Annotated in this window: 55 protein-coding genes and 1 riboswitch (1 of these 56 running past the window's edge); of the genes, 24 read left to right on the plus strand and 31 right to left on the minus strand. The window is 43.5% G+C overall.

The features are described from left to right. Positions 1–469: 469 nt before the first annotated feature. Positions 470–994, minus strand: coding sequence for a DUF3087 family protein (locus ACFI6G_RS13500; protein WP_016790119.1), 525 nt, complete (start codon positions 992–994; stop codon positions 470–472). Positions 995–1250: 256 nt separating this feature from the next. On the opposite strand from ACFI6G_RS13500, the gene trmY reads away from it, so the two are divergent. After that, positions 1251–1850: a tRNA (pseudouridine(54)-N(1))-methyltransferase TrmY gene (gene trmY, locus ACFI6G_RS13505; protein ID WP_016790118.1), complete on the plus strand. Its 600-nt coding sequence runs from the start codon at positions 1251–1253 to the stop codon at positions 1848–1850. Between the two features lie 103 nt (positions 1851–1953). On the opposite strand, the gene ACFI6G_RS13510 is transcribed toward trmY, so the two are convergent. Further along, positions 1954–3054, minus strand: a complete 1101-nt coding sequence (locus ACFI6G_RS13510) for a permease (RefSeq protein ID WP_010433080.1) — start codon at positions 3052–3054, stop codon at positions 1954–1956. Between the two features lie 233 nt (positions 3055–3287). Between ACFI6G_RS13510 and ACFI6G_RS13515 the strand changes: the two genes are divergently transcribed. Together ACFI6G_RS13515 and sigZ are read left to right on the plus strand one after the other, a co-directional pair. Next, complete coding sequence (locus ACFI6G_RS13515; RefSeq protein ID WP_010433077.1) at positions 3288–3584, plus strand: ArsR/SmtB family transcription factor; 297 nt, start codon at positions 3288–3290, stop codon at positions 3582–3584. Further along, positions 3568–4167, plus strand: coding sequence for an RNA polymerase sigma factor SigZ (sigZ, locus tag ACFI6G_RS13520; protein ID WP_050613248.1), 600 nt, complete (start codon positions 3568–3570; stop codon positions 4165–4167). Before ACFI6G_RS13515 ends, sigZ begins: the two co-directional genes overlap by 17 nt. A 124-nt stretch (positions 4168–4291) precedes the next feature. On the opposite strand, the gene ACFI6G_RS13525 is transcribed toward sigZ, so the two are convergent. Next, a complete protein-coding gene (locus ACFI6G_RS13525) occupies positions 4292–4906 on the minus strand; it encodes a YitT family protein (RefSeq protein ID WP_010433071.1) in 615 nt (204 codons plus the stop codon). A gap of 636 nt (positions 4907–5542) precedes the next feature. Here ACFI6G_RS13525 and ACFI6G_RS13530 point away from each other — a divergent pair. The 3 genes from ACFI6G_RS13530 (at position 5543) to ACFI6G_RS13540 (ending at position 8150) form a co-directional block, all read left to right on the plus strand. Next, positions 5543–6754, plus strand: a complete 1212-nt coding sequence (locus tag ACFI6G_RS13530; protein WP_010433068.1) for an MFS transporter — start codon at positions 5543–5545, stop codon at positions 6752–6754. Positions 6755–6979: 225 nt separating this feature from the next. Beyond that, on the plus strand, positions 6980–7705 hold the full coding sequence (locus tag ACFI6G_RS13535; RefSeq protein ID WP_010433065.1) for a sulfite exporter TauE/SafE family protein: 726 nt from the start codon (positions 6980–6982) through the stop codon (positions 7703–7705). Between the two features lie 82 nt (positions 7706–7787). Then, positions 7788–8150 (plus strand): MmcQ/YjbR family DNA-binding protein, encoded by a 363-nt coding sequence (locus ACFI6G_RS13540; RefSeq protein ID WP_010433062.1) that lies wholly within the window; start codon positions 7788–7790, stop codon positions 8148–8150. Between the two features lie 62 nt (positions 8151–8212). On the opposite strand, the gene ACFI6G_RS13545 is transcribed toward ACFI6G_RS13540, so the two are convergent. Then, a complete protein-coding gene (locus ACFI6G_RS13545) occupies positions 8213–8950 on the minus strand; it encodes a phosphatase PAP2 family protein (protein WP_462710304.1) in 738 nt (245 codons plus the stop codon). A 353-nt stretch (positions 8951–9303) separates the two neighbouring features. After that, positions 9304–9454: riboswitch (FMN riboswitch) on the plus strand. Between the two features lie 213 nt (positions 9455–9667). Here ACFI6G_RS13545 and ribB point away from each other — a divergent pair. Continuing rightward, positions 9668–10324 (plus strand): 3,4-dihydroxy-2-butanone-4-phosphate synthase, encoded by a 657-nt coding sequence (ribB, locus tag ACFI6G_RS13550; protein ID WP_004733029.1) that lies wholly within the window; start codon positions 9668–9670, stop codon positions 10322–10324. Between the two features lie 400 nt (positions 10325–10724). After that, positions 10725–11573, plus strand: coding sequence for a hypothetical protein (locus tag ACFI6G_RS13555; protein WP_010433054.1), 849 nt, complete (start codon positions 10725–10727; stop codon positions 11571–11573). A 137-nt stretch (positions 11574–11710) separates the two neighbouring features. On the opposite strand, the gene ACFI6G_RS13560 is transcribed toward ACFI6G_RS13555, so the two are convergent. Continuing rightward, positions 11711–12607: a LysR family transcriptional regulator gene (locus tag ACFI6G_RS13560; RefSeq protein ID WP_016767020.1), complete on the minus strand. Its 897-nt coding sequence runs from the start codon at positions 12605–12607 to the stop codon at positions 11711–11713. Between the two features lie 162 nt (positions 12608–12769). On the opposite strand from ACFI6G_RS13560, the gene ACFI6G_RS13565 reads away from it, so the two are divergent. Beyond that, entirely contained in the window at positions 12770–13408 is a 639-nt protein-coding gene (locus ACFI6G_RS13565; protein WP_016790115.1) for an NAD(P)-dependent oxidoreductase, read from the plus strand. A 77-nt stretch (positions 13409–13485) separates the two neighbouring features. On the opposite strand, the gene ACFI6G_RS13570 is transcribed toward ACFI6G_RS13565, so the two are convergent. Next, positions 13486–14139, minus strand: a complete 654-nt coding sequence (locus ACFI6G_RS13570; RefSeq protein ID WP_016790114.1) for a cupin domain-containing protein — start codon at positions 14137–14139, stop codon at positions 13486–13488. Positions 14140–14274: 135 nt separating this feature from the next. After that, a complete protein-coding gene (locus ACFI6G_RS13575; protein ID WP_016793360.1) occupies positions 14275–15042 on the minus strand; it encodes an SDR family NAD(P)-dependent oxidoreductase in 768 nt (255 codons plus the stop codon). A 105-nt stretch (positions 15043–15147) separates the two neighbouring features. Between ACFI6G_RS13575 and ACFI6G_RS13580 the strand changes: the two genes are divergently transcribed. Beyond that, positions 15148–15486, plus strand: coding sequence for a winged helix-turn-helix transcriptional regulator (locus ACFI6G_RS13580; RefSeq protein ID WP_462710305.1), 339 nt, complete (start codon positions 15148–15150; stop codon positions 15484–15486). A 53-nt stretch (positions 15487–15539) separates the two neighbouring features. Here ACFI6G_RS13580 and ACFI6G_RS13585 read toward each other — a convergent pair whose 3' ends face one another. After that, a complete protein-coding gene (locus tag ACFI6G_RS13585) occupies positions 15540–16445 on the minus strand; it encodes a LysR family transcriptional regulator (protein ID WP_004733015.1) in 906 nt (301 codons plus the stop codon). A 226-nt stretch (positions 16446–16671) separates the two neighbouring features. On the opposite strand from ACFI6G_RS13585, the gene ACFI6G_RS13590 reads away from it, so the two are divergent. Next, positions 16672–17391, plus strand: coding sequence for an SDR family oxidoreductase (locus ACFI6G_RS13590; protein WP_016784395.1), 720 nt, complete (start codon positions 16672–16674; stop codon positions 17389–17391). Positions 17392–17500: 109 nt separating this feature from the next. On the opposite strand, the gene ACFI6G_RS13595 is transcribed toward ACFI6G_RS13590, so the two are convergent. Together ACFI6G_RS13595 and ompW are read right to left on the minus strand one after the other, a co-directional pair. Continuing rightward, positions 17501–19327 carry a choice-of-anchor I family protein gene (locus tag ACFI6G_RS13595; RefSeq protein ID WP_016787852.1) on the minus strand — a complete coding sequence of 609 codons (1827 nt, stop codon included), beginning with the start codon at positions 19325–19327 and terminating at the stop codon, positions 17501–17503. A gap of 181 nt (positions 19328–19508) precedes the next feature. Further along, entirely contained in the window at positions 19509–20150 is a 642-nt protein-coding gene (gene ompW / locus ACFI6G_RS13600) for an outer membrane protein OmpW (protein ID WP_010433032.1), read from the minus strand. A gap of 397 nt (positions 20151–20547) precedes the next feature. Here ompW and glgC point away from each other — a divergent pair, with 397 nt between their 5' ends. The 3 genes from glgC (at position 20548) to ACFI6G_RS13615 (ending at position 22961) form a co-directional block, all read left to right on the plus strand. Beyond that, positions 20548–21771, plus strand: coding sequence for a glucose-1-phosphate adenylyltransferase (gene glgC / locus ACFI6G_RS13605; RefSeq protein WP_010433030.1), 1224 nt, complete (start codon positions 20548–20550; stop codon positions 21769–21771). 425 nt (positions 21772–22196) lie between these two features. Next, a complete protein-coding gene (gene hpf, locus ACFI6G_RS13610; RefSeq protein WP_010433026.1) occupies positions 22197–22553 on the plus strand; it encodes a ribosome hibernation-promoting factor, HPF/YfiA family in 357 nt (118 codons plus the stop codon). A gap of 252 nt (positions 22554–22805) precedes the next feature. After that, entirely contained in the window at positions 22806–22961 is a 156-nt protein-coding gene (locus tag ACFI6G_RS13615; protein WP_004732998.1) for a DUF3012 domain-containing protein, read from the plus strand. Positions 22962–23112: 151 nt separating this feature from the next. On the opposite strand, the gene phnE (ACFI6G_RS13620) is transcribed toward ACFI6G_RS13615, so the two are convergent. From phnE (ACFI6G_RS13620) to ACFI6G_RS13675, 12 genes are all read right to left on the minus strand, one after another. Further along, positions 23113–23916 (minus strand): phosphonate ABC transporter, permease protein PhnE, encoded by an 804-nt coding sequence (gene phnE / locus ACFI6G_RS13620; protein WP_010433019.1) that lies wholly within the window; start codon positions 23914–23916, stop codon positions 23113–23115. Beyond that, the gene (gene phnE / locus ACFI6G_RS13625) at positions 23916–24743 is read right to left on the minus strand and encodes a phosphonate ABC transporter, permease protein PhnE (protein WP_010433017.1); all 828 of its coding nucleotides are present in this window, start codon (positions 24741–24743) and stop codon (positions 23916–23918) included. Before phnE (ACFI6G_RS13625) ends, phnE (ACFI6G_RS13620) begins: the two co-directional genes overlap by 1 nt. After that, positions 24731–25501, minus strand: coding sequence for a phosphonate ABC transporter ATP-binding protein (gene phnC / locus ACFI6G_RS13630; protein WP_010433014.1), 771 nt, complete (start codon positions 25499–25501; stop codon positions 24731–24733). Before phnC ends, phnE (ACFI6G_RS13625) begins: the two co-directional genes overlap by 13 nt. Positions 25502–25616: 115 nt before the next feature. Then, entirely contained in the window at positions 25617–26657 is a 1041-nt protein-coding gene (gene phnD, locus ACFI6G_RS13635) for a phosphate/phosphite/phosphonate ABC transporter substrate-binding protein (protein ID WP_010433011.1), read from the minus strand. Positions 26658–26941: 284 nt separating this feature from the next. Further along, positions 26942–28162 carry a glycerophosphodiester phosphodiesterase family protein gene (locus tag ACFI6G_RS13640; RefSeq protein WP_010433010.1) on the minus strand — a complete coding sequence of 407 codons (1221 nt, stop codon included), beginning with the start codon at positions 28160–28162 and terminating at the stop codon, positions 26942–26944. 251 nt (positions 28163–28413) lie between these two features. Further along, complete coding sequence (locus tag ACFI6G_RS13645) at positions 28414–29766, minus strand: sigma-54-dependent transcriptional regulator (RefSeq protein ID WP_010433009.1); 1353 nt, start codon at positions 29764–29766, stop codon at positions 28414–28416. Next, positions 29763–31736: an ATP-binding protein gene (locus ACFI6G_RS13650; protein WP_372041990.1), complete on the minus strand. Its 1974-nt coding sequence runs from the start codon at positions 31734–31736 to the stop codon at positions 29763–29765. Before ACFI6G_RS13650 ends, ACFI6G_RS13645 begins: the two co-directional genes overlap by 4 nt. A 409-nt stretch (positions 31737–32145) precedes the next feature. Continuing rightward, positions 32146–33132: an N-acetyl-D-Glu racemase DgcA gene (gene dgcA / locus ACFI6G_RS13655; protein ID WP_102363387.1), complete on the minus strand. Its 987-nt coding sequence runs from the start codon at positions 33130–33132 to the stop codon at positions 32146–32148. 57 nt (positions 33133–33189) lie between these two features. Continuing rightward, positions 33190–34197, minus strand: coding sequence for an N-acetyltransferase DgcN (dgcN, locus tag ACFI6G_RS13660; RefSeq protein ID WP_102306074.1), 1008 nt, complete (start codon positions 34195–34197; stop codon positions 33190–33192). 204 nt (positions 34198–34401) lie between these two features. Further along, positions 34402–35313, minus strand: coding sequence for a LysR family transcriptional regulator (locus ACFI6G_RS13665; protein ID WP_032544989.1), 912 nt, complete (start codon positions 35311–35313; stop codon positions 34402–34404). Between the two features lie 145 nt (positions 35314–35458). Further along, complete coding sequence (locus ACFI6G_RS13670; RefSeq protein ID WP_016800506.1) at positions 35459–36295, minus strand: SGNH/GDSL hydrolase family protein; 837 nt, start codon at positions 36293–36295, stop codon at positions 35459–35461. A gap of 87 nt (positions 36296–36382) precedes the next feature. Next, positions 36383–36895, minus strand: a complete 513-nt coding sequence (locus tag ACFI6G_RS13675) for an RNA methyltransferase (RefSeq protein WP_010432989.1) — start codon at positions 36893–36895, stop codon at positions 36383–36385. Positions 36896–37170: 275 nt separating this feature from the next. Here ACFI6G_RS13675 and ACFI6G_RS13680 point away from each other — a divergent pair, with 275 nt between their 5' ends. Next, the gene (locus ACFI6G_RS13680) at positions 37171–38832 is read left to right on the plus strand and encodes a methyl-accepting chemotaxis protein (RefSeq protein ID WP_010432986.1); all 1662 of its coding nucleotides are present in this window, start codon (positions 37171–37173) and stop codon (positions 38830–38832) included. 132 nt (positions 38833–38964) lie between these two features. On the opposite strand, the gene ACFI6G_RS13685 is transcribed toward ACFI6G_RS13680, so the two are convergent. Next, positions 38965–39834: a LysR family transcriptional regulator gene (locus ACFI6G_RS13685; RefSeq protein WP_010432983.1), complete on the minus strand. Its 870-nt coding sequence runs from the start codon at positions 39832–39834 to the stop codon at positions 38965–38967. Positions 39835–40102: 268 nt separating this feature from the next. On the opposite strand from ACFI6G_RS13685, the gene ACFI6G_RS13690 reads away from it, so the two are divergent. After that, positions 40103–40450, plus strand: coding sequence for a DUF3316 domain-containing protein (locus ACFI6G_RS13690; RefSeq protein WP_010432981.1), 348 nt, complete (start codon positions 40103–40105; stop codon positions 40448–40450). A 231-nt stretch (positions 40451–40681) separates the two neighbouring features. Here ACFI6G_RS13690 and ACFI6G_RS13695 read toward each other — a convergent pair whose 3' ends face one another. Beyond that, complete coding sequence (locus ACFI6G_RS13695; protein WP_010432978.1) at positions 40682–42319, minus strand: methyl-accepting chemotaxis protein; 1638 nt, start codon at positions 42317–42319, stop codon at positions 40682–40684. Between the two features lie 261 nt (positions 42320–42580). Here ACFI6G_RS13695 and ACFI6G_RS13700 point away from each other — a divergent pair, with 261 nt between their 5' ends. Beyond that, entirely contained in the window at positions 42581–43006 is a 426-nt protein-coding gene (locus ACFI6G_RS13700; RefSeq protein WP_462710321.1) for a DUF3010 family protein, read from the plus strand. Between the two features lie 62 nt (positions 43007–43068). Here the strand turns inward: ACFI6G_RS13700 and ACFI6G_RS13705 are convergent, their stop codons facing one another. Then, positions 43069–43968, minus strand: coding sequence for a DMT family transporter (locus ACFI6G_RS13705; RefSeq protein WP_010432974.1), 900 nt, complete (start codon positions 43966–43968; stop codon positions 43069–43071). Positions 43969–44092: 124 nt separating this feature from the next. On the opposite strand from ACFI6G_RS13705, the gene ACFI6G_RS13710 reads away from it, so the two are divergent. Beyond that, on the plus strand, positions 44093–45520 hold the full coding sequence (locus ACFI6G_RS13710) for an aminotransferase-like domain-containing protein (protein WP_010432972.1): 1428 nt from the start codon (positions 44093–44095) through the stop codon (positions 45518–45520). A 142-nt stretch (positions 45521–45662) separates the two neighbouring features. Here the strand turns inward: ACFI6G_RS13710 and ACFI6G_RS13715 are convergent, their stop codons facing one another. From ACFI6G_RS13715 to ohrR, 4 genes are all read right to left on the minus strand, one after another. Next, positions 45663–46211 carry a carboxymuconolactone decarboxylase family protein gene (locus ACFI6G_RS13715; protein WP_010432969.1) on the minus strand — a complete coding sequence of 183 codons (549 nt, stop codon included), beginning with the start codon at positions 46209–46211 and terminating at the stop codon, positions 45663–45665. 550 nt (positions 46212–46761) lie between these two features. Further along, entirely contained in the window at positions 46762–47226 is a 465-nt protein-coding gene (locus ACFI6G_RS13720) for a hypothetical protein (RefSeq protein ID WP_016797725.1), read from the minus strand. A 1-nt stretch (position 47227) separates the two neighbouring features. After that, complete coding sequence (locus tag ACFI6G_RS13725; protein ID WP_462710306.1) at positions 47228–48688, minus strand: methyl-accepting chemotaxis protein; 1461 nt, start codon at positions 48686–48688, stop codon at positions 47228–47230. Positions 48689–48944: 256 nt separating this feature from the next. After that, entirely contained in the window at positions 48945–49382 is a 438-nt protein-coding gene (ohrR, locus tag ACFI6G_RS13730) for a transcriptional regulator OhrR (protein ID WP_016797727.1), read from the minus strand. A gap of 127 nt (positions 49383–49509) precedes the next feature. Between ohrR and ohr the strand changes: the two genes are divergently transcribed. The 4 genes from ohr to ACFI6G_RS13750 all read left to right on the plus strand — a co-directional run bounded on the left by ohr (position 49510) and on the right by ACFI6G_RS13750 (position 52726). Then, the gene (ohr, locus tag ACFI6G_RS13735; protein WP_462710307.1) at positions 49510–49932 is read left to right on the plus strand and encodes an organic hydroperoxide reductase Ohr; all 423 of its coding nucleotides are present in this window, start codon (positions 49510–49512) and stop codon (positions 49930–49932) included. Positions 49933–50131: 199 nt separating this feature from the next. Next, on the plus strand, positions 50132–50440 hold the full coding sequence (locus tag ACFI6G_RS13740; protein ID WP_010432957.1) for an ArsR/SmtB family transcription factor: 309 nt from the start codon (positions 50132–50134) through the stop codon (positions 50438–50440). Between the two features lie 162 nt (positions 50441–50602). Further along, positions 50603–51943, plus strand: coding sequence for an aldehyde dehydrogenase family protein (locus tag ACFI6G_RS13745; RefSeq protein WP_010432954.1), 1341 nt, complete (start codon positions 50603–50605; stop codon positions 51941–51943). A 9-nt stretch (positions 51944–51952) separates the two neighbouring features. Beyond that, positions 51953–52726 carry a 2OG-Fe(II) oxygenase family protein gene (locus ACFI6G_RS13750; protein ID WP_010432952.1) on the plus strand — a complete coding sequence of 258 codons (774 nt, stop codon included), beginning with the start codon at positions 51953–51955 and terminating at the stop codon, positions 52724–52726. 139 nt (positions 52727–52865) lie between these two features. Here the strand turns inward: ACFI6G_RS13750 and ACFI6G_RS13755 are convergent, their stop codons facing one another. Next, the gene (locus ACFI6G_RS13755) at positions 52866–54845 is read right to left on the minus strand and encodes a methyl-accepting chemotaxis protein (RefSeq protein WP_010432949.1); all 1980 of its coding nucleotides are present in this window, start codon (positions 54843–54845) and stop codon (positions 52866–52868) included. Positions 54846–55246: 401 nt separating this feature from the next. Between ACFI6G_RS13755 and ACFI6G_RS13760 the strand changes: the two genes are divergently transcribed. Together ACFI6G_RS13760 and ACFI6G_RS13765 are read left to right on the plus strand one after the other, a co-directional pair. Continuing rightward, the gene (locus ACFI6G_RS13760; protein ID WP_010432946.1) at positions 55247–55420 is read left to right on the plus strand and encodes a hypothetical protein; all 174 of its coding nucleotides are present in this window, start codon (positions 55247–55249) and stop codon (positions 55418–55420) included. A 153-nt stretch (positions 55421–55573) separates the two neighbouring features. Continuing rightward, positions 55574–56158, plus strand: coding sequence for a TetR/AcrR family transcriptional regulator (locus ACFI6G_RS13765; RefSeq protein WP_010432944.1), 585 nt, complete (start codon positions 55574–55576; stop codon positions 56156–56158). Between the two features lie 109 nt (positions 56159–56267). Here the strand turns inward: ACFI6G_RS13765 and ACFI6G_RS13770 are convergent, their stop codons facing one another. After that, positions 56268–57671: the 3' portion of a fructose-specific PTS transporter subunit EIIC gene (locus tag ACFI6G_RS13770; RefSeq protein ID WP_462710308.1), read on the minus strand. Its footprint extends 462 nt past the window's final position; only the last 1404 of its 1866 coding nucleotides appear in the window; its start codon lies off the right edge, out of view; it ends in the stop codon at positions 56268–56270.

Raw genomic sequence — 57671 nt, forward strand, 5'->3', positions numbered from 1 at the left:
CTTTCTTTCCACAAGAGAAAGTAGTTATTCGTATTGGTCACTCAGTTCATTGAAACCAAAGTTGATTCCGAGGAATCTGTTTTACTTCTCTTAATAAAAAGGGAAGATAAAACGTTTTGATATTCATCAACGAGTGCCCACACAGATTGATAGGTTTAAATTTTTAAAGAGCTTTGCTTATCGAAACTTTCTTTTTACAAAGAAACCCTTGAAAGCGGACGTGAATTCTAGCGATTTAATCTTAAGTGTCAAACACTTTTTAAAATTAATTTCTTTCGAACTTTCCGTCTTACTGATTACTGCTGAAGCCTTGTGGCGTCTACCGTGTCAGTGAGGCGGCATTATAGAGATCATCGAAAACATGGCAACCCCTTTTTTGATAAAAATTCAAAAAACTTGCTTAAGTGGCTACTTTTACGTCAAAAGGCTCTTTCGTAGCTCAAAGCTCATACAATAGTGGGCATATCACTTAAAATTTTGCGATTAAATCTTTCGAAAAAGCCTCTATATCTAGCTCAATGCTCCATTTCTCACTCAGTTCTTGGATGTTATCTAGCGATTGCTGAACTGTTTTTATCGTCAATGTGTTGTTGTCTAGGTCGTATACCTGTTTTTGCGTAGTGTAATAGAAGTAAAGGATAGTTAATGCTTCTCGATCACCTTGCTCAGCTTTCGGTTGAATACGCTTGAGCTTACGATAGATTTGATTGTGAGTTTGTTTAAGGTTCCACACATAAAGCGCCTCTTTAAAGTAATCATGCCCTTTCACACGACTCGCGATAAAGGCATTCAGTACGACTGATAAAATCACCCCGAGTACATTCAAATGGAAATTGCCTGTCGCTTCCCCACTAATAGATCCAGCTGAACCAAAAAGTTCAATCAGAATGCTACCGAATACGATAGCAAACAAGGCGAGTGACCCAACTAACGAAACCAACAGCAGGTTCATCTTCTTTCTATATTCTTCTTTATTGATTTTCTGTAACTTCATCGACTACTTCCTTAAGTAAGTCACCTAATAATTTGCGCATACTATCTACATAAACATTGGGTCGCTTCAACCCTTACCATCTTGTAATGTGGTCATTCTCTATTTAATACGCAGAGTTCTTCTGGTTGGCGCTATAAGCAACTCTATTTGACTTCATTAATAGAAAAGAGTTACATACCGCCACAATTTTGGTTATTCATAAATTCATGTTGATAAAGTCCGTTTAGCTTTATCACATACTGACAAGGTACATTCCATGCGTTCATTTGTATTACGCGCTCGCGCAGCCCCTACAGAGAGCAAACTTATCTTAGAAGGTGTTGGGCAAGATGCTCATACTGAGATTCTGGCTCATACCCTGATGAACACGATCTTCGTTGCTCAATCTCACCGTGAGAATGTCACCGTGCACCTTGTATTAGAAAGTACTAAAGACTTTTCACGTACGATTACATTTGATTCAAACGAGATCACCAACATTGGCGGCTTCCATGAGTCTGCATTGTTATCAGCGGTAGTAAGAGCGGTTGACGCTTCTCAAGGTATGACAAAAGAACAGGCGCGTCAGGTTGAGCCGGGCATCACTGTTCGTACTATGAGTTTTGAAAAGCTGGTTAAAGAGCTAGCTGAAGACCACCAACTGTACATGATGGATAAGAAAGGCGACTTTATCCGTGATGCAGAGATTGCTGAAAACCCATGTTTCCTTCTAACTGACCACATCCCTATGCCAAAGAAAAGCTACAACAGCTTAAAGCGTTTAGGAACAGAGAAAATCAGTTTAGGTCCGAACATGCTGTTCGCTTCTCAGTGTGTGGTGTTGATCAACAATGAGCTTGATATTCGCGGTTTCTAATCTCCGAACTAATAGTCTCAACGCAAAAAGAGCTCAACTAAGTGAGCTCTTTTTTATTATCTATCTCTTGATGTCAACGGTGTTATCTCGAAATCAGACCTGATCAACCAAAGATGAAGCTGTATAGGAAGCCTGCACCCATCGCCATGCTTAGAATAACGAATAGGAATGCTGCAATCATTTGATTCTTAAAGATTGATTTAAGCAGGATAACTTCCGTTAAACTTGCGCCTGCACTACCAATGATCAATGCCATTACTGAACCCAACGCCATACCTTTTTGTACTAAAGCTGCACTTAGTGGGATTACCGCTTCAGCACGAATGTACAGTGGAATACCAATCACGGCTGCTACTGGAATCGCATACCACATACCTTCACCAGCGTACTGTGCAATGAGGTCTGTAGGAATGAAGCCGTAGATGAATGAACCAATCGCGATACCCATCATTAGATAAGGGAATACTTGTTTGAAGTCTTTCCAAGTTGAGAACCAAATTCTCATCCAACGGCTAGGTTCTTTCTTCTCTACGATTTCAGCCGTCGCGCTTCCATCCGTTGAGCAGCCTGACACAGTCACTTGTGGTTCTTCTTTTTTCGAATCGCAGCAAGATGTCTCCTTTGCCATTACAGGCGCAGGCTCACCACATGCACTTGTACCACATGAAGATTCCGCTTTAACAGGTACTGCTTTCTTAGGGGCAGAGTCATCACAGCTAGTCCCACAGCTTGAAGCTGAACCTGACGATTCATACGCTTCAGGTTTTACGTAACGCTCAAAGCCAAGCTTCTCAAGTGCGTAACCTGCGACTACCGATACCGTCATTGCTACTAAGAAGTAGAACACAGCCACTTGCCAGCCGAACGTAATCACGAACAAGCCAATGATCACCGGGTTCAAGAGTGGGCTACCGAATAGGAACACCATCATTGGACCAAAACCTGCTCTTGCACGCAGCAATCCTTTTAGGAAAGGAATCGTCGAACAGGAACAGAAAGGCGTAATCGCACCCAATAGTGCAGCAACCACATAGCCCTTACCGTTACGTGAGCTCAAGATAGATTGAATCTTTTCTGGCGTAAGAAACTCTTGCAGAATCCCAACAATGTAGCTGATCGCCAAAAAAAGGATGATTAGCTCTACTGCTAAGAAAGCGAACATATCAAGTGCGTCTTTTAGCATTGTTAACATTTCATTGCTCATAATAACTCCAAACTGGATTTAAGGCGGGACTCTATGAGGAAAGTAACTAACCCTTAATTTCGAATATTCTCGAATTATAGAAATAAACAGCTACAGTTCAAGGTTTATTTCGATAAATATCGAAATAAATTTTGGAAAACACTATTTTCCAATGACTTACATAGCCACAGTTTTTAAATTTGAATTGTTCTTATATTTCGACTAACATCGAAATTAAAACTTGAGGGGTTAATATGAACTTAGAAGTCGTTGCGAAAGCACTTAAAGAGTTGGGCCACCCTGTTCGCCTAACCATTTATAAAAGTGTTGTTAAAGCTGGCTACCAAGGCATTGCAGTTGGCGGCCTACAAGAAGAACTAGGCATTCCCGGTTCTACCTTGTCTCATCACATATCAAGCTTGGCGTCTGCGGGTTTAATCAGCCAAAGACGAGAAGGAAGAACGTTATTCTGCGTGGCGGAGTATGAATGTCTAGAAGGCGTGATTGATTTCTTACAAGACGAGTGTTGCGTAAATGAACAGTGCAACTAAGGCACCTTTGAATAGGGCATCTTTGGACTTAGAACAGGTTTGGGCTGAATATCAGCAAGCGTTAAAGTCATTCCTGTATTCCAAGGTCAACAACTCTGCGGATGTAGACGACTTGCTTCAAGATATCTTGATTAAGACTTATCAGAACTTAGATAAGGTACAAGATGCGAGCAACGTAAAGTCGTGGCTATTCCAATTAGCCAATCACACGATTATCGACTTCTACCGTAAGCATGCACGCCAACAACGTGATAGCCAAATTGATGCTGAAGATCTGTGGTTTACCGATTTAGACCACGACTCTGAGTTCAAACAAAAGCTCTCATTGTGTATTGAACCTTTTATTCAGGTACTGCCAGAACAAAGCTCATCGTTACTGCTTGCTGTCGACATCAAAGGCCAAAGCCAGAAAGAGATCGCAGAGGCGCAAAACGTCAGCTACTCAACGGTTAAGTCTCGCGTTCAGAAAAGTCGTTGGGATCTTAAGAACCTGTTTGAAGAGTGCTGTAACCTGTCACTTGATCAACAAGGCAATGTGATTGATTGCGCACTCAAGCCAGACAACGATTGCAACAACTGTTAATCGTTGCATTGAAATAGAACAAAGCCAGCAATTGATGCTGGCTTTGTTGTTTTTATAATCTGCAAATCACTTTGCTTAAGCTAACCTAGTGCTTGAGCGAACCTAACTACTCTGCTTCCACTTACTACGCTGCTTCCGCTTTGACGACCGGTTGATAGCGCCCAGGCTTATGGTTCATCGCTAGAATCAAGTTGGTGACTATCGCACCAAGCACAGACAATAGAACCAGTGACACGTCAACAATAAACAGTGAAAGCACTACAATCGTACAGTCTAACGCCATCTGAACTTTGCCCGCTCGAATACCAAAACGTTCTTGTAAGAATAACGCCAAAATGTTGAAGCCACCTAAACTCATTTTATGACGGAAAATCACCAGCATACCGGTACCAATTAGGCCACCACCCAATAACGCAGCATACAATGCATGAATTTCGGCAATTTGAATCACGTGATACAAGTGATCCACAGCGAACGAAACAATCGAAACGGCAATAAAGGTATTGACGGTGAAACGCCAGCCCATACGAGCAACCGACAAAATATAGAAAGGTAAGTTGAGTGCAAAGAACACTTGGCCAAAGCTTAAGTCAGTTACTTTGGTAATGAAAATTGCTAAACCAGCCGTGCCTCCAGTGAGCAAACCGACCTGATTGAAAAAGATAACGCCGAGTGAAACCAGTGCGCTACCTAAGATCAGTGCCAGTAAGTTTTCGCGAAAGTTATGATCTTTATCCATGTGAATGACTCTCCCTGAATCTTTTAACATCGCGTTTCAGTAGTTTTGAAACGATTTACGCCCAAATTTACGATGTTTAACAAATAAGTCGAGTGAACGAACGATGTTGGTTAGTGATTAGTTTGTATATTAGTTTTTACAGCTTTGTGAAAACCAATATAAAGCAATAACTTAAACTCTCGATTTTGATCTTTTATTCTGAATCTCAGGATTTTATAGATTAACCAGCGAACATCCATTTTTTCTATTTACTGGTCATATTTCGCTCGAATACTCACGACGAATAAATCTATGCATAAAACGCATAAAATAAATCACAAATAGTCATTTGATACATTAACCACTCGTCATTATGATGCGCGGCCTCTTACAACAGTGAGCTAATGTAAACACCTTATGTTTTCACAATCTCTTTTTGCCCAATTGGCCAGGATGATGCTATTTCTCGTCATTAGTTTGGTTATTGTGCATCACAGTCAGCCATTGATTGATCTTTTGGCTCAGCATGCCGTGAGCAGTGGCTGCCACCAGCAATCAGCGCATGAGCACTCCGGGCACGAACATCACCATGATATGACTGAACAACCCATGTCAGAGCAAGACCACTCACACCACCATTAATTTAAGAGTATTAGAATGAGCATTTTCCGTTTTCCTTTACTGGTATGGCTTGGGATAGGCACACTTATTATCAGTCTAGGGATCAGACAATCATTCGGCATTTTCATGATGCCAATTTCAGAGCATTTCGGCACGGGTCGAGAGTTTTTCAGCTTCGCGGTTGCTCTACAAAACCTTTTGTTCGGCGTGTTCCAGCCTTTTGTTGGTATGGCCGCTGACAAATGGGGAGCAAGACGCATCATTATTGCAGGCGCATGTGCTTACGGTTTGGGTTTACTTCTTACCTCAATTTCTACCGAATCGAGCATGCTTTACGTTTCACTGGGTGCACTGGTTGGCCTTGGGTTAAGTGCGACAAGTTATGTAATCGTGTTAGGCGCGGTAGCCAAAGTAGTACCTGCAGAGCATTCGGCTAAAGCGTTTGGCTTAACCACTGCTGCTGGTTCATTTGGTATGTTCGCGGTGATTCCGGGCGCGCAATACATGCTGAACGAATTTGATTGGCAGAGTGCAATGCAAGTGTTTGGCGTGCTGTGTTGTTTCATGATCTCTTTTGCCCTGTTTATGCGAGCGCCTAAAGTAGCCTCAAACAAACAAGCGCAAGCAGAAGAGAACCAAACTCTGAAAGAAGCAATGTCTGAAGCATTTGCTCATAAAGGTTACTGGTTAATTCACGCAGGCTTCTTCGTGTGTGGTTTCCATGTAATGTTTATAGCAACGCACTTACCTAGCTACTTAGCAGACAAAGACCTACCGGCGAGCAGCGCAGCAATGGCACTGGCTTACGTTGGCATCTTCAACATCTTCGGGTCTTACTTCTGGGGTGTAATGGGCGATAAGTTCAGCAAGCGTCATGTAATGTCGGCACTGTACTTAGTGCGTACCGTGGTTATCGGAGCGTTTGTCACTTTGCCTGTTACTGAGTCAACCGCGGCTATCTTCGGTGCGGCGATTGGTTTTTGTTGGTTGGGTACGGTTCCGCTAACTTCTGGCTTAGTTCGTCAGATCTTCGGTGCTCGTTACCTGTCGACGTTGTACGGTTTGGTGTTCTTTACTCACCAAGTAGGTAGCTTCCTAGGCGCTTGGGTTGGCGGTCGTATTTACGATTACTACGGTTCTTACGAGCCAATCTGGTGGTCAACGGTAGTACTGGCGTTTGCAGCAGCACTTATTCATTTACCCATCAATGACAAACCCATTGAACGACTGAAATTGGCAATGGCTTAACGTTTTATGCTGACACCCCCATCAGCGAAAAACTAACAGTCATTCCAATAAAGAGAGTGATTATTGAAGGATAACATCTTGAGGTATCCACTCTCTTTTTCGTTGCACGTTATATCAACGATGAAAACGGTCGATATTTACATAAACATCACTGAATAATAAGACTATTATTTTCGTTTTAATTTATAGTACCCACCAGATCCTTTAAAACTAATCCGCAGGCTTATGGAATACATCGATCAGACTGTCCTTATAGCAATGGCACTCATTTTTGTCGGCTCGTTTGTGCAAACCGCAATCGGCTTTGGTTTGGCTATAGTGGCAGCCCCACTGCTGTTTTTGGTCTCTCCAGACTATGTACCTGCGCCTATCTGTCTCGTTGGCCTATTCATTTCTATATTTAACGCTTTTAAACATCGAGCGAATATTTCTATTGGCGGATTAAAAATCGCATTGCTGGGCCGCATTCCGGGTTCACTGGCAGGCGGAGCTTTGTTGGTGATGGTTTCAACGAGCGTGTTGTCATTATGGTTGGGCTTATTGGTCGTATTTGCCGTGATTGTTAGCCTACTGCCCTTTAGACTCGAACCAACCCCAACTAAGATGGGTATTGCGGGGTTCTTTTCTGGGTTCTTTGGCACCAGTTCGGGTATTGGTGGTCCACCGATGGCACTGCTGCTACAACACCAAGATGCCAATCAGCTTCGTGGTAACCTTTCTGCGTTTTTCGTGTTCAGTTCGATCATCTCGTTACTGGTACAGATCCCGATTGGCTTCTTCACCATGCACCATTTGATCATAACCATCCCTTTACTGCCAGCAGCTTGGTTGGGTTACAAGGTGGCATTGATGACGACACAAAGCATCCCTAAAGAGAAGATACGCATTGGTTCATTGCTGCTATGTTCTATCAGTGGCTTTACGGCAATCTGGCAGGGGCTAGTGAGCTAGTGAGTGGCGATAAAGACGGGAAGAAGAAAATTCTTAGAGAATCAACACAGATCAAGCCCCTTAGCGATAAAAAGGACATTCTATGACTTACGATGAATTCAACGCATTCTGCGAGTCACTACCTGCAACCAGTTATGTGATGCAGTGGAATAACTCGCACGTTTGGAAAGTGGGTGGCAAGGTGTTTTCGATTGGTGGTTGGGGACCGAAAGATGAGCCTGCGTTTATCTTCAAGACATCCGATCAGAATTTCGATTTTCTCAAAGAAGAGCAGGGATATAAACCCGCGCCCTACTTTGCTTCGCGCGGAATGAAGTGGATTCAGCTTTTTGAAAGCACATCAGAAAGGGATGAGGAACTGAGATATTACCTCACTGAATCACACCGAGTTGTCTCATTAGGGCTAACCAAAAAGAAACAAGCAGAGCTAGGGCTCAATCAATAACGTTTATTTCGTATTGCTAATCTGAGCCCTTCTTTTACAGTGAGGCAGAATCCCTAAGAAGTCTATTTCAAAAATACAGGTAAATAGCGTTCTATTTTTTGCTCTGAGATAAGCGGCACCAATAAATAGATCAAACCTGCAAAGGCAATAGATCCGGCTAAGTCTTCTGGGCGATGCATGCCAAGCCAAACTCGGCTGTAAGCGACACCACCAGCCCAAACCAGTAAACCACCTACCAAATAAAAACGCTTCGCTTCTAAAAACAATCCACCGAAGAACGCCAAACACACACCGACGAAAATCATGTGTCCAGATGGGAAAGAGTAGTCCGTTTCACCCAGCCAGTGACGCGTTCGCCACTCACTCACCTCATCTTGCACAGATGCAATTGCTGCGTTCTTTCCCATTAGTGGCAGTTCATAAAACACTTCGGGCATTTCAACGACTTCTTGCGTCACCAAATACTCAGAATAAGGACGAGGGCTTTCTGTTGAATGCTTTAAGAAGGTTTTCGCTGCAAAGCTAAGAACCAACAACAGGCCAAGCTGCAGACAAAGGCTGGCTATCTTAGCTTTGGAAAATTTCATCGCGAGCAATACCAGAGACAAAACAGCTAGCGTTACCAAGAATCCTTGGTTACCTGCTGAGTACGTCACGAACGTCATGAAGGCGCCATAGAAAGGCAAAACCGCACTTCCAAGGTCAAAGTCCGATCCAAAGATCAAAAAAGGTATGAGAGAATACAAACTTAGAACGAGCAGCAATAAGCCTTTGGATTTGTTAGAGAACAGAGAAGTCATGGCTAAGATCTTTTAGATGAAGTGGTCGGATGCTATCGCAGCTTAGCATCACCAATATCAATTTTATGTCAAAACGGTCAGTCAGCCGTCATGGTGTAACGATATTCGATTAATAGACCTATCGAGTATTGATTCGGTGAACAGCCACGCCAACACCAATAACATTCAACATCCACTTATGTTCATAGAGACAGCAAAGACCACTAAAGACGGCCTGACGCGTTCTGCTGATAAAGTGAACACTTACCGGGTTATACGACCAGAATCTTAAAAACTTTGCTGTCAGTCCTTTAAATCCAGTATTGAAAGGATTACCATCTGGTCTGCTTTCAAAAGCAAAACAGATTATTAATTTTTATTCTCAGGGCGGGGCGAAATTCCCCACCGGCGGTATGTCCTTAGCAAAATCTAAAGATAAGCCCGCGAGCGCTCGATTCGTCGAGGTCAGCAGATCTGGTGAGATGCCAGAGCCGACGGTCATAGTCCGGATGAGAGAGAATGAAAACACACTCGTTTAAGTTGGAAAGGCACACCCGCGTGAATTGGGTTCGTACCTCCAACTTAGGCGGGTGCATTTCGTTTTGGATAAAACCATAATGAGCTAAAGCCAATCATAGTACGATTGGTACAAGCCTACTTGTAATGAGTTGGCTTTGTTGTGCTCGGTTGAGATCCCTCATACAGCCCTGATTCTGGTGATATTTTAGGAGTTTAACCATGAATCAGTCTTCACTACTTGCCGAATTTGGCGAACCAATCACTCGCGTTGAAAACGCACTGCAAGCTCTACGCGAAGGTCGTGGCGTACTTTTACTCGATGATGAAGATCGCGAGAACGAAGGCGACATCATCTACTCAGTAGAACACCTAACCAATGCTCAAATGGCGCTTATGATCCGCGAATGCAGCGGCATTGTGTGCCTGTGTCTAACCGACGAGCAAGCAAATCAACTTGAACTTCCACCTATGGTTGTTGATAACAACAGCGCAAACCAAACTGCGTTTACCGTAACTATCGAAGCAAAAGTGGGTGTAACAACAGGTGTTTCTGCCGCTGACCGTGTAACAACGATCAAAACAGCTGCAAACCCAACAGCTAAGCCTACTGATCTTGCTCGCCCAGGCCACGTATTTCCGTTACGTGCGCGTAAAGGTGGCGTACTTGCACGCCGCGGTCACACAGAGGGCACTGTGGATCTTATGCAAATGGCAGGTCTTCAATCAGCAGGCGTACTGTGTGAAGTAACCAATCCAGACGGCACGATGGCAAAAGCGCCAGAGATCGTTGCTTTCGGTAAAATGCACAACATGCCAGTACTGACCATTGAAGATATGGTGATGTACCGCACCGAGTTCGACCTTAAGCTTGCATAACGTTTAATCGTTAACTCTCAATACTGACGGTCAGCAATCATCAAAATAGATACAAACGTCAGAATGAATATTGAAAGGCCTCACTACTTATTGCTATTTCTAGTTAAAAGCATATAAAGAGTAAGGCCTTTTCGTTTCTGTATCTTGTCCTAAAACATGCTGCGCATTGAGTGTGATTAATGACAAAGCCTTGTATTAAAACACACCAAATCAATAAGTTTAACCTCTCAAAAATTACCGCAATAACTGAAACGTTTTCACTCAATTGGTGACCTTATGCACCAATATTGATCACCCATAATTACCGATAAAACATAAGCAATTGAAATATAAGATTTATTTATTTTGGCACGGTGTCTGCACTACCACTAAGTAGGTATGCAAATATTAGGAGTTGAATATGTTTGTAGTTATTTCAGTGGGTTTATCGATTGCAGTGCTTGCTGCACTGTTTCACTTTTCAAAAAAGAGACAGACAGCGCTATCACATAGGTTTGAAACTTTAGTTCTACTCAGAGAGCTACTGTTGTTATCACGTAAACATCGCGCCGCAACACACTACGCTCTTGCTTATAAGTTGTCTAGCGACTCGATTCGTAAAGTGAATGAGATTTACGACAACATACTTGAAGTATCTGAACTGCTTCAATCTCATGTGTCGTTCGATAGCCGTCCTATGTATCGCATCTATCACCTCAAGCTCATCGCCATGCACAGTGACTGGCAAAACCGAACTTTGGTACGTAACCAATCAATTCACGGCAAGACGATTCGTCACAGCATGTTCTTGATGGATGAAGTCATGATCATATGGCTGATTCAATCTGAACGAGAAGACATGAGTAGTGAATACCATATGAATTGGCAACAAATCTTGGATTGCATGGAAATTCTGACCAAACTACGAATGTGCATACCTGATATGGAAAAACCTGAAGAGTATGCGAGATTCAAGTTCTATGCATCTCAGACACACCGTAAGCTCAATCAATTATCAATGATCTGCCCTATCAGTAGCGGCTCACCGATTTGTACACGTGCGATGCATGCACTCACTGAGATCGCATCAAGCACCGAAGCAACTCAACCGGCAGATACCATGTACGAATTGACAAGCGATATATCAACCGTCGTTTCAAAAGTATACGACCAAGTATTGACGGACATAACCAGAAGCTTGTATCGACCTTTACCTGACATCAACGAAAAGGCGATAGACACCCGATTATCCGTACATCATTACATGTAAAGACTTCGTGAGAGGAGAGCGTGCTGGAACTCTGAATTATTGAGTTCAAATCCGATATCACCTTTGATATCGGATTTTTGTATTTATATGTTTATGCCTTGTGTACTTGTGTACTTGTGTACTTAGGATATATAACCTCAAACATCCTCAGATTTAATATCGCTAGACCAAGCTTCTGCAGCAAAATCAATAAACTGACGAACAACAGGGAGTTGATAGCTGCGTGATAGATACACCGCCCAAAGTATACTACTCGGTGAAACAAAACCCCCTAACACCTTTTGTAATTTACCATCAGCAATCAATGGATTCGCTAGATCGCATGGGAGGCGTACGATCCCTTTTCCATGCTGTGCGGCTCGGGTTAACACCTCAACATCGTTGGCTTTAATGGTCCCAGACACCTCAACTGAATAATGTTGGTTATCTTTCACGAAATCCCATTTAGTCACACTAAGGTGGCGAAAGCAATTATGTTGTCGAAGTTCTTCAATCGTTTTAGGTTCTCCATGCTTGTCTATATAAGCAGCAGATGCACACACAACCGAGTCGATTTCCATCAGCTTTCTGGCAATTAAGTTTTCATCAGGTTGATCGGTATATCGAAGGGCAATATCAATTCGCTCATCTACCAACTGAGTAAAACGATCCGAAGCAAAAAGTTCGACCATAATATTAGGGTGGCGTTCAGTGAACTGCTCGACCACATCTAATAACATGTTTTGAGTCAGCCCAATAGGCGCTGCGATTCGAATTGTCCCGGAAAGATCATCGGTTTGATTAAGCGCAGTAACCTCTAGCTCTGCGGTCTCATGGAGTATTTTTTCACAGCGTTGTAATGCGATTTCCCCTGCAGCCGTCAAACTCACCTTTCGAGTTGTTCTATGCAAAAGTCTTTGTTTTAGCCACGCTTCGATCTCTTGAACGTGGCGCGACACTTGTAATCGACTCATGTCCAAATGCTCTGCCGCTTGCGTAAAACTGGCACAATTTGCCACTTCGACAAAGCTGCGCATCGCCGTCAACCTATCCATCGCACTCTCCTTGAGCTGTTTAGCAGCTAACCGAATCTTATTAGATCACTATATAGATACAATCTACATCATTTTACGATATTTATCGCCACCCAGTAAGCTATTAGACTGCAATGGCTGTCGAGAAAACGACTCAATAAATTCGATAATTGGAGAGACATTATGAAAATTGCAGTATTAGGCGCATCAGGTTGGATTGGTAGTCACATCGCTCAAGAAGCTCAATCTCGTGGTCACGACGTAGTTGCTGTAGTAAGAGATGCAAGCAAAGTAGAAACCAAAGGTGTTGAAGTTCGTTCATTTGATTTACAAGATGAAGCCGCAAATCTAGCAAGCGCACTATCCGGCGTTGATGCAGTAATCACTTCGATTGGCGGACGTGCTTTGGGCAATCACGACATCGTAAAAAACACTGCGACTAAATTGCTGGAAACATTACCGAGCATTGGTATCGAGCGCCTACTTTGGGTTGGCGGTGCAGGCTCATTAGAAGTGGCGCCAAACATTCCGTTAGTTACTGTTCCTGACTTCCCTGCGGATTACAAAAACGAAGCGCTAGCACAGGGCGAAGCGCTTGAAGTGTTCAGACAATCTGATAACGAAGTTAACTGGACGTTCATTAGCCCTGCAGCAGAAATCTTCCCGGGCGATAAGCTATCAACCTACCGCACTGGTGGTGATCAACTGCTCACCGACGAAGATGGCAACAGCAAAATATCCGTCAGCGATTACGCTATTGCGATGATTGATGAACTAGAAGCTGGCAAGTTCCCGCGTCAACGTATTGGTGTCGCTTACTAGTCTGCCCATATGTGAAAATTGAAAAAGCCGATTGCTCAAAGCAATGCGGCTTTTTCATCTTTATATGGAGCATTCCTCTAATCCAATGGCAAGTGCCCCGTTTTCACGAGGATAACGGTCTCTTCTTCCACATATGGAAAATGCTCGCTCATATGAGGGCTGCGCATCCATGTGTGTTTTGGATACTCGCCATGTTCATCTTTAAAGGTGCCAGACAACACAAAGATCTCTTCACCGCCAAAGTGACGATGCGGCTGAAAACGTTCACCAACAGGCCACTTAACTAAAGCGACATGCTCGTGTTCGAATTCATGCAGTGGCATCACTTGTAAACCGCCGATACCTGCAAGCCATTCCGTTTCTAGCGTATTGATACGAACTTGAGTTAAGTCTCTCGCATCAAACTGATTAAGCTTAACCAAGATCGTACAGCCATTTTTGCTTGATGGGGAGTGCGCGCTGCCCGGCGGATTACGGATATAAGTGCCTGCAGGGAAGTCTCCTGTTTCATCAGAGAATACACCGTCTAACACGAAGATCTCTTCGCCTTGCGGATGCGGATGCTCAGAAAACGAAGATTCAGGATCGTACTTCACCACACTGGTCGTGTGGCCCGATTCTTTCTCTTCTCTTTCTAGCGGCTTACGCCATACCCCTTTGGCAGGGCTTGCAATCCAATCTAATGATTCGGTTTCAATAACCAGTTTCTTTGAAAAGTCCATGTTGAACATAATGGCGACCTTACTCTTGTTATCGTTTTAATTATTATTGTTGTCTTTCTAGTTTCTATTCTACGCGAATACTCATCAAGGAGGCCATCTCGCTGCTATTTTGCCTACGCGACAGCCACCTAAAAAGAATCCTAATTAATTGCGACCAGCAATCACACCGCCATCAACATCCCAGACTGCACCCGTTACCCAATCAGCACTGTCTGACAGTAAGAAAGAGATACTATTAGCGATGTCCTTCGGCAAACCTACTCGACCAATTGGGTGGAACGCATTAAAACCTTCTAGTGCTTGGTCCACTTCTTCTGGTTTAATGAATGATTCGTAAATTGGCGTTTTAACCACAGCCGGAGACACGGCATTCACGCGAATGTTATGCTCAGCCAGTTCCATTGCCATGTGTTGTGTTAATGCGTGCAGGCCAGCTTTAGCCATTGAATAGGCAGAAGATGGCGTCGCTTTGATTGCTTGCTTACCCCACATAGAACCAACGTTAACCACATTGCCACCGCCGTTCTTGATCATCAATTTGCTTATCGCTTGAGTGATGAAGAAGGTTGCTTTATTCAGCTTCATATATTGCTCGTAATCAGATTCTTGGTGCTCAATAAACGCTTTAGGGTTGAAATAACCTGCAGCATTAACAAGGTAACCAATACCTTCATCTAACGACTCAAGGTGTTCAATAAGGCGAGACACACTCGCATCATCATAAAGGTTAGCTTGCCAACCTGAAGCGTGACCTAACGATTGCAATTCTGACACTGCTTTATCTAACTTAGTTGGGTTATTGCCGACAACCAACACATGAATGTTTTGAGCGACTAATTGCTTCGCTGTTTCAAAGCCCATGCCACTCGTGCCGCCGATTACTACTGCAATACCATTTTTAGTGAAGTTCATTTTGTTATCTCCTAAGTCATGTGAACGTGGTAATCTTAGGCCTTGAACTAACACTATGAATAGTAAGTACAAATCGGTTAGGTAGGTACTTATTGGTACATCTTTATGAAAAATCAGGAAAACTTTTTTTCAAGAAAATCAGCACCAGAGCGTTCAGCTCGCATGGTGGAAACCATCTATGGCTGTAAATGGTCGCTAACGGTTTACCAATTACTGGCAAATGGCATTAATCGCCCCGGTGAAATGGTGCGCTCAGTAGAAGGGCTATCGACCAAGGTATTGAATGAATGTTTGAAGCGAAATGTAGAGTTTGGGGTTTTAGATAAGCAAATGTTCAACGAACTGCCACCAAGAGTTGAATACCAAGTGACGCCGTTCGGCGAGAAGTTCTTGTTGATTCTAGACCAGCTGGAAAACCTACAAAACGAAATCGACGAGATGTAAGCCCAAGCCTGTCCAACTATTGCTAAAAGAAAGAGGAAGGTAGGCCGCGCCATTTAGCTGACTGGCATTTGCTCAAAACGGCCTTTCACAAAATCAATAAAGGTTCTAATTCGACTTGGTTGATAGCGGTCTCGATGGTAGATCGCTGAAAAGTCGACCTTAGGCACTACCCATTCTTCAAACACTTGCAGCAATTGCCCGTCGTTCAGTTCTTGTAAGCAATAGATGGTTGGCACACGAATAATTCCGTTGCCCGACTTCGCGCCCTGCACCAACACTCGCCCATTTTTACATTGCAGTCTGCCCGTCACATGCACATCGACCGTTTTCTTGGTGTCATCTAGCGCTTGAAAGCTCCACTTACGCACCGAGCCCGTTAAGCAATCATGATGGATCAGATCTTTAGGGTGACTAGGCTTTCCTTTTCGAGCAAAGTACTCTGGGCTAGCGAGTGTTCCCATCTCAATGTCCAAAAGCTTTCTTGCGATAAAGCCCGCGTCTTCTAAGCTCCCCATGCGAAAAGCGATATCGAAAGCGTCTTCAATCAGGTCGACTCGGTTACTGCTGAAATCAAGGCTAATACTGATGTCTGGGTAAAGCTGCATAAACTCATTCACTAGATCCGCGATGATCACCTCACCAAGATAACCGCCGACACAGTTTACTTTTATGTCGCCACGCACTTCTTCGACATCATCAACCGCAGCAATCAGAGCTTGGTCTATATTATCTAAGGCTTGTTCACATCTCGCGTACAGATCTTGCCCTGCGTGAGTCAGCCTTAAGGTTCGAGTGGTGCGGATAAACAGTGTCACACCCATCTGTTTTTCCAGGCTACTCACTTGGCGTGATACATGGGAGCGTGACACATCAAGCTCCTCCGCTGCTTTAGTGAAGTTACCTAAACGAGCGATAAGCACGAAAGAACGAATATCAGACAGGTTAATTTGATTGAGCATAGTCGCCAGCTTACATGTGAAATTTGAAGATGATGAAGTAATAAAGTGAACGCATTTATTGTTGCATCACAGCAACAGTGTTTCAAGTAAAGCGCTATATATCAACAATGCTATTTTCCTTAATATACCTCCATCGCAACGAAGCAAGGCAACAAGCACTTGATTCGAATGCACTTAAACAACACGTCGTAGCCAACCGACGCAATAAAAGTACAGAGGAAATAAAATGAAAAAACTAATCGTAATTACAGGTGCAAGCTCTGGTATTGGTGAAGCAATCGCTCGTCGTCTAAGCGATGAAGGTCACCCTCTGCTACTTTTAGCTCGTCGTGTTGACCGCCTTGAAGCGTTGAACCTACCAAACTCACTATCAGTGAAAGTAGACGTAACAGACAAAGCGTCTTTTGATGCAGCAATCGCACAAGGTGAAGCGAAGTTTGGTCCTGCAGATGCACTTATCAACAACGCTGGCGCAATGCTTCTTGGTCAAATCGATACTCAAGACGCACAAGAATGGAAGACAATGTTCGACGTGAACGTAATTGGTCTTCTAAACGGCATGCAGTCTGTACTTGCTCCGATGATGGAACGTAACACAGGTACTATCATCAACATCAGCTCTATCGCGGGTAAGAAAACATTCCCAAGCCACGCTGCTTACTGTGGTACTAAGTTCGCGGTTCACGCTATCTCTGAAAACGTACGTGAAGAAGTGGCGGCTTCAAACGTTCGTGTTACCACTATCGCACCGGGTGCTGTAGAAACTGAGCTTCTGTCTCACACAACATCTCAAGAGATCAAAGACGGTTACGATTCTTGGAAAGAAGACATGGGCGGCGTATTGGCAGCTGACGATATCGCTCGCGCTGTATCATTCGCTTACCAACAACCACAGAACGTATGTATCCGTGAGATTGCTCTAGCACCAACTAAGCAACAACCATAGAAGTTAATTATCACGCATATATTTGTGATGCATAAATAAAAAGCGCCACTACTGATTCAGTAGTGGCGCTTTTGTTTTTATTGAGTCTAGCTACAAGCAGTAACCGTGATTAAAACTCAACGCGATAAACTGACGTGCTACCACTCACTTCGTTGCCAACCGCAATAAAGTGGTTACCAGAGCGAGTGAAATACTTGATTGACTCTGGGCCTAGGTCACCCGCTTTCGAGTTGTAAGTCTCGTTGTCGCAATCACCGTCTTCATCAACCTTTGTGCATACAGGTTGAGTAAAATCGCGGTTGTTCAAGTAGCTGATGAAACTTGCGTTCTTAGGCTGCGTTACGTCGTAAACCATAATGCCACCTTGGCGCTCAAGTCCAATAAAGGCATACTGCTTGCCGTTAATCTCAGCCACTTCGATCGCTTCAGGCTCAACCCCTTTATCATCACTGCGATCGTCACCACTTTGGTTGTTATCGTTGGTGCTGTTGAAGTTTGCAGGATCTTGCTCAAGAACGATTCGAGCGAAATCATCACCGCTATCAAACACTAACTCGCCTGACTCATCCCAGATAGAGAAAGAACGGCTACCGAATGCTTGAACCTTTTGGTCAGCAGCAAGTGTCTCTTGTGGCTTAATCACTTTAAGACGAGCAAGTTGCTTATTGTCTTTGAGTGCCCCAGCCAATGGGTGGTTCGCGTCAACGTCTAGCTTCTTGCCACGCACTTCATCGACATAAGCAATACAAAAATCTTTTTCTGTGGTGTAGTTTTCGGTGCCTTGATAGTCATCACCATCCCACTCAAAGCCTTTGTCGTCACACAATTGTTGCGTCGTCTTGATGCCATATTCACGGCCGTCGCCTTCGTTTGCAGTCACAATGTAGGTGTTACCATCAACACTGTAGCTGGTGATGCTGTCTGGCATGTAAAGGCCTTCTAGCATTGCGTAGCTTTGTAGGTTACCTATGTTTTTGTCTTTATTTGACGCATCCAACTGAGCAGTATCCCAAGGCTTTCCACCTAATCCCAGAATCGCATCCACTTCTGCACTCGCCACGTCAATTGCTGCCAATGCATTGTTCTCTTGCAGGGCTACGTAAAGCTTTCCGTTATCAGCAAACGTTAGGTATTCCGGTTCAAGGTCTTGAGCAACGGTTGCATTAGGCGCCGAGATTCGAACCTTGTCGGTTAGTTCTGCATACCGTGGCTGACCTTGGTTAAATGCCTTAAAATCAATCTGCGTGACTTTCGCTTGCAAAGGGCCATTGGTTAAATCAACCAGTGTCACTGAGCCTTCAGGATCAATGCTGTAATCCGAATTCGGCTCTCCTTCATTTGCAGAGGCAATATAGTGACCATCTTTCGAGAAGCTCACCATGTCCGGTAATGCACCAGCCGTATAAGTAGTGATCAGCTCTAGCGTGTCTGAGCGATACAGAGCAATGATGCCATTTTGTTGCTTGTCGGCGTTTTCAATCGCGACAGCAACTAAACCCTGATGAGTAGATACACTGTTCGCAGCACCGATATTAATACCAGAAGCCGCAGCGGCTGATTGAAGGTCGATAGAGCCCTCAGAAGTTGGTGCGCTGTCAGCGTCCATCGATAGCACATCAACTTTTTGTGCTTGAGCGTTAACCACATAAAGCTTGTCGGTACATGAATCGTAGCTGACGATTTCGGCTGCAGAAGTATCAAACGGGGCGTCAGCAATAGCACGACCAACCAAACTAATTCCAGAAAGAGTGGCATCTGTCATGTTCGGTTGTTGAATGGATTGGCATTGGAGGCTAAAAGTATCAAGTGACGTTTGAGATGATGTTGCAGTCGTTGATGGTGTTACCAACGTTGAAGTTGACTGAGAACACCCAACCAGAGCAGAACTTACCGCGATAGGCAGTAATAGAGCCAGCTTATTAAATTTACGATTCATATATCCTCCATAATTAGAATCGAGATCATAGGAGCCGAATATGACAGTTGGCTTTCTGTTTTATTAACAATCTATTACGAATGAGGAATATTTTTCATTAATAAAGTTAGCTAGCGAATAAACAAAAAAAACGCCCAAACTGGCTGATGCTTGAGCGCCTTTAGTAAACTGAATAGGTGGGTTAGAAGTTGTAACCACCACCGATCATGAATACCCATGGGTCGATATCAACGTCAGTTTTGAATGTATCTGTCGCAGTCTTGTATGTTGCTGTTGTTCCTATATCTGCGTACCAAACTGAAGCATTCAGGAACCAGTCTTCATTGATCATGTAGTCAATACCAATGTTTGCCGCCAAGCCCCAAGAGTCATCTAAAGACACATCCGTTAGGCCTGCGTTTTTGCCGTTGGCATTCAAACTTTCATCAAAAAATACCGTGTAGTTGATACCCGCGCCTACATAAGGACGGAAGTCACTGTTCGCTTGACCGAAGTAGTACTGCACCATAAACGTTGGCGGCAGGTGTTTAGTGTCAGCAACTTTACCTAAGCCATTAACAGAAATGCTGTGAGAGAAAGGGCTCGCCGCTAGCACTTCAAAACTGATGTTGTCAGTGAACATGTAGCCGAAAGTAAGGCCTAGTTGAGTATCTGAATCTACTGAAAACTCTAGGTCTGGATTGTTAAGCACTGCGCCGCTGCTATCATTTGGAGATACTGTTGCAGCACCTGCACGGATGATGAAATCACCTTCTTTATGAGCTAGCACATTAGTTGACATAAGAGCCGCAATAACCGCAATACCACATACTGTTTTTTTCATTATTATTTCCTTTTGAGGGCTTATTCTAATTGTGAATGAGTAATCATTTCTTATTTTGCGTGCAAGGTAGCACAGAATAACCCTACTTTATTGATGGAAATCAATTTGTGAAAACTTGTGACTATTTATGTGAATTTATATCGACCTGATCACTTTATTTCCTCATTTTATTGACAATTTTGTAATGCAGATTTTCCGTGCGTCATGCCATTAAATTCAAGGTCTCAACCTTACTTAGATCTTTTGGATCAAAATAGAGCAAGCCAACATACGTGCGCCTCAATTTAGTGCAACCATATGTTATTTTCTCACACCGCACTTAATATTCAATGAGTTACATCTGGCTTGGTGCTTGCAAGTGTATGTACATAATCATAAATACATTAAGGTTCTGACCATGCAAGACACTCTAACTATCGTTCTGGCCGGCGGTGTTGGCTCTCGGCTTTCCCCCCTCACCGATAATCGCGCAAAACCTGCGGTACCATTTGGTGGCAAATATCGAATCATCGATTTCACTCTAGCGAACTGCCTGCACTCGGGGCTTCGTCAAATTTTAGTGCTGACTCAATACAAATCTCACTCTTTACAAAAACATTTACGAGATGGTTGGTCGGTGCTTAACCCCGAGCTTGGCGAATACATCACCAATGTCCCCCCACAAATGCGAACAGGTGATAGCTGGTACAGCGGTACGGCCGACGCCATTTATCAAAACTTGTATTTGCTCTCTCGCAGTGAAGCGAAGCATGTGGTGGTGTTGTCAGGCGACCATATATATCGTATGGACTACGCGCCAATGCTCAAACAACATAAACAGAATGAAGCCGACTTAACCGTGGCTTGTATGGAAGTGTCGATTGACGAAGCCAAAGAGTTTGGCGTTATGGAAATTAACGAAGCGCATCAAATAAGTAACTTCACAGAAAAACCACGCTACCCTGCATGCGTACCCGGAAGACCAACACGAAGCATGGCTTCAATGGGTATTTATATCTTCGATAAAGAAGTGTTAACACAAGCACTATTGGCGGACGCAGAAAATCCAGACTCCAGCCACGATTTTGGCAAAGACGTGATACCTAAATTAGTGGGTGAGAAAAGCGTTTATGCTTACAAGTTTGGAGATACCGAAGGCAGAGTCACACAAGATGCATACTGGAGAGATGTCGGTACACTCGACTCTTATTACCAAGCCAATATGGACTTACTAAAACCGGTTTCTCCTATCGATTTATATCAACCTGATTGGGCAATTCGAACTTACGAACCTCAATTGCCGCCCGCGCGAACCATAGCGTCAGTAGAAGGTAATCAAGGTATATTTATTAACTCAATGATCGCAAATGGTGTGGTGATAGAGGGTGGTTCAGCGCAGAATTCGATCTTCTTTCCTAAGGTAAAAGTCAACAACGCGGCCATTGTGATTGACAGTATTCTTTTTGAAGATGTTGAAATCGGGAAAAACTGTCACATACAAAACTGTATCATCGACAAGCATGTGAAAGTACCAGATGGTACTCAAATCGGTATTGACAGTAGAGCGGATGCTGCGCGCTTTCATATGTCAAAAAAAGGTGTGATCGTGGTTCCATCGTCTTACGAGTTTAATAAATCCTAACCTACAATAGAATTCAATCTATCCATAAAAAGGCAACTTCAGTTGCCTTTTTCAGTACTCGATTCAACCAAAGTACAATTATTTATTTCAGTGTGGGTAACGTCTAAATGCACGAGAACCTCTATGAAATATTCAGTAATTTATAGATACCCAGCTAGAATAAGTCTTTGAGTTGATAGATTGCTAAGGCGATAAAATTTAGTTTTCTAGAATGACGTAAAGCAATAATTCAAAGATGGAGTTTTTTTGAACATGTATTGAAAACACGAAACATAATATGCGATCAGTTAATCTGACTTTCAAGGGACGACCAAGAGATTATTTGATAACACTGAAGTGAATCACACATGTGTACTTTCTCAGTTGGTGAATCTGTCCGATGTTTGCTACGTTTAAATGACACAGTCATTGGAAAGGTATGATTTATGAAAGTAAATGTTCAAACACATCATGTATCAATTAACGACGAGTCACGTAAAGACATCGAGAGTAAATTCGAGAAGATATCTAGCCATTTCCCATCACTGATTAGCTGTGACATCATCATTACAAAAGAACACGGTCATCATCAGGTTGAAGTATTCACCAACTACGAAGGTGTACGTGTATCAGCTAAAGCAACAGATGACGTTATGTACCCAGCAATCGCTTCAGCACTCAAGAAACTGGAAGCAGGCCTAAGTAACCGTAAGGGACAATTAAAAGCAGATCTACACGAGAAACCAACGAGCACGAAGCCAGAAATTGCTTCAGACATCATCCAAGAGATGAAACTGGTATAATTACTCACGTGGTTGAAACGTACTAATTAATAGTAATAGACGCTCAGTAAGAATTTCAAAGCCAGCACCTTTTGCTGGCTTTTTCGATCTTTAGACCAAGACCTACTTTGTCGTTCTAACCTCAAACTTAACCCGATCTCATACAGTTTTCACTCGCTTAAGCCATTGGCTGCTATTTAAGTACAAGTAGTATTAAGAGAAATTATAGAATAGAACTTTAACCCTAATTTAGACAACAAAGGAATGTTAATTATGAAGAAAATCGCATTGATACTTTTTCTAGCAACACAACTAATGGCGTGTACAGAAGTCGGCAGTGAAGCTTGGTGTACTGATATGAAAGAGAAGCCTAAAGGTGACTGGACAGCCAATGAAGCCGGTGACTTTGCTAAGCATTGTGTTTTCTAAACACACTCATATCTCTAGCCTATTTATCTTTTGATGCAAAAAAACGACCGCTAGGTAGACCGAAGTACCTAGGGTCGCTTGAGCTTCAACATGCTAGATAAGCTCTTAACTTTGATGCAGTACACAGAGCGCACCGCATAAAACTATCGGGTTAAATGAGTTTGTTACGGATATGAATTACCACGGCTTCAGCGATGATAACCACCGCAAAGATACTCACTAATACCATCGACACTTTTTGCCATTCAAACAAGTTCTGAGCATCATTTAGCACCACACCTATACCACCAGCGCCCACCAAACCTAATACCGCAGATTCACGTACATTGATGTCCCAACGGAACAATACGATTGAGTAAAACGCTGGCATCACTTGTGGCCAATAACCTTTGAGCAAGATACTCATCCATGAAGCACCCGTTGCACGTAGAGCTTCAATCGGCCCCATGTTCACTTCAGCAATAGCTTCCGCCAACAGCTTCCCTACAAAGCCGATACTACGAATAGCAATTGCCATGATACCTGCGAGGACACCAGGCCCAAACAGTGCAATAAACAGCAATGCCCACACCAGTGAATTCACCGAACGTGAAGACACGAGAAAGAACTGAGCAATCCAGTTCAGCGTTTTATTTGGCGTAATGTTTGGTGCATTCAATAGCGCGAGTGGAATCGCAAACACTAGGGTAAACAAGGTACCTAACGTCGCGATGTGTAATGTTTCGATCATCGCCGCATGAATTGATTCAGGGTAAAACGCGTAATCCATTGGGACCATTCGTTCAAACATATCGGCAAACTGTGCAGGCGCGTCGTATAGAAACTCAGGTATCACTTCAACCGTCTGCCAAGACCAAACAATTGCGCACACAAGGCTAAGGTAAACGGCAAATCGAGCTACTCGTTCATTTGGTGTAAAGCGTTGCCACTCTTTATCGATAGATGCAGTTGTCATTAGAAGATTCTCCTAACAATATTGGAAAGAAATTCACCAACGAGAATCAGTGCGATAATGGTGATCAAAATAGCAGCGACGAAGTCGTAATCAAAGCGTTGGAATGCAGAGAAAAGCGTACCGCCTAGGCCTCCAGCCCCCACGATGCCAACCATGGTTGAATTACGTAAATTTGAGTCCAGTTGGTAACTCGCAAAGCCAATGAAACGAGTGAATACTTGAGGCATCACCGCGTACAAGATGACACTAATGAAACTCGCACCTGTTGCTTTAATTGCTTCAACCGGTTTGAACGAGATCTCTTCAATCGCTTCTGCAAAAAGCTTGGCGATAAAACCGATGGATGCGAATACTAATGTCAGAATCCCCGCGAGAGCGCCAAAACCAACCGCTTTTACAAACAAGATGGCAATAATCACTGGATGAAAAGAACGACACAGTGCGATGAAACAACGGATTGGCGTTGAGACAATTGAGGGCATCATATTTCTCGCCGCAAGTAAGCCAAGGAACAGTGAAATAACGATACCGAAAAAGCTAGAGATGATCGCAATCTGTAAGCTTTCTGCTAAGCCGCTCAATAAAAGGTTAGTACGCGAAAAATCAGGTGGAAACATTCTTGATAGTAACCGCTCACTTTCACCAAACCCAATGATCAAACGATCAAAGGTCAGTCCCAATGTCGAGAAACTATAAAAGAGATACCCAACAATTGCAGCGATGATTGCTCGGTTCGTCCACGAAGTTTTGAACGGATTTTCATGCTTCGAAAATGAACTCGTTGACGAAGATGCACTTGTTGATGAGCTTGGGTTTAATCCAGCCATGATTCACCCCCGTAGATAATTTTAAGATCGTCCTCTGAAATACCTTCAGGGCTACCATCGTAATGCACCTTACCATTACACATACCAATGATGCGCTTGGCATAACGCTTGGCTAAGTTCACATCATGAATATTCACCAACACAGGAATATTTTTCTGCTCGGCGAAGGTTTCCATTAGCTCCATAATCTCAACCGCGGTTTTCGGGTCGAGTGATGAAGTTGGTTCATCCGCCAATAAGATATATGGGTCTTGCATGACGGCGCGAGCAATACCAACACGCTGTCTTTGCCCGCCCGATAAGCTATCGGCACGTTGGTTTGCAAAGTCTTGTAAGCCAACAAACTCGAGTAGCTCGAAAGCTTTTGCTAAGTCTTGGGCAGAGTAATTACGACGCCATGCATTCCAAGCTGTCATGTAACCTAAACGACCACTCAGCACGTTCTCGATAACGGTTAAACGCTCAACTAAGTTATATTCTTGGAAAACCATTCCTATATGACGGCGCTGCCTACGTAACGCTTGTCCTTTTAATTGAGTCAAATCGGCGCCATCAAAAATAATCTCGCCTTGACTTGGATCGTTAAGACGGTTGATACAACGTAGAAGCGTACTTTTACCAGTACCCGACGGGCCAATGATGGCAATGATACCCGGCTCATCGATATCGATGTTAATGCCCTTAAGGATTGGCTTGCCTGCCACGTATTCATGAAAAAGGTTATTTATCTTTATTCCTTCATAGCTTGCTACGGCCATACTGCATTTCCTTGTGCGAATTTTAGAATGATCTATGCCCTACCCATGAGGGCATAGATTTTAAATAAGCTTACTCAGTGAATAAGCTGAATAGTTAACTAATTAACGGGGGGAATTACTGGCTATTGGCTTGTTTTGCTAGCTCTGCTGCTTTTTTCTTAGCACGTTTCGCTGCGTCTTTCTCTGCCAGTTTCTTTAGGCCAGCTTTAGTGTAAGCCGTACCAGTTGCGTGTGCGATATCACGAATAACACCCCACTCTTCCTTGTAGCTAATCGGCGAGAAACGATCTGCGCCCTTGAATGATGCACTCATTTCAGGCGTAAAGCGGTAGCTAAAGAACGCTTCGTTGATCTTCTCAACTAGCTCTGGTTTTAGATTGTAAGCGTATCCAAAAGCAGAAGTTGGGAAGCGTGGGCTACGGTAGATGATCTTCAGTTCGGAATCGTCGACACGACCAGCTGCCACCATTCGATCGTACACATCCGATGCCACAGGTGCCGCATCATAGTCTCCATTGAAGACACCTAAAATAGATTGGTCATGCTTACCGGAATAAAGCACTTTGTAGTCTTCATCTGGCACTAGACCTTTCGCTGGGAATAGCGCTCGTGGAGCTAGGTTGCCAGAGTTGGAAGATGCAGAAGTGTGTGCAACCTTTTTGCCTTTCAGATCAGACATTTTATTAATGCCGCTATCTTTACGCACAATCGTGATTAGGTTATAGCCTTGGAAGCCAGACTCATCGCCTTTTACTGCGATAGGAACATAACCCGCTAGGTTAACTGCGTAGCCTGTCGGGCCCGTAGAGAAACCAGCAACGTGCAGTCGACCAGAACGCATCGCTTCTACTTGCGCAGAATTCGAGTGCACCGTGTAGTAAATTACCCGCTTACCCGTAATTTTACTTAGGTGAGCTTGGAAGTCGGCGAACGCGTCTTTGTATAATGCTGGGTCTTCAACCGGAGTGTAAGTAAACACAAGCGTACTTGGGTCGTTCCACTCATCTGGGTTCTTTGGTGAATCGGCCACTAAATCTTGGTTTTCATCACAGTATCGATCGTCTAACACACCACGGCTAGAGCAGTCGCTTGCCATAGCCATTGAAGGAAGCAGTAATGAGCTAGCGATTAACAGTCCTTTAACACTGATTTTCATATTCAAACCTTACTTTTACTTATTGTTGAAAGTCACGTTGACCATTGCAGCCTTTGTGCCAATTTTTTATTTATTAAATTTCAATAAGTTATAATAAACCCCAAGCTAGACAATATATTTTGAGTCATTAATGTCCAACTAAAAATTCATAATTTGGGTCATTTTTGTCCCAACAGTTTTAGTGAAAAAAAAGAGCCCGAAGGCTCTTTGGTTCACGGCTTTTTCTCTTATTATTGGGCTAAGCGATTAACCATCAACAGTCGAAATCGTTGGCCTGTCACCGCCTAAGCGTCGCTGTCCATACAGTTCGCGTAGTAAGTTACGGTTGCTGGCCAATCGCTGAATACGCCCATTACACCGACGTCTTGCGCCAGCACATCGAGCATTTTCATCATATCGCCATCATTATTGATGCCGTCTTTTACACTCTTGTAATACCAACCACCGCCTTGCGCTAATGGGCCAGAGCGCTCAAGTGTCCACGCGATAATGTCGAGGTCTGCACCTTTAGCGAGCTTGGCGTAGTTGGACGCAACCAATTCGTTGTTTTCATCTAAATCAACCAGAGCGAACAGAGGTGGTGCGATGATATTCACACCTGCATCGCGCAGTTCTTTCATGTTCTCAACAGACGCGACAAAGTCCGCTTTTTCGTAAACACGGTCATCAAGATAAACCGCTTGTTTGCCAAACTTCGGTGCTTCTTTGATCCAATACTTCACATCATCCAAGTTGAATGACTGTAGGTAGGTCTCAGAGGGCTCGAAGCCCGCCTCTTTTAGTTCATCCACCAACTTCTGCGCATACATCTCTTGGCTAAAGTCATTGAAAGGCATGTCAACCGCTGCTGATTTCAATTCAGGAGTGACCTTCACTCCATGCTTTTTAAACAGTGCTGCACTTTCTGCGTGTGTCATCAATGTCCCACTTTGGCTGTAAAGATCAGTTCTCCAACCAGGAGTGCCGTTCATGTACTCTTCCACCGTGGTGGCTTTTGGGTTCGCCCCATCCATTTTGCCTTTTAACGTCTTAAACTCAGCCAGCGTGAAATCAGACGTACGACACTCAACTTGAGCATCTTCGCCTGTCGCTGGGTTAGCAGGTGTAAATGGCACTGAACACTTATTAGCGAGATCTGGGTGCGCTAAAACATCGGTTGTGGTGTGCAGATCACTTTGGGAATGACGACATACCAGCGCCTTATCTTTAGTAAAAGTAACATCACATTCAACGACGCCCGCGCCCATTTGAATCGCGGCTAAGTAGGATTCCTTGGTGTGCTCCGGAAACTGCATCGCAGCACCACGGTGCCCAATAGAAAAATCGCTACGATGAAAAGGTCCTTCGCTACAACTCAGTAGCTTGGTTTTCAAAGGGCTCTCATCCATATTGTTGACTAAAAAGAGGGGACGAGGTCCTAAGTTTGCAGGCTCAGTAGAGGCCCATGCCGTCATTGAGCTAACGCCTAGCATCAGAGCAATAGAACCCTTCAGTATTTGCTTCATGTTTGTATCTCCTTGCAACAAGCAATTATTTTTCTAATTTCCTTGATTCGATCATTTAGGTTTTCTCTGAAATGACCTCATGTGGGCTGACGCCACAATGTAGGGGTTGCACGCTTTGTGCCAAATGTTAAAGCTCTTTTATTACAACCACTTGAAACGGTTAACCATGCGACTAAAAACCAAATGGGTCATTGTTGTCTCGTGCATTTCCTTTTGACTTTGGTTTTCCATTTAACAATCAACTGAACAGGTTAAGCCTTGAAACTTTCTTTATCCAGTTGATGTTTTTTCATTTTTCGATAAAGAGTTTTGCGCGGTAGGTTCAGCTTATTTGAAACCTCACTGATATTGCCTGCGCTTTCAATAAGGGCTTCGGTCAGCACGTTTCTTTCGTACTGTTCCATCTGCTTTTCAAACGCAAAATCTTCTCCAGGCGCTTCACAAATCGGCGATTGCAGGTCAAAACCGTCGCCTACAATACCCAAAACAAAACGGTCGGCCACATTACGTAATTCGCGCACGTTTCCAGGCCATTCGTGTCGACATAGCTGCTGTATCTGCTCCGGATAAATCGTTGAAGGGCGCGTCTTGTATTTTTGGCTTGCCTGAATCACAAAGTGGCGAAACAGCACCTGAATATCTTCTTTTCTATGGCGTAACGCAGGGAGGTTTAAGCTTGCAATATTAAGGCGATAAAAGAGATCCGCTCTAAACTCACCTGTTTCACTTAAACTTGCCAGATCAGCTTTACTGGCAGCGACCACCACAATATCGACAGGGATCAATTCATTGCCGCCAACGCGTTCTATCATTCGCTCTTGAATCACACGAAGCAATTTAATCTGCACCGCAATCGGCATACTTTCTATTTCATCGAGAAACAGAGTACCGCCATTGGCTTGCTCTATTTTACCAATACGCTTTTTGTTAGCACTGGTAAATGAACCGGCTTCGTGGCCAAACAACTCACTCTCAATAATGCTTTCTGTCATACCCCCGCAATTAATCGCAACAAACGGTCTAGCCTTACGACGGCTAAATTGATGTAGAGCACGAGCAATCACCTCTTTACCCGTTCCGGTTTCACCATTAATAATGGTATCGACACCGGTATGCGATAAGGCAAGCACTTGGTTACGTATGGTTTCCATCGCTTTTGACTGGCCAATGACCACCGACTCAATCGGTAAGTCTGTTTCCTGATCGTCACCGGATATTTTCGGACTGTTGTGCTGACATTGTGCCAACGCGAGATCGAGTTTTTCCACTAGCTCACTAGCATTTAGTGGTTTTTCTAAAAAATCGAAAGCACCTAACTTCATCGCTTCTATTGCCATCGGAATATCACCGTGGCCACTCATCAACAACACAGGAACATCAGCCGCTCGGTGTTGAATTGAACTTAATAACGTCAAGCCATCCACTTTCGGCATACGTACGTCACACAACACCACTGAATGGCTGTTCGCCTTGAGTGACTTAAGGCCAAGGTTGGGGTCGGTAAAAGTGGTGACGCGAAAACCTTCCAGCTCTAACATTTCGCTCACGGCTTCAACGACATCGATTTCATCGTCGATAAGAACTATGTGTTTGTCTGAAATCATGATCTTGTGCCTTTTGGTAAAGTGACGATAAATGTTGTGCCTTGGTATTCCACTGATTCAACATGAATCGAACCACCAAAGTCTTTTATTATGTTGTAGGCGATAGACAGGCCGAGCCCAAGCCCTTTGCCTGTTGTTTTTTGGCTATAAAAGGGGTCGAACAAATGCGGTATATCCTCTTCAGAGATGCCTGATCCGTTGTCATTAACTGAAATCTGAATTGTGTGTGTGAGTTCTTGTGTAGATATTCTGAGTTGAGGTTGATCTTTATGTTCGACGGCATCCAAAGCATTGCTGATCAAATTAACCAATACCTGCTCTAAGCGGATGCTGTTGGCTCGCACAAATAGGTTGTTTTGTGGTGAATACTGAATCGACACTGCACTCTGCCTGGTTTCAAAAAGATCAATCGCATCACCAATCACATTTTCCAATTCAACATTATCGATCTTGCCATCGCTCTTACGCGAGAAAGCCTTCAAATGGCGGGTGATCGCAGCCACTTTTTCTAACAAGACCTCGATCTTTTTCAAGTTAGCTTCTGCCCTATCAGGCCTTTGCTTTCCTAACCAAAGCTGAGCACTTCGAACGTGGCTATTCACCGCCGTCAGAGGTTGATTGATCTCATGCGTAATCCCGACACTTAACTGCCCCAGAGCAGCCAACTTTCCGGCTTGGATTAACTCGTCTTGAGTCACTCGCAGTTTTGCTTCAGCTATAGTTCGTTCTTCAACCTCAGCCTCTAGTTTACGGTTGGTTTGTTTTACAACTTTGGCAGTGGTTTGGAACACCTTGAGATACTTGGCCATTTGCGTCACTTCGTCTTTTCCACGAATCGAGACTTCGGTATCTAAATGTCCTGTAGATATGGCAAACATGTTGTCTTTCAACTGTAACAGCCTTTCTAAAATACTCTTTCGCACGTAAAACCATGAAATGGCAGCGGCAGCCAATACGCTAAACAAAGAAAGAAAAAGAGAGAGACGTTGGTTGGATTGCAAAGACTGCTGCGCTTGTTGAATGGATTCGTCAATATTGCCATTCACTTTGCTGGTGTTCCTTTCAATCTGTACGGTAAGCTGATTCAGGTGCTCACGACTGTTTTGGAGGAAGTACTGTTCTTGATAGAGATGATCGAGCGCTTTGTTCTTGAGTTCATATAAGCTACTGTCACTGGAAGCAAGGTCATAAATAACGGTCAATTGATGATCTAATTTTGGGAAATCACTTCTCAGGTCCCCACTTACCCAAAGTTTCCACCACTCTTCACCAATCTGCTCTAATCGGTAGCTAGTGTAGTCTAGTTCATTAAAACTGGAGTCGTTATAGAGCTTTTCGACCAAGCCTAATTGGTAATAAAGCAAAGACTTTAACTGGGTGTATTGAATTTGCTCTTTAGCTGACTCAGGTAAGCGGTCGAGCTCATCACTGGCTTGTTGTAACAGAGGGTAAAAGCCCTCAAGCAAATTGCGAAGTTCCTGATTGAGCTGTTCTGACTCAATCTCACTTTGATACAACAGGCTTAGACTATTATTAACTTGGGCGATAATATCTTTGAAATAGGAGTGATAATCTGGGAACTGAATCATGACGCTATTCATTTCTGAAATAGCACCTTCAATTTTTAGCATTGCCTGTTTACGCTCTAAATTAGATTCCGCACCACTGAGTTGGGATGAGGTTGTAATAATCACTCTTACCATATCATTAAGGCGTGCAGCATTATCTAAGGCTGGGATTTCACTCTCTTTCAACTCAACTAAACGCTGGTTTAAATCGTCAAAAGTGAAACTGGAAACCACGGAAAGAAAGATGGTAGTCATTGATAACATGGCTAATGCCAGCACTAAGCGAAGCTCAATACCTTTCCAACCAAACCACTTGCGGTGTGGGATTTTAATCGAAAACGGGCGCTCAAAGCTGTCCTTACTTTCTGTAACCTTGGAGACATGACGACTCACTAGCTCCACCCTCTTCTCATCAAAAATCAATAGAAATTGGTCAATGATTCAAATAGTTAAGGCTTACACCTTATTCAACCTCACATCAGATAGCTTTAGTAGAACTATTAAACGAAGAGTAATCATTAACATTTCACATAAGATATCATAACAATTATTTTATAAAGCTTGGTTTGTCTGTTTTGCGATAATGAAAAGTGACCCCACCGACAGAAACGTGATTACTCTATCAATAAGAAAGCCAACAATAGAAAAGCTTTAATAACGAACAAGTCAACTCAAGCGCTTAAAAACTCTAATACTATTAATCAATTAGCACTCTAACTCTCCTACCCCACAAAAACAAAAAATCGCACAAGCTCTCACCTATGCGATTTTTATTCATAACGTTGCTCTCAATAAATAGGAACAAACAAACTTAGAGAATGATCATCCCATCTCTATATGTCAGGGCTGGTGAAACATCTTGCCCCAGTAATACAGGGCCATCCAGATCGACAATCTCAGATTGAACCGCAATCGGAAGCGCTGCACGCATCGCCAACGACGTGCCAAGCATACAACCCGACATCAAAGTGAATCCGAGCTTTTGAGCTTCCTCTGCAAGCGCCAATGCCTCTGTCAAACCACCCGTTTTATCGAGCTTAATGTTGACCATTTCATACTTACCCAACAAAGATGAAAGCTGTGAAGTGGTATGGCAACTTTCATCGGCACACAGTGGAATTGGGTGCTCTATATGTGCCAATGACGCATCTTGTTGCTGCGGTAAAGGCTGTTCGATCATCGCAATATCAAATTCAATCAGTTGATTAAATAGTTCTTCGAGGTTCAACCCTGTCCACGCTTCATTCGCATCCAGTACAATCTGAACATCAGGTGCAGCTTCTCGCACAGCACGAACGCGCTCGACGACTTGCTCGCCGTCAAGCTTCACTTTCAGAAGTTTCGCACCGTTCGCGACATAGTCTCGAGTCTGAGTCGCCATCGCTTCTGGAGTGCTAATTGAGACAGTCATTGCAGTCACGATTTGAGTTGGCAACTCAAACAGGCTATTCGGAAATAACTGGTTATGTTGTTTGGCTTCCAGCTCCCAAAGCGCACAATCAACCGCATTACGCGCAGCACCTCCAGTCAATAAAGACTGGAGATGATCTCTTAGCTCTGCGGGATCGGTAATGCCTCGTTCAAACATTGCTTCAAGTGCGCTAGACGCTTGTTGGATTTGCGCCAATACAGACTCTGATGACTCGCCATACCTTGGGTAAGGTGTGCACTCTCCCTGAGCTTGTTTGTCATCATGTTCAATGTAAACACGAACAACGTGACACTCAGTTCGGCTGCCACGAGAGATGCGAAAAGCCGTTTGCATCGCGATAGTAATGGGTTCTGCTGTAATCTTCATAATTTCACTCGGTTGATGTTCGCTTTAACAAATGGAAACGTAGAAATGATGAAGTCGTTAAAGTGAATGTCGCAAATGATCAGTAATGTGTTGTACACCAAAACGAACAGGGTCCGTCACGGGCACTTGATAGAGTGTGGTCCATTCTTGGCATAATGTCTCAGCGTCTTCATTGCTAATTGCCGACGTGTTCAAGCAGATGCCAACCAATTTCACATCTGGATTCGTCAGTCGTGCCGCTTGTAAGTTGGCTTCAATCGTCTGTTCTATGCTTGGCAATTGAGCATAAGGAAGGTTACGAATATGTGGTCGCCCGACTTCATGGCACAACACCAAAGCATCGGCTTGTGCGCCATGTAATAACCCCAAACTCACGCCTGCAAACGAAGGGTTGAACAAAGAACCCTGCCCTTCAATGATGTCCCACTCGTGGTCGGTAAAATCGGGGCTAATCGCTTCAACCGCACCCGAAATAAAATCCGCAACCACAGCGTCAATCGAAATTCCGCAGCCTTCAATCAAAATACCTGTCTGTCCTGTCGCTTTAAACTGAGCGGATGTTCCCGCTTGTTTAAGCGATTTTTCAATCGCTAATGCCGAGAACATTTTGCCTACTGAGCAATCTGTTCCGACAGTAAGCAAGCGCTTACCTTGACGAGGTTTACCGTTACCAACATTAAGAACACCGTCAAAATGGCGTACATCATGAAGCTTAGTCAATCCTTTTAGCTCCATGTCAGCAAGCGGTGAAAATTTACCCAATCGTTGATGCATGCCAGATGCAATCTCAAATCCCATTTCTGCAGCAGCCAAAAGGATTGACTGCCAAGAATCAGGAATGACGCCCCCCGGATTTGCGGTGCCAATCACTAGCGTTTTCGCCCCCTGCGCTTGCGCCTCTTGCAAGGTCATGTCCATTAAGCCCAGTGAAACGGTATCGCCCGTTAAACGCAGTTGGCCTAAGCAGATTTCTGGTCGCCATTGGTGGATACCACGGGCTGTTTTTGCGGCGAGCGGGTCAGTAACATCCCCAAGAAAAAGAAGATAAGGTTGAGCGATAAACATGAGCTTTCCTAATTAATAAATCCTTGTATGGGTTTACTTTAATTAAGAGCTTAGAAGCTGCCGAATACCTATTTATCGCGTGCCTATAACATGCTGTTATGGGTGAAAGATTTGGTTATAAACTTGGGGGAATTATAGGCAAAGCTAAACGCTATCGGCTATCGGCTAACTGCTCTCAGCGAACAGTTCTTAGATAACAGCTTTTTACGAACAACTTTTAACTAACAAGCCCCCCTGCAGTGCGGAAATGAACTGCTTAGTCGCAATAGATTGTGGCGTATGTTCTGCACAGAGAGTCGATACCGAGAATTGTATGTCCGGCTGTAGTGACAACACACAAACCGAGTCGTCATGTTGATACTGCTCTGCCGTCCACGGATCCACAATCGCAAACCCGGCTTGGTATTTAACTAGTTCAGCAGCCGCGCTATATCCACGCACAGATATTGGATAATGATAATGTTCATCTCGCGCCACAAGGCTTTGATGCAACAGCAGCCCTAATGGGTCACGGCTATCGAGCCCGATGATTGGCAAAGGATAATTGATCAGATCATCGAGGGTTAATTCCAAGGGTAAATGATCAACCGTATTAGAAGGAGCCAAAACCTTGAGGGATTCGGTTAAGAGCGTTTCATTTAATATGGTAGGCGGTGCTTCGTCCCCAAACGCAATAGCAATATCAAGCTCATGCTTTAATAGCCCAGCGCACAGTTCATCACGGTTTGCTGTCAGCAACTCAAAAGAGAGATCTTGCTTACTGCCATTTTGCTCGCGAGACATTTGGGCGATTACCGGAGTCAGTAATTTAGTCGCTAAAATCGGCGGCGCACCAATACGTAAATGCTGATGGCCTTGCTTCACTTTGTTGGTCAAAGATCGAAACTGACCCAGTTGCTGATACACTTTTTCAGCTTCGGGCAACAAGGTTTTTGCCTCTACCGTTGGCACTAGTCTCCCTTTAACACGTTCGAATAAACCAAACCCGAGTTGTTGCTCGGTGTGCGCCAGAATACGGGTCACGTTAGGCTGAGACACATGCAAACTGCGCGCGGCTCCAGATACGGTTCCAGTCTGCATAATGGCGTAAAAGACTTCCAACTGTCTTAGGTTCAAATTGATGTCCTTATGGTTCACGAAACCAGTTTAGGCTTGGCTTTCTAGTATTGGCTAAGTTGTCTATCTGTTTAATTAGCTAGCTATCTATCCATTTATCCATTTATCCATTTATCCATTTATCCATTCTGCTATTTGCGTGAGTTTATTTTAATAACTCTTTTATCTTAGGTTGAAGTATCTCAGCCCAAACTTGATAAGCCTTAGCATTCAAATGCAAATCATCACAACTGTATTCATTGGATAGTAATTTATTCGGTGCTAGCACACGGTTTACATCCAAAAACTCGATATCATGTTGTTCGCAATAAGCCTGTAGTCTTTTGATGAGTTCTGAAACTTGAGGATTCAACCCTTGCAGTTTAGATCCTACATAAAGCGTTGATTGCACCAAGATTCGAATATCGTTTTCTTGCCATACCTTAAGCATATCAACATAGTTCTGATAGATATGCTCAACGCTGTAACCTTGTGCAAGATCGTTAATTCCCGCCATAAAACACACCAGCTTTGGCTTCACATTCAACGTGGTATCAATACGGCGCAACATACCGGTTGTGGTATCGCCTGCAAGGCCACGGTTGACCATTGATACATCACGGAAAATATCCGCCCACGGTGCCCATTCAGTAATCGAATCACCAAACATGACTAAGTCTGCATTCGGAGAAAAATGGCGATGATTATCTGATGTCATTATGTAACGGCTCATGCTGTGGCCTCGCTGTTGAATCTCAGATTGAAGTGCAATCGATTCGAGGATTTCACTATCTGGTGTAGTACTATCAAACTGAGCAAGTAACCCTTCGATGTGAGGCTTGAAAGGGCTAAGACGAGTACTTAGTTGATGCTGTTCTTTAAGGGAAGATAATCGCTCTAACAAAGCATATAGAGATTGGTTTTGACCGACTTCTTGGAATAACTGATATAAATCGAGGACAGGATGTTGTTGCAGTACGGCAAGTAATTGCTTGTCTTCCATGGTGTTATCTAACCCTTCAATTATCTGATGATGAACTCAAGATAATATCCGATTGCGGACGGGATAGATAACACTAGAAGCAGAGAGTTACTTTTCTTTAACCAATAAGTGATTGCGATTATCACGGCTTCTCTTAATGAGATCGTTGCTCTCATCTATTTCATCTGACTTAGCAAGGCGGTCATAAAGCAAAACATTCACGGTTGCCGCTAAATTCATGCAACCAACCGTTGGCACATACACAACGTGATCCGCTCTATCGGCAACATCTTGAGAAATAGAACCGTCTTCAGGGCCAAAAATATAGATAGCGTTTTCTGGGTGTTTAAAACGCGGAAGTGGTGTTGCACCCTCAGCAAGTTCCACACACACAATTTGTGTTTCAGGCTCAAGGTCGTCTAAAAATGACTCAACACCAGTAAGCGGGATCGTACGCGCTGCGCTTTTAGTGTCGGTATGGAATTTAGCGGCTTTTTCGTAGCGTTGCCCTGTATATTTAACTTCGTCGACTTGATAACAACCAGCCGCACGCATAACAGCGCCAACATTCGTAGGACTCTTTGGGTTAGTTAAACCAATAGTCACATGGCTTTTGTTCATGAATCTTCTCACTTAACGAATAGACATAGCAGGGTGCTACAAAGCGTCGCATTCTAACAAAGCAATGTCGAATGCAAAAGCACATAAACGCACCAAATAACGACGTGCACTGCCCTTGATTACATAGGCCTGTGAGCAAGAAAACAGAACCACCTTCATATTTACCAAACAAATGCTATTTGGGATAACAATTAAACAACAAGTTCATTTACATTTTTAAATCACATTAATAATCTGTTGAAAACTGCATTGGACAATCGCACAGGAACCGTGACATGACCCTAACCATCAAAAACCGCCTCTATATTCTCTCTTTCATACCTTTGTTACTCATGGCGATTGGTATGATGAGCGTGACTTATATGAAGAGCACCGAGCTAACCGCACAACAAGTAGAATCGACGCGTAGTAATATGATGGCGATGAAAGAAAAAGAACTCAAAGCGTACCTGCAAATGGCCTACTCTGCGATCAGTCCATTTTTGGACAGAGGCGCAACGCTAGAAGAAGCTTTACCAACATTGAGAACATTAGAATATGGCGAATCTGGTTATATTTTTGGTTATGACTCGAAAGGTGTCCGAGTTGTGGTTGGTCAAAGTAACGATGGCATCGGTAAAAACTACTATGACCTTCAAGACAAGCAAGGCAACTACTTAATCCGCGACCTGATCAAGAATGCTAAATTAGGGGAATTCACGACTTACTATTTCCCGAAGCCGGGCCAATCTGTCGCGCTACCTAAACTCAGCTACTCAGTATTTGTGCCGCAGTGGGATTTGATGTTGGGTACTGGCTTCTACACTGATGACATCGACGCTGTTATTGCCGAAATGAAAGAAAGCTCAAATGCCGCGCTACAAAGCTCATTAACGGCTATCGCGATTTTCTGTGGCTTTATTGCCCTTATTGTCGCGATATTTGCTGTCGCGGTGAATCGCACTATCATGCAGCCACTTGAGCAGTTTGACCGCTCAATTAGTGCTTTTGCCAGTGGCGAAGCCGATCTCACGGCCCGAATGGAAGCATTCAAAGCCCCAGAATTCACCAAGCTTAGCGAAAATTTCAATGCCTTCGTTGCTAGCCTACAAACCATCATTCGCAGCGTAAGTGATGTTGGCCAGCAAGTTGTCGCTGAAACCAGCAGTATGTCTTCTCGTGCCGCACAGGTTGATGAGATTGCCAGTGGCCAACGTGAAGAAACTGAACAAGTCGCGACGGCAATGACCGAGATGACGACTACCGCACAAGAGATCTCGAGTAATGCGAGTCAAGCTGCGGATTCCGCGAAACAAGCAGAAAACAACGCTAAAGAAGCTCAACAGATTGTCAATGCGGCTGCAAACTCGGTTGCAGGCCTTGCCAGCGAAGTATCAGAAGCGAACACTGTGGTATCAAGACTAGAGGGTGATGTACAAAACATTTCGTCTTCATTGACAGTCATTCAAGACATTGCGGAACAAACTAACTTATTAGCATTGAATGCTGCAATTGAGGCCGCACGTGCCGGTGAACAAGGACGTGGATTTGCGGTGGTAGCTGACGAGGTTCGTAAGTTGGCAAGTCGAACCCAAGAAAGTACAGGTGACATTCACAAGATGATTCAACAGCTAAAAGCCGCTTCAGATGCTGCCGTAAAAGCCATGGATTCGAGCCAAAATCGAAGTGCTCAAACCGTGGAAGAAGCGAATGCCGCTGCTGCAGCACTGGCGAAAATTCAGGCGTCGATTGATACCATCATGGATATGAATTCACTGATTGCCACCGCGACGGAACAACAAAACATTGTAGGCCAAGAGATCTCACAACGTATCGTCGTAATCTCAGATCAAAGCTCGCAATCAGCATCGCTGGCGAATCAGAACCGCACTGGTAGCCAAAACCTAAACAGCCGCGCGAATGAGCTTTACCACTTGGTGGATCGCTTCACGGTCTAGGACATTTACGGTCTATTAAATAGCAAGTAAACGCAACTTAACGTTAAGACTTTTCACACTAAATAAAAACGGGCTTCAGAATCTCTAATCTGAAGCCCGTTTTTTTTATCGGTGGTAGCTTTAGATCATAAACTAATCCAATTGTTCAGAAAGAAAGTCTACTAACAATCGAACCTTAGAAGATAGGTTGCGATTTTGCGGATAAAGCGCCCAGATCCCCTCTTTATCGTCTCGATAGTCAGACAGTACTTCAACCAACCCTCCTGATTCTAGATCTTCACTTACGTAGTATTCAGGCAACTGTACCAAGCCAATGCTCTGCTTGGCTGCATCTAACAAGGCTAAACCACTATTGCACTTAATGCGCCCATTAACACGAACCGAACGAGGTCGGCCATTTTCTTTAAAACGCCAATGTTCGAAACCACCGACTAAACATTGATGATTGTTCAATTCAGAGAGCGTATGTGGCTCACCATACCGTTCAATGTACTCTGGGCTGGCACATACATAGAGTTGGCGTTGAGAGAGCTTCTTTGCCACCAGGCTTGAATCTTCTAAGCGACCAAGACGAATCGCTACATCAACACCAGAATCGATAAGATCAAGTTTTTGATTAGTCAGCATCAATTCAAGTTCTACCTGTGGATGAAGCTTTAAAAATTGATGTAACAGAGGCGCGAGTTGGCGCTCACCATAAGTCACAGGCGCGGTCACTTTAAGCAACCCTTTAGGTGTCGACTGCATCTGCGTGACCGCAAGTTCAGCAATTTCTAAACCTTCGACCAACAACTTACATTGTTGATAATAGAGTTGCCCAGCCTCTGTTAGGGAAACCTTACGTGTCGTTCGATTAAGCAGTTTTACTGCCAAACGTTCTTCGAGGTTTGCCACTCTACGGCTGATTTGAGCCACTGATGTAGCAAGCTTCTGCGCTGCACCAGTAAAGCTTTCACGCTCTGCTACTGCAACAAACTCACTTACCCCTTCCCAATTAGCCATGCCTTTACCTTATGCTAAACAACGGTTACCCATACAGTGTATTGAAGTTATAAATCAGTGTCACTTGCTTGATATGCTCTGTACATAAACCTTCGCTATCTGCAATCGTTCAAAACGATCTCAACCAAGCCCTGACATTTCTAAATATTTCTCACTGAACACTAACAAATTTAGTATTTCTTCTGACACTAGTCTTACCACTTCATTGATATGTTGGTTCTGTACCGCAACACAGGTACTTCAACAAAGAACAAAGTAAGGTACTCATATGAAAAAATTAATCATACTTGCATCAACTCTTGTACTCAGCACGACAGCGTTTGCAGCAACTAAAACAACGATTCAAGAAACAACGCTAAAATCTGATACTTTTGTTACTGAAGCGGAAGCATACGATGCAGGAACCAACCTTATGGATGAGCTAAGCACAAAGACATCTTTTGAGCTTTCTAGAGAACTGCCACAGTTCCAACAAACAACTAAGTACAATTCATTCAAGATTGATGATGCGAATATGGAAGTGAAAAAAATCACCAACATGAGCGGCGACACCCATTATCAAGCTAACGTAAAAGTTGACTACCGTTACACATATAAAGACGGTCGTAGCAGCTAATACTGACTAGATCGGCAAAGCACCTGCGTGCCTAAAATAAAACCCCGTATCTAAAAAGTCTTTATATAAAGAATGCTCGTATATAAAAATAAAGCCCGCACTCATTGAGTGCGGGCTTTTTAGTGTTCATTTTGGCTATTTTTTAATAATTCATTTTCGATAAATCTTTTTAGTTGTCGCTACTCACTATAGATTGACCGTCTAGCCAGTAACTCTCTTGAACAGCATCTCTTAGACTTCGAATTGAGAAACCAAACCATCTAGCGCTTCACATTGCTCCGCCAAAGCCATACATGCGTTTTCTGCACTGTTCGCCATTTCCACCATTTGCATAGTGCTTTCAGCTATACGTTGAACGTTCTGGTTCACTTCTTCCGATACTTGAGATTGCTGAGAAGCCGCAGTTGCGATTTGCGTGTTCATCTCATTCATCATACCGATAGAGTTACGAATTTCACTCAATGACGACGCAGCTGTACTCGCTTGAACAATGGTTTTCTCGCCACTAACTTTACTTTCGTTCATCACGCTCACCGCTTGTTTAGCGCCAACTTCTAAGCGTTCAATCATCGACTGAATTTCACCCGTACTGTCTTGAGTTTTACTTGCCAAGGCTCTAACTTCATCAGCAACAACAGCGAAACCACGACCTTGTTCACCAGCACGTGCCGCTTCAATCGCAGCGTTCAATGCAAGTAGGTTAGTTTGTTCAGCAATGCCTCTAATTACACCAAGAATAGAAGCAATGTTCTTAACATCACTGTCTAGTTCATGAACAACACCACTCGCGTTTTCGATATCATGCGCCAAGCGCTCAATCGAACTCACCGTTAAGCCTAAAGTTTTATCTGCAGATTCCACTTCTCTATTTGCCGTATTGCTTGCAGAAGCCGCTTCTAACGCATTACCACTTACGGCAACGCTGGTTGCTTGCATCTCATGAACTGCAGCAGCAACTACTTCACTCTCTTTCTGTTGATTAGAAGAAAACTGAGCCACACCTTGAGTCAGTGATTTGATGTTTTCCATCTCAGAACGTACAGCGTTAGAAGTGGTAATAACCTGTTCGATGGTCACATGAATCTTGCCAACAAACTGGTTGAAAGCAGAGCTAAGTCGAGCAATTTCATCACTCCCCTCAACGCTCATACGTTGAGAAAGATCACCATCGCCAGAAGCAATTTCAACCATCGCTTTTTCAACATTTTGAATCGGTTTAACGATAAAGCGATTCGACAACCATAACGCGAAAGCAGCAGCCAGGATCGCCACACCCATGCCGACTTCAATGATCACCTTGCTTGATTCAATAGATTCATCGGCTTGTTGACGAAGTTCTTTCTGCTTCAATTCGATCAAGGTTCTGATGTCACGAAGTTGATCTCGAATAATCGCAAACTCAGCATCTAACGCAGGAGAGTAATCAATGTTGTATTGGTATGCATTCTCAGGGTCGGCAAACATAGGTTCGTGCAATGCCACCCACTTGCTCATCGCGTTAACAAGCTTTGATAATTCACCACGAGAAGATGGATCCAACACCCCTGCTTGATATAAGGTTTCGACACTTTGAAAACGAGGCACCGCTTTGTAAGCATTGTCTTTAAATTCAAACTTTTGGTACTCAATCGCCGCTTGGTCTTTTGCTAATAATAGACCTTGAGCAGAAGCGATAACTTGGTAAATATCACGATAGCCATCTTCCAAATTATCTAACACTGGCTGAACCACATTATTCAACTCATGGTTGATTGCAGCTTGAGCGTTAGATTTAAGAACATTAAGCACAGTAACAGTAGAAAAAACGATCACGATAACCATTAATGGGATCGCAATTTTACTCTTAATTGAAAGGTTGTTGATACTCATAAGGGGGCTTATAACCATACAATAAATAGGGACGCGCGCATAATATACAGTATCAATTTAAAAGCTAGCTAAAAGTTTGTGAACCTAGTCGCATAGCAAACGTTACCCTTGAATCGACTGTCTATTATTCAACCAAAGGTCAACATTAAAAAGTAGAGCCAAAGACATTTTTGCACTTATTTACCACAGACATGCTCAAATACTGGAGAAGTCATAGAAATAGCACCATAATGTACGGCTCAAAAGTAAATAGGTATGAACATGAAAATTTGTGGTGTTGAAATCAAAGGTAACGATGCTGTCATCTGTCTTCTTTCTCTGTCAGATGGTGTATTTAATATCCCTGATTGCCGAGTTTCTAAAGTTGCGATTAGCGACGCAAACGACACGCAGAATATGAAAGGCTTTCAATTCTCTTTTGCAAAGTTGATGGAAGATTACCAAGTAGATAAAGTTGTAATTCGTCAACGCCAAACAAAAGGCAAATTTGCTGGCGGTGGCTTTGGCTTCAAACTAGAAGCAGCAATTCAACTGATCGACGGCCTAGACGTAACGGTTGTATCACCTGCTGACATCAAAGAGAGCCTAAAGCGCAACCCTCTTATGATGAAGTTCAAAGAGACTGGCCTTAAGCAATACCAAGAAGCACCGTTTACAACGGCTTACGCTTGCTTGATGCAGCGCTAATCAATAGACGCTAACCAATGATTAAAACGGAAAGAGCCTGAAGATTCAGGCTCTTTTTATATCTATCGATCAAGTGCTGCTTGCCTACGAACTTTTAGTAACTCTGGCTTTTTCACGACCAAATATACCGCTGTCGCTGACAACGCGAATCCCATTGCGCCGTAGATATCAAACGACTCTCCAAAAATAAGCCAAGCTTGAATTGCCGTCGTTGGTGGTACTAAATAAAACACCGATGCTACACTCGAAGAAGCCCCATGCTCCACCATGTACAACAACAACAGAATAGCAATGCAAGATAAGACAATCACTAACCAAGCTAACGTTAGTGTAAATTCAATAGTCCAATTCACATGCATGGTTTCGTAACGCACGGCGAAAGGTAAAAATAGCGAAGCCGCAGCAAGATATTGCACCATCGCACCACCGACCATGTCTGTCCCTTTGCAGAAACGCTTTTGGTACAATGTACCGACCGTGATACCCACCAGCGAAACCAAACACAACAACGTCGCCATGCCCTTTTGGTCATCAGATTGCCATTCAATATTGCCCATCAACACCAAACTAATACCCGCAAAACCGAGGGCTAATCCTAGCCATTGTGCGAAATTAAAACGCTGCGAACTACAGCTGATCATAATCAATGCGGTAAGAATCGGTTGTAAGCCAACAAGTAGAGAACTCAACCCGGCAGGCATACCCATATCAATCGCCAGATAGGTGCCACCAAGGTAGAAACCATGAATCAAGATGCCGACCACACAAGCATGGAAGAATGCGCGACCAAGAGGGATACGACGCTTAAGGATTGCAATCAAAACCAAGAACAGCACCACGTTGGCTACCATCCTCAGTGAAAGTAATGTTGCGGGTTCCGCGTATTCCACACCAAGACGTGCACCGACAAAGCCTGACGACCACAATATTACAAACACAAACGGAATCATTTTAATCAGCATTACAAACCTCTGGTCAACTCTTCATCAATGCTGTTACCTTAGTTGGGTACAGATAACTAATAAAGATACAGATATAACACTTTAAATGGTTACAGATTGAGAGTGAGCAACGAGGGAGAAAAACGTGGAAGCAGAACTCAGCGGCAATAAATACCTTGCTACCGAACAACATATTAAGGCTCAGATCGATAAAGGACTCTTTCAACCAGACGATCGCCTTCCCTCAATTCGTCAATTAAGCGAGCAGCTTGGTGTGAGTAAAAATACCGTGATTCGCGCCTACCAAGAACTGGAAGCGACAGGCTGGGTTTATTCAGTACCTAAATCAGGCTATCGTGTGAAAGCGCCCAATACCACCAGCTGGGATGCACCAAGCCAACCTCAAAAAGTTGACCTCTTATCTGTCACTAAATCAGTTCTCTCTCGCCCCAAAGGTCGTTTAAAGCTTCTAGCTGGCTCTGCCCATCCCAACATCAATAACCCCGCAATACGAAGCTTGTACGCTGAGATCGGTCGCCACAGCCGATTGCAAACTCAGTTACCCGGTTACTACCAATTGCCTCCTGGTGACGAGCAATTAGTAAAACAATTGTTAAAGATCACCCACGATCTAGGCGTACCTGCGGGATCGAAAGAGATTGCGATTACGCATGGCGCACAACAGGCGATCAGTTTGGCTTTACGCGCGCTCACCAAACCGGGCGACATCGTGGCGGTAGAGTCACCGTGTTACTTCGGCAATTTGTTGTTGCTCGAGTCGCTAGGTTTAAAAGCCCTTGAAATACCAAGCAGTGTTAGCCACGGAATCGACATCCCTTCTCTACAAAGTGCACTGGATAAATGGGATGTAAAAACGCTAGTGCTAACACCAAACTTTACCAATCCAACGGGCTCACGGATGCCATTATCTAATCGAAAAACGCTGTTGGAGATAACCGGAACTTTGCCGATTATCGAGGATGATGTGTTTGGTAGCCTGGCGTTTGATGCACCTATTGCCAGCCTAAAAGAGCTTGATGACCAAGATCGAGTTATCTACGTGAATTCGCTCTCTAAAACCTTAGACTCACGCCTACGTATAGGTTGGTTGCTCTCGGGGCGTTACCAAGCTCAAGTCGAAAAATATCTCCTTTGTGACAACATGGGGAGCTCAAACCTGATGCAATCCGCAGTAGGTCAGTTTCTCACTACAGGCAAATACCGCAGTCATCTTTCTAAAATGAAACGACTCTATCAAACCAATCAAAAGCAGTTCCAAAGCCTATTAATCCATGCATTAGATAGCTACCCTCACCTTGTCGGGCGTTACCACCTATCAAAACCTGAAGGCTCATTTTTAAACTGGATAACACTACCGGAATCGGTCGACAGTTATTCCGTCTATCAAGATTGCTTAAAACATAAATTAGGTATTTTACCTGGTACTGTCTTTGGCACACACGACCAATACAAACACTGTTTGCGCTTCACGGTCGCGAACATTGAAGAGAACAAAGATTGGAAAGAAGGGATAGTGACACTGGCTATGATCATCGCTAAACATACACATTAACCGTTCACTTTCCTCAATTAGAACTGACACCAACAAAAAAGCCCCACTCAACCAAGCGGGGCTTTCACTATATCCATAGCCAAAGGCTAATTAGCGTAGCCTTCAAGCAACCTACTCTCTAAGCAAGTTGATATTTAAGCGATTAACCTTCCCAAGCAAACTGTTCAAATACTTTGTCTACTGGTGTTTGAGCAACGTGGTTTACGTAGTTACTGATCACTTTCTGCGACAAGCCAAGAATCACTTCTAGCACTTGTTGTTGACCGTAACCCGCAGCGAAGAAAGCTGCCATTTCACTTTCTGGCACATTGCCACGATTACGTACCATACTTAGCGTGAAATCATGCAGTGCTTGAAGTTTTTCAGTTGGCAGTGCAGCACGGTTACGCAGTGCTTCGGTAATCGCTGGGTCTACATTCATTGAATGTGCGATACCCGTATGTGCAGGAACGCAGTAGTGACACTCATGTTCAACGTTGATAGTTTGCCATACCACTGTCAGCTCATCGGCATCAAAAGATGACTCATTAAATGCTTGATGAAGCTGTGTGTAAGCTTTCAGAGTATTTGGTGATTCAGCCATCACACCAAAAAGACCAGGAACTCGGCCCATTTGTTTTACTGCACCCTCAAGAATAGGTTTGCTTTGTTCTGGTGCTGATTCTACTGAATGAATTTTAAAGTTGCTCATGTTCTATTCCTTTCGATTCTTTATCTTAATTTGGTTCACAATCGGAGTGATATGAGACTGTTCTCCGTTGGCGTGAAAACAATATAGAACAAACAAGAACGATCGTTCAAGTTTTATTTTGAACATTCGTTCAAATAGGCTGAATTTATCGAATCAACAATTATGGAATAACTATATTCATTTAAACAGTTCTGACTCTACCTGCATGATTTAAAATGAAAAACCCACCAGGTAACACCTGATGGGTTTTGTTCTAAGTCTGAATTATTACTTAAATCAACGATCCAATATTAACGGCACAAGCCCTCAGGTGATCTAATCACATTTAATCTCATCACAAGGTTAGACATTTTCACCTTCAAACTGGTAAAGATCATTAGTATTTGTCCCCTAACTCTGGACAGCAAAGGTAAACACTTTATCAATGCACTCTTTACCGCTGCTGGTATGTATGCTGATCGCTTATATCTTGGTTCATGAGTTAGCTCCCAAGCGGATGCCCTACCAACTGCCATTTAAACGGCAGTCGGTACCAAAAGGTTCGTCAACTCTACTCGATGCTGACGAGCCCCCTTTTACTGAAGTTTTCAGTATGAATTCCCCTAGACGTAATAATAATTCCAGAATTTGTCAGTGCATCAATCACCATAATATTCATAACAGGATTCCCACAAAAAGGAATTAACACTTGCTTTCTATCGACTTCGTTAACCATGGCTTGACTTATCAAAGTACCAAACTGATTATCATCAGAAGTTACAAGGATCTTTCCAGTTACAGGACTTCCTCGATAGTTCAAGGTAAAAACCGTTCTTTGCAAGGCTGCAAAACTTCCATCGATCAACTGAAGCTCATATTCCCCGCTTAAACAATAATCGCCTTCCAGGCGACATTCATGTAGTTGAGCATCCAAAGGAGTATCCGAAAACTCCATTTTTTTATCAAAGTTGAAAATATGTGATGTCCAATACCCAACTCCGATAACAATAATGAAGACGATAATATTTTTAAACACGTTAGATTACGAAACGCTTGCTAGCTTGATTAAGCTCTTCAATAGATTCTGAAAGTTCAATCACAGAATGGTTTTGATTGTCTGATTGTTCGGTAATAGCACTAGAAAGAGAACTAACACCGGACATCGTTTTCGTTATCTGGTTCAATGCCACGGATTGTTCATCAACTGAGTTTGTTACCAGTGACATTTGGTCATTCACATCAGAAACCGTAGTCGAGATTGTCCGGGTAATGTCCATAATATTACTTACCGAACCAAACACTTCATCCGAGTATTGCAAAACATTTGAGATGTTTTGAGTCGACTGATTAATGTGCCTATCCAATTCTGAAAGCGATTTATTAATCTGTTCCACGCTAGTATTGGTACGTATGGCCAACTGACGGACTTCATCAGCCACAACCGCAAAACCACGACCAGACTCTCCTGCTCGCGCAGCTTCTATCGAGGCGTTAAGTGCTAACAAGTTAGTTTGGTCGGAAATACCAGTGATTGTTTCTAAGATTTGGTGAATGTTTTTTGTATCTCTAGTCACGTCCATTACATTTTCTTTCGTTTTACCTACCGTAATTTTTAATGATTCAAGAGTCGTTTGACAATTGGCAGATTTTTCGACAGCACTAAAGCTTAGCTTATTCGCAACTTGAGTACTTTCATTACAATGTTGGGCTATGACTGACATACGCTCAAAGGAATGACTAAGTTCTTCTATTGCATGGGTAGCAACTTCTGCATTAGTGGCATTGTGTGAAATTTCTTTATTGACGTCTGAAGTATTTTTTAAAAGGTTCTGCGCAACATTTTTTAGCCCATCAATCACGTGATTCTGAACTTTAACCATATCCTGAAGTTGGGTTATAAAGCTGTTGAAGCGAGAATAAAAATCGTCACCAGTCTTGAGTTCAATATTTAAATCTAACTTATCTTCTTGCACCAACTTCTCTACAGATGCTGTTACATATTCCATTTTACGCACACTTTGCGCTTGAGTTAGTGAACCATAGATAGAAACACTAGCTTGGAACGTAGCATACAAGCAGTGTTCGACAACCATTGAGAAACCGGTGCCAGGAGGGTAGGCGTATATTGGAAGTCCTGATACTTGAATGAAATAAAACGCTACATGGTGAATAGCAGCAGCAATATAAGTATGTAGCACCATAACCCAATTGTTATATAAACTCATAAGACCAAGCAGAATAAACACTTCAAAATGCAGCATCACATCGCCGTAAGCTTGATGAATATGTAAAGCCACAAAACCATACATTACGTACGGCAACATCGAGGAGAACTTTGGGGAATTAAAAGAGACCACCGCAATCATCAAAGATACCGCAACAATGAAATCTCCCATTGCAAATCCATATTGCATGAAGTAAACAAAGGTCAAAATTGATAAAGGTCCGGCAATTACGTAAGTTTTTTGCTTAAAAGTTAATGTTCGTTCAAATGACATTTTAATCCTAAATTTTATGTGTGGCTTGTTTTATGTACAAAAAGTATGGGAACCTAAAAACTCTAGACCATTATTTTCAAGACATCTAAACGAATAAACATCATTACTTTCAGCATATTAAGAATAGTTATAGTTATAGATTTAGTATTCAAATTAAATTGAATTGAATACTAAATACGAACTAAAAGCGTAAATTGAAAAGAGTTATAATTTACCTAGCCGATATCTTACGTGCTCACTCAACAAAAGATCAGTATTAAAAAGTCAAATTACCAAGCAATTGCTCACATTGGGCTTTTAGCGATTTAAGCTCATCTTCATTCATCTTAGAAAGACACAGCATTTCAACCGGAACGGTCTGCGCTTGCTCTTTGAGCTCTACCCCTGCAAGTGTCAACGTGATAACTCGAACTCGCTCATCTTCAATACTGCGAGTTCTAAGCACATAACCTTTCGCTTCCAAACGCTTGAGTAGTGGCGTCAAGGTACCAGAATCTAAATGCGTTTTTGCGCCTAGCGCTTTGACATTTATCTCTTTTTCTTCCCAAAGCACCATCATCACAATGTACTGCAAGTAAGTAAGATCAAGCGCTTTCAGTAAAGGTTGATACGCCCTACTCATTGCATTCGACGCACTATACAACGCAAAACACACCTGATTATCCAGCTTTAGATAGTCATCTTGGTCGCTCATGATCACCTCACCAATAAATTAAATTGTGCACAATATACTTGCGCGCTCAAGTTTTATCAATTAAGCTAGCTTTAAAATTAAGTTGTGCGCAATTTAATTTTAAACAATTCAAATAAGGACTAAAACAATGACAACACTCTACACAACTTCTGCAACAGCAACGGCAGGTCGTAATGGCCAAGTATCAACGGATGACAATCTACTCTCAGTGGCATTGAGCTACCCTAAAGAGATGGGCGGTTCAGGTGAAGCGACTAACCCAGAACAGCTATTTGCTGCGGGCTACTCTGCGTGCTTCTCAAACGCGTTACTTCATGTAGCGAAAGAGATGAAGATTAAGATCGCATCAGCGCCAACAACCGCAACGGTAGGCATTGGTCCAAATGAGAATGGTGGCTTTGCTTTAACCATTTCACTAGCCGTTGAACTCGATTTAGATCAGGAACAAGCTGTTACGCTTGTGAAAACGGCTCACCAAGTCTGCCCATATTCAAATGCAGTTCGTGGCAACATTGATGTGAAATTGTCGGTTAACGGACAAGCGCTTTAGTTCTTGGTTCTTGGTTCTTGGTTCTTGGTTCTTAAAGCATAGAACGAGAGCCTAGAGCTTAACTAAGGAAATCAACACGCCGACGATAAACATGAATGCCATTCTTACCTCAATGTAGAGAAAGCAGGATATCGAGATATTGCGATATCTTACTTTAAAGAGTATATTTCACGTTAGTCGAAAACAGCAGCCAAACGCCATGTCAGATATGAATGAAGTTTTAAAGTCAATCAACAACCCAGTACGAAGGGATATTCTACACTGGCTAAAGTCACCGCATGAGCACTTTAACCTAGAGAAACAACTCGTTGATACCGACGTTGAAGGGGTATGTGTCAGCATTATTCAAGAGAAAAGTGGCTTATCCCAATCGACCGTCTCGTCTTATCTTTCTAACTTGCAACGTGCAAAGCTGGTTACTTCAAAACGCATTGGCTCGTGGACGTACTACAAGCGTAATGACGAATACATCGAGAAGTTTTTAAAAGAGTTATCTAACTCACTCTAACAAGCAGAATCAAAACAGACTGGGTGGATAACGCCGCCCATTTTAATCTTGTCTATTTTTAGAAGATTAGATATCGAAATTTCTCAATATCTAGCTATGTAGATATGTAGATATGTAATTAAATAGAAAAAATATACGAAAAATTAAACGGAGTTGGTAAACATGAGCAAGTCTATTCAATCTTTTAATCCTAGTAATGGAGAACTGCTTGGTGAAGTCAATAGCGCCTCTAGAGATGAAGTCGTTCAAACGATCCGCCAGTCAAAGTCAGCACAAAAGGTATGGAAAAAACTCCCGATAAATGAGCGCGTGCGAACCATTATTAGAGCTTACCAACACCTTGATCAGTATGCAGATTCCCTCTCAGAACTACTTGCTCGCGAAATGGGTAAAGATATCCGACGCGCCACTGGTGAAGCAACAGGCGCAATTTACATGGGGCAGCATTATGCAGAAGAAGCACACCGCGCGCTCAACACTCGCAAATTGTCAGGGTCAACAGAGCTTCAATACCGCCCACTAGGTGTTGTCGGAGTTATATCTCCTTGGAACTACCCTGTGATGATGGCAAACAACCTCATTGTGCCAGCACTGGTCGCGGGCAATAGCGTGATTCTAAAACCTTCAGAAGAAACGCCTCTCATCGCTGAAGCATTCTTTGGTGAGCTGCAAAAACACCTACCCGAAGGCGTATTAACAATTTTGCATGGCGACCGAGAAACTGGTGAGGCATTAGTCGAAGGCGACATCCAAATGATCGCGTTCACTGGCTCAAAAGCAACAGGCCAAGACATCATGCGACGCGCAGCGAGCAAGGTAAAACGCTTGGTCATGGAGCTAGGTGGCAAAGACCCAATGATAGTGATGCGTGATGCCAACCTAGAACAAGCAGCTCGCTTTGCCGTCGCAGGCAGCTTTGAGAACTCAGGACAAATGTGTACTTCGATTGAACGTATCTATGTTGATGATCGTATCGCTGAAAAATTTGAACAACGTGTCACCGAGATCGCCAACATGTACCAGATTGGCCCGTGGGATATGCCTAACGTAAACATAGGACCGATCATCAATGCCACGCAGCATGGAAAAATCGTTGAACAATTAAAAGACGCACAACAAAAAGGGGCAACTTTCCTTCTAGGCGGGATTGAACAACCAGATCGTTATATCCGTCCTACTGTTATCACTGGAATGACTCCTGAAATGAAGTTAGAAACAGAAGAGACTTTTGGACCAGTGGTCGCTATCACTCGCTACTCCAACATTGATGATGCAATCGAACGTGCTAATGCCAGCGAGTATGGATTGGGAGCTGTGGTATTCGGCAACCAAGGTGCCAACGAGGTTGCTGATGAACTTGACGCTGGCATGGTTGGCATCAATCAAGGTCAGGGCGGTAGTGGTGACGCTCCCTGGGTTGGTGCGAAACAGAGTGGCCTTGGCTACCACGGTTCAGTAGATGGTCATCGTCAATTTGCTCAAGTGAAAGTAGTTTCAAAATAAGGATTCATAATGAATAACGAACAGAAATTCTACGTTGTTAGACGAGAAGCAGGCACTCAGTGCAGTGACCTACCAGTCTGGGCACCAAAATCGGCTAATCCATTTTCACTTAATGACAGCGTCAGCGCAGTATCACGCATTGAAGTAAACAATGTACCTGGAGCTTTCCAGCTAAGAGATGTACTTCTTCCTGAAGAGGTTAAGCGGATACTTGATGAAGCGAACCAACTTGGTTTCACAGAAGATGCCGCAGTTTCATTGCCAAGAGAAATACGCCATAACCGAAACCTCAACCTGATCGCCGATCCTAAAACACTCGAAATCATCTGGAACCGATGCAAAGATCATTTCGTTGATAAGTACGACCATTTTGCTGGTGTGAAACCACTTGGAATCAACGGTCGTTTTCGATTTTATCGCTACGATGAAGGGGATTTCTTTAAAATGCACACCGATGGCTCTTGGCCCGGTAGTCAAGTTGTCGGTGGAGAACTGATCGATGACTCTTTTGGCGACCGTTGGAGCATGTATACTTTCTTGCTTCTATTGAGTGATGATTTCGTCGGTGGTGAAACCCAATTCATGGTTAACCGTGACGACCCGAGTAAGCCTGCTCGTCGTCAAAGGCATGAGAATGCGGATATAGAATCGGTTAAAACACCTAGTGGTAGTGTCCTATGTTTTCCTCACGGTACTCACCCTGCCCATTGTATACACGGCTCAGCACCAATACTTTCTGGGACTAAATACATTATTCGTACTGACGTATTGTTTGAGCTTTAACTTGTCGTTTTTATAAAGCGCAGTCTTAGCCGCTTCAACCCTAAAAAATGTCCCGCACTAAGCGGGACATTTCGTTACGTAAGATAGCTCTTAACTCTTAACTTTAAGCCATTAGCCATTAGCCATGATCTCGGAAAAATTAACTCTTAAACGTATTCGAGAGTTCTTTTAGTGATGTTGCCAATTCTGCTTGTTCTTTCGCTGTCGCCGCAATTTGAGTCGCGCCCGTCGTAGATTCTGTCGACTTCTGCTCTACCGCCACTACGTTCTGAGCAATGTCTTGTGTCACTACCGCTTGCTCTTCTGTTGCCGTTGCAATCTGCTCTGTCATACTGAATATCTCGCTCACAGCACCAGAAATATCTTGTAGCGTTTGTTCTACGTCTCGCGAATCTTCAACCGCTCTTGATGACATTTTTTTACTGTTATCAATCACATTGAACGCTGTTTGTACATCAGACTGTAGCGAACTAATGAAGCCTTCAATTTCCAACGTCGACTCTTGAGTGCGTTGAGCCAATGTACGGACTTCATCAGCTACAACAGCGAAACCACGACCTTGTTCACCAGCACGAGCCGCTTCGATCGCAGCGTTTAGCGCCAACAAGTTTGTTTGATCAGCAACCGACTTAATCACATCGATCACGCTATTAATATTATTACTGCTTTCGTGTAGATGAGTAATTTTCTCAGCTAAGCCGTTAATCTCAGACGCTAAGATTTCAATCGATTCATAAGAGTGTTGGACCGTGCTCAAGCCCTCTTGTGACTGTTGATCCACCATTTTCGCCGAAGTCGCCGTTTGCTGCGTTTTAGCCGCGACTTCATTCACGGTTGCCGAAAGCTCCTCAGTTGCCGTTGCAATCAGCCCAATTTGGTTTTGTTGCTCAACCAAGGTATTGGAGTTGTATTGGCAAGTTTGCGCCGTCTCTTCTGCTGCCGAAGCGAGTGTTAAGCTCGATTGAGACAAGTTGTCGATCACCTGCGAGAACTTCTCTAAAGTTTCGTTAAGCGATAAAGATATCTGGCCAAGCTCGCTGCTACCTACGTAAGTCGCACGAACTGTCAAATCATTATCATCACGAACTTTTGAAAGCACTAAAGTAAGGTCTTTCACTCGTGTGGTTAGATCGGTTATAGCCTTGAAGCTAACAAAAGTTGCAAACAAAGTAATCACAACAAACATCGCGATACTCGCCATCATGGCAGTCTGCGCTTCTGTCGTTTTTTGTTCCGTGAGTGCGATCAGTGAATCAGCTAACTGGTTCTCTGTTTTCTTCAACTGAACAATACGCGCCGTTGATTGTGCAAACCAGTAAACAGGGTCAACATCAAAACCACTCATTTTCGATTGTGCAAGCTGTCGAAGTTTTTCAACTTCTGCGACAGATCGATCATTCAATTGTTGCTCAAAAAAACTCACATTGCTTGGGGTGCTCAGCACTTTAAAGTTAGAGAAATAGGTATTTTGCTCAGTCATTAAAGAGATAAACCTCACAAGCATACCCGGGCCAAACTCATTTTTAGAGAAGGTATTATTGAGTACAGCACGTTCAATACCAGCACGCTCTTTGCCTTGCAAGAAGTTGTAGTAAGCGATGGTTTCTGTAGTAATGGTGGCATCCGAACTCAACTCTGCAATCAATGCCGATACGCTCAATAACTTTGCGTTAAGTTGAGTGTAGTAACCTAGAGCCTCAGAAAGTGGGATAGATTGAGAGTCGACTCGATTACGAATAGAAGTGATCTGATTGAGGCTTCGGCTGATTTCTGTATTCAACTTTGTGATTTGCGGTAAATCGATATCAGCCGACTGCCAATATTCGCTTCTCTGGTCACGTCGAGTATCCGCACTTGCTCTTTGTGAACGTAGTTCACTGACAAACTGAGTACCCTGTGAGCCGATAAAACCGGCAGTCATTCCACGCTCTTTCTGTAACTCGTGCACTAATTCACTGTATACAACCGACAAACGCGTCAGTTGGTTTAATGATGACATTTCACTGGTGGTCTCTACGCCTTTTGATATAGCAGAAACACTAAGCCATAGAAAGCCTAAGATCGGCAAAATAAGCAAAGCGATGATTTTTTGCTTAAAAGACATATCGGTTAATTTCATTTTTATTCCCTAGCAGCTAACAAATCTCTTTCTGGTTGTAATTAGACACACTTATATATCAATGTGCCCTTGTTGAGATCATATAATTATTCAGTTTTAGTAATTACCATTCCCTATCGGCGGCAATCGATAAACCTAACACTTAACCTTGTAGAACTCATTGACTTGTTTATAAAACTGTTAGCTATGCAACTTAAGCGGAAAACAAATACGATCTTCAACATTTTTCCGGCGCAAGTGACTGAAAATTGACAGATTTTACATAACCACAAAGTGGTAGACCACACTAACTGTACAAGCCTTATCAAGCTATGTCCTCACGACCGTCTATATATTCAACATCAACTATGTATAATGCCGAGCTCGTAAAATTAACGTAGATGCATAATTAGAGGTTTTTTATGGATTGTCCTGCTTGCGAACAAAACATTGGATGGGAATGGGTAGAAGAGGCAGCAATTGAACCCAACGAAGAATTCAACTGCCCAGAATGCGATGAAATTTTAATGTATACCATTGATGAAGGCACCTATTACGGTGCGCAACATAAAACCGTAGAAGTTGTTGACGCATAAATTGCAGCCTGCAGTTACACACTAGCCATTTTGTTTCAATCATTTAGCAAATAACTAGACTAAGCAGCCTGTTTTCTTACTGGTGTGGCTTTACTAGAACGAGCGTTCAGCATAAAATATTGAGTATGTGTTCAGTTTAATGAAGTAGATGTTATGGCTAAAACGGCAAAGTTCGATAGACAAGATGTAGTAGACAAAGCAACTAACCTGTATTGGGAAAAAGGCTTTCACGCAACATCTATGCGTAACCTACAGGACGTGATTGATATGCGCCCGGGAAGCATCTACGCGACTTTTGGCAGCAAAGAAGGACTGTTTAAGGAAACTCTTGCTCGCTATACCGAACTTGGCATCCTCAATCTGAACCGCTTTCGCAATGAAACTGACTCGCCCATTCAAGCACTCGAAAACTTTGTAAGACGCGTTGTTGTCGAGTCTAAACAGAGTTCACCTAACGGCATGTGTATGCTGGCAAAAACGGTTGCTGAACTCACTGATGAACATTCAGAATTATTGGAAGAAGCAAAGAAATCACTAAAGATCATGGAAGGTGAATTTGCTAAAGTGATTGCGGAAGCACAAGAGCTAGGTGAGATAAGCAAAGAGCGAGAACCGGCTCAACTTGCTCGACATGTTCAGGTTCAAATCGCCGGCTTGCGTACCTACGCAAAAACCTGTGACGATATCGATTTACTCAATTCAATGGTTGAAGACGTATTTAAATACCATCCTTTTTAGCGTCTGACCTGTTAGATTGAGCACAATACAAAAAGACTCCACTTTCACCTTAACAGGTCTAGAGCGGAGTCTTTTTAGTTTGGAGCCGATAAACTGTGCGGTCTAAGGATTACACCTTTCTCATGATCAACGCCTGCGCATTAAGCATCGCCTCTTTGGTGCTGACATCTAACGTTTTGACATTCGCAAAGCGCTCGACTTCCTTAATCGCCACATCGTGAGCGAAGATCACCAACCTTGCCCTTTCAATGTCTTTTTGTGTAATGCGATTACCTATCCCGTTGGCACCTTGTGTTTCGACTTTAATCCGAACCCCAAGATGATGCGCCGCCTTTTCCAAAGACTTAGCCGCTAGGAAAGTGTGAGCAACACCAGACGGACAAGAAGTGATCGCGAGTACATCCGCTTGCCCTTCTTCCGTCACCGAACCACCAGCAAACTGGTTGGCACTCGCCTCACCTTCGACCACATTCTTTTTCAGCAATATTACGATTAAAGCGGTGGTAAGCGCACCCGCGAGCGTGCCAATGATGTAGCCAATCTTGCCATCAACTACTGGCAACACTATCCAGCCACCCCATGGTGCATGGTTGACCACATGGAACATGAAGCCAACCACATTACCGACAATGCCACCAGCCACGACTGCAGGTAGAACACGTGCAGGGTCCGCAGCAGCAAATGGAATCGCACCTTCACTGATGCCGATCATTCCCATGATGCCAGCGGCTTTTCCGGCTTCGCGTTCGTCTCGTTTGAATTTCTTCGGTGATATGAAAGTTGCCAATGCCATACCCAATGGCGGTGTACAAATCGCAATGCCGACGCCTCCCATCAACCAAGGCTGGGTATTCACCTGCGTTTGAGCAAACAACGTAGCAACCTTGTTGATTGGGCCGCCCATATCAAAGGCCGTCATCGCGCCTAAAATACTGCCGAGCACCATCTTTCCTGAACCCGCCATGCCCGTGAGCATTTGGTTCATTTCAAGCATTACTTGAGCTATCGGAGAGCCAATCACCCACATCACCGCACCACAAGTGACGAAGGTGCCAACGAGTGGATAGATGAAGATAGAGCTTAACGAGATCATACTGTCTGGCAGCTTGATCTTCTTTAGTAGGTTCACCACAAAACCCGCAAAGAAGCCGACCACTATCGCCCCAAGAAAGCCTGTGTTGTATTGATTCACCGCAACCCAAGAACCAATCATACCGGGCGCTAAACCCGGTTTGTCGGCCATTGAGTAGGCGATGTAGCCGCCTAATACGGCAGTAAAGAGGGTTAAGCCAGCGATGCCCATCTGCGCGATATCTGCCAGCACGCCACTCTCTGGTACTGCGCCGTGACCCGACATCATCACCGACAAAGACAACAACACACCGCCCGCGACCACGAATGGGATCATGTGCGAAGTTCCGTACAGCAGGTGTTCTTTTAGACGATTAAGAGATTGAGCCCAAGGGCTAAGTGGTTCGACGTAAACTTCATGATGGCTTGAGGCGTAACTATC

The sequence above is a fragment of the Vibrio sp. PSi01 genome (assembly GCF_054960695.1).

Bases quoted from the DNA above. Each gene is read 5' to 3' on its own strand.
- ACFI6G_RS13715 (WP_010432969.1), bottom strand. From the start codon at position 46,211: ATGAGCAACTTTAAAATTCATTCAGTAGAATCAGCACCAGAACAAAGC.
- phnE (WP_010433019.1), bottom strand. From the start codon at position 23,916: ATGACAACTGCATCTATCGATAAAGAGTGGCAACGCTTTACACCAAAT.
- ACFI6G_RS13695 (WP_010432978.1), bottom strand. From the start codon at position 42,319: ATGAGTATCAACAACCTTTCAATTAAGAGTAAAATTGCGATCCCATTA.
- ACFI6G_RS13585 (WP_004733015.1), bottom strand. From the start codon at position 16,445: ATGCTCAATCAAATTAACCTGTCTGATATTCGTTCTTTCGTGCTTATC.
- phnC (WP_010433014.1), bottom strand. From the start codon at position 25,501: ATGGCCGTAGCAAGCTATGAAGGAATAAAGATAAATAACCTTTTTCAT.
- ACFI6G_RS13755 (WP_010432949.1), bottom strand. From the start codon at position 54,845: ATGAAATTAACCGATATGTCTTTTAAGCAAAAAATCATCGCTTTGCTT.
- ACFI6G_RS13700 (WP_462710321.1), top strand. From the start codon at position 42,581: ATGAAAATTTGTGGTGTTGAAATCAAAGGTAACGATGCTGTCATCTGT.
- ACFI6G_RS13645 (WP_010433009.1), bottom strand. From the start codon at position 29,766: ATGATTTCAGACAAACACATAGTTCTTATCGACGATGAAATCGATGTC.
- ACFI6G_RS13575 (WP_016793360.1), bottom strand. From the start codon at position 15,042: ATGAACTTCACTAAAAATGGTATTGCAGTAGTAATCGGCGGCACGAGT.
- ACFI6G_RS13690 (WP_010432981.1), top strand. From the start codon at position 40,103: ATGAAAAAATTAATCATACTTGCATCAACTCTTGTACTCAGCACGACA.
- ribB (WP_004733029.1), top strand. From the start codon at position 9,668: ATGAATCAGTCTTCACTACTTGCCGAATTTGGCGAACCAATCACTCGC.
- ompW (WP_010433032.1), bottom strand. From the start codon at position 20,150: ATGAAAAAAACAGTATGTGGTATTGCGGTTATTGCGGCTCTTATGTCA.
- ACFI6G_RS13670 (WP_016800506.1), bottom strand. From the start codon at position 36,295: ATGGAAGACAAGCAATTACTTGCCGTACTGCAACAACATCCTGTCCTC.
- ACFI6G_RS13765 (WP_010432944.1), top strand. From the start codon at position 55,574: ATGGCTAAAACGGCAAAGTTCGATAGACAAGATGTAGTAGACAAAGCA.
- trmY (WP_016790118.1), top strand. From the start codon at position 1,251: ATGCGTTCATTTGTATTACGCGCTCGCGCAGCCCCTACAGAGAGCAAA.
- ACFI6G_RS13500 (WP_016790119.1), bottom strand. From the start codon at position 994: ATGAAGTTACAGAAAATCAATAAAGAAGAATATAGAAAGAAGATGAAC.
- ohr (WP_462710307.1), top strand. From the start codon at position 49,510: ATGACAACACTCTACACAACTTCTGCAACAGCAACGGCAGGTCGTAAT.
- phnD (WP_010433011.1), bottom strand. From the start codon at position 26,657: ATGAAAATCAGTGTTAAAGGACTGTTAATCGCTAGCTCATTACTGCTT.
- ACFI6G_RS13570 (WP_016790114.1), bottom strand. From the start codon at position 14,139: ATGTTCAACATGGACTTTTCAAAGAAACTGGTTATTGAAACCGAATCA.
- ACFI6G_RS13760 (WP_010432946.1), top strand. From the start codon at position 55,247: ATGGATTGTCCTGCTTGCGAACAAAACATTGGATGGGAATGGGTAGAA.
- hpf (WP_010433026.1), top strand. From the start codon at position 22,197: ATGAAAGTAAATGTTCAAACACATCATGTATCAATTAACGACGAGTCA.
- ACFI6G_RS13750 (WP_010432952.1), top strand. From the start codon at position 51,953: ATGAATAACGAACAGAAATTCTACGTTGTTAGACGAGAAGCAGGCACT.
- ACFI6G_RS13515 (WP_010433077.1), top strand. From the start codon at position 3,288: ATGAACTTAGAAGTCGTTGCGAAAGCACTTAAAGAGTTGGGCCACCCT.
- phnE (WP_010433017.1), bottom strand. From the start codon at position 24,743: ATGGCTGGATTAAACCCAAGCTCATCAACAAGTGCATCTTCGTCAACG.
- ACFI6G_RS13555 (WP_010433054.1), top strand. From the start codon at position 10,725: ATGTTTGTAGTTATTTCAGTGGGTTTATCGATTGCAGTGCTTGCTGCA.
- ACFI6G_RS13580 (WP_462710305.1), top strand. From the start codon at position 15,148: ATGAAAAATCAGGAAAACTTTTTTTCAAGAAAATCAGCACCAGAGCGT.
- ACFI6G_RS13590 (WP_016784395.1), top strand. From the start codon at position 16,672: ATGAAAAAACTAATCGTAATTACAGGTGCAAGCTCTGGTATTGGTGAA.
- ACFI6G_RS13725 (WP_462710306.1), bottom strand. From the start codon at position 48,688: ATGTCATTTGAACGAACATTAACTTTTAAGCAAAAAACTTACGTAATT.
- ACFI6G_RS13545 (WP_462710304.1), bottom strand. From the start codon at position 8,950: ATGACTTCTCTGTTCTCTAACAAATCCAAAGGCTTATTGCTGCTCGTT.
- ACFI6G_RS13745 (WP_010432954.1), top strand. From the start codon at position 50,603: ATGAGCAAGTCTATTCAATCTTTTAATCCTAGTAATGGAGAACTGCTT.
- glgC (WP_010433030.1), top strand. From the start codon at position 20,548: ATGCAAGACACTCTAACTATCGTTCTGGCCGGCGGTGTTGGCTCTCGG.
- dgcN (WP_102306074.1), bottom strand. From the start codon at position 34,197: ATGTTTATCGCTCAACCTTATCTTCTTTTTCTTGGGGATGTTACTGAC.
- ohrR (WP_016797727.1), bottom strand. From the start codon at position 49,382: ATGAGCGACCAAGATGACTATCTAAAGCTGGATAATCAGGTGTGTTTT.
- dgcA (WP_102363387.1), bottom strand. From the start codon at position 33,132: ATGAAGATTACAGCAGAACCCATTACTATCGCGATGCAAACGGCTTTT.
- ACFI6G_RS13740 (WP_010432957.1), top strand. From the start codon at position 50,132: ATGTCAGATATGAATGAAGTTTTAAAGTCAATCAACAACCCAGTACGA.
- ACFI6G_RS13510 (WP_010433080.1), bottom strand. From the start codon at position 3,054: ATGAGCAATGAAATGTTAACAATGCTAAAAGACGCACTTGATATGTTC.
- ACFI6G_RS13535 (WP_010433065.1), top strand. From the start codon at position 6,980: ATGGAATACATCGATCAGACTGTCCTTATAGCAATGGCACTCATTTTT.
- sigZ (WP_050613248.1), top strand. From the start codon at position 3,568: ATGAACAGTGCAACTAAGGCACCTTTGAATAGGGCATCTTTGGACTTA.
- ACFI6G_RS13680 (WP_010432986.1), top strand. From the start codon at position 37,171: ATGACCCTAACCATCAAAAACCGCCTCTATATTCTCTCTTTCATACCT.
- ACFI6G_RS13595 (WP_016787852.1), bottom strand. From the start codon at position 19,327: ATGAATCGTAAATTTAATAAGCTGGCTCTATTACTGCCTATCGCGGTA.
- ACFI6G_RS13530 (WP_010433068.1), top strand. From the start codon at position 5,543: ATGAGCATTTTCCGTTTTCCTTTACTGGTATGGCTTGGGATAGGCACA.
- ACFI6G_RS13640 (WP_010433010.1), bottom strand. From the start codon at position 28,162: ATGAAGCAAATACTGAAGGGTTCTATTGCTCTGATGCTAGGCGTTAGC.
- ACFI6G_RS13705 (WP_010432974.1), bottom strand. From the start codon at position 43,968: ATGCTGATTAAAATGATTCCGTTTGTGTTTGTAATATTGTGGTCGTCA.
- ACFI6G_RS13675 (WP_010432989.1), bottom strand. From the start codon at position 36,895: ATGAACAAAAGCCATGTGACTATTGGTTTAACTAACCCAAAGAGTCCT.
- ACFI6G_RS13685 (WP_010432983.1), bottom strand. From the start codon at position 39,834: ATGGCTAATTGGGAAGGGGTAAGTGAGTTTGTTGCAGTAGCAGAGCGT.
- ACFI6G_RS13540 (WP_010433062.1), top strand. From the start codon at position 7,788: ATGACTTACGATGAATTCAACGCATTCTGCGAGTCACTACCTGCAACC.
- ACFI6G_RS13560 (WP_016767020.1), bottom strand. From the start codon at position 12,607: ATGGATAGGTTGACGGCGATGCGCAGCTTTGTCGAAGTGGCAAATTGT.
- ACFI6G_RS13525 (WP_010433071.1), bottom strand. From the start codon at position 4,906: ATGGATAAAGATCATAACTTTCGCGAAAACTTACTGGCACTGATCTTA.
- ACFI6G_RS13615 (WP_004732998.1), top strand. From the start codon at position 22,806: ATGAAGAAAATCGCATTGATACTTTTTCTAGCAACACAACTAATGGCG.
- ACFI6G_RS13565 (WP_016790115.1), top strand. From the start codon at position 12,770: ATGAAAATTGCAGTATTAGGCGCATCAGGTTGGATTGGTAGTCACATC.